The sequence below is a fragment of the Microbacterium sp. As-52 genome (genome assembly GCF_049949185.1).
Lineage (GTDB): Bacteria > Actinomycetota > Actinomycetes > Actinomycetales > Microbacteriaceae > Microbacterium > Microbacterium maritypicum_A.
The window spans coordinates 2479640-2534158 of sequence record NZ_CP188171.1; the positions used below are offsets into that span (position 1 = coordinate 2479640).

58 protein-coding genes and 1 tRNA gene (2 of these 59 only partly in view) are annotated in these 54519 nt (G+C 68.8%); 30 read left to right on the forward strand and 29 right to left on the reverse strand.

Features of this window, described 5'->3' with window-relative positions; genetic code table 11:
* Positions 1 to 734 carry the 5' end (the start) of a YhgE/Pip family protein gene (locus tag ACLFA2_RS11900; RefSeq protein WP_426621365.1) on the reverse strand. It extends 1447 nt beyond the left edge of the window, so only the first 734 of its 2181 coding nucleotides appear in the window; the start codon lies at positions 732 to 734; its stop codon lies off the left edge, out of view.
* Positions 731 to 3610 carry a YhgE/Pip family protein gene (locus ACLFA2_RS11905; protein WP_426621366.1) on the reverse strand — a complete coding sequence of 960 codons (2880 nt, stop codon included), beginning with the start codon at positions 3608 to 3610 and terminating at the stop codon, positions 731 to 733. The genes ACLFA2_RS11900 and ACLFA2_RS11905 overlap by 4 nt, the downstream gene beginning before the upstream one ends.
* Positions 3611 to 3729: 119 nt before the next feature.
* On the opposite strand from ACLFA2_RS11905, the gene ACLFA2_RS11910 reads away from it, so the two are divergent.
* Complete coding sequence (locus tag ACLFA2_RS11910; protein WP_021201280.1) at positions 3730 to 4557, forward strand: SDR family NAD(P)-dependent oxidoreductase; 828 nt, start codon at positions 3730 to 3732, stop codon at positions 4555 to 4557.
* A 133-nt stretch (positions 4558 to 4690) separates the two neighbouring features.
* Here the strand turns inward: ACLFA2_RS11910 and ACLFA2_RS11915 are convergent, their stop codons facing one another.
* Together ACLFA2_RS11915 and ACLFA2_RS11920 are read right to left on the reverse strand one after the other, a co-directional pair.
* Positions 4691 to 5707: a GNAT family N-acetyltransferase gene (locus ACLFA2_RS11915; RefSeq protein ID WP_240750578.1), complete on the reverse strand. Its 1017-nt coding sequence runs from the start codon at positions 5705 to 5707 to the stop codon at positions 4691 to 4693.
* Positions 5708 to 5709: 2 nt separating this feature from the next.
* Positions 5710 to 6021, reverse strand: coding sequence for an NIPSNAP family protein (locus ACLFA2_RS11920; RefSeq protein WP_021201278.1), 312 nt, complete (start codon positions 6019 to 6021; stop codon positions 5710 to 5712).
* A gap of 77 nt (positions 6022 to 6098) precedes the next feature.
* Here ACLFA2_RS11920 and ACLFA2_RS11925 point away from each other — a divergent pair, with 77 nt between their 5' ends.
* From ACLFA2_RS11925 to ACLFA2_RS11935, 3 genes are all read left to right on the forward strand, one after another.
* Complete coding sequence (locus tag ACLFA2_RS11925; RefSeq protein WP_426622472.1) at positions 6099 to 6992, forward strand: formylglycine-generating enzyme family protein; 894 nt, start codon at positions 6099 to 6101, stop codon at positions 6990 to 6992.
* Between the two features lie 85 nt (positions 6993 to 7077).
* A complete protein-coding gene (locus ACLFA2_RS11930) occupies positions 7078 to 8577 on the forward strand; it encodes an arylsulfatase (protein WP_021201276.1) in 1500 nt (499 codons plus the stop codon).
* 164 nt (positions 8578 to 8741) lie between these two features.
* Entirely contained in the window at positions 8742 to 9950 is a 1209-nt protein-coding gene (locus ACLFA2_RS11935; protein WP_167255455.1) for an MFS transporter, read from the forward strand.
* Between the two features lie 15 nt (positions 9951 to 9965).
* On the opposite strand, the gene ACLFA2_RS11940 is transcribed toward ACLFA2_RS11935, so the two are convergent.
* The 3 genes from ACLFA2_RS11940 to ACLFA2_RS11950 are packed head-to-tail and all read right to left on the reverse strand — an operon-like array spanning position 9966 to position 13293.
* Positions 9966 to 11180: an LCP family protein gene (locus ACLFA2_RS11940; protein WP_426621367.1), complete on the reverse strand. Its 1215-nt coding sequence runs from the start codon at positions 11178 to 11180 to the stop codon at positions 9966 to 9968.
* 59 nt (positions 11181 to 11239) lie between these two features.
* Entirely contained in the window at positions 11240 to 12631 is a 1392-nt protein-coding gene (locus tag ACLFA2_RS11945) for a sensor histidine kinase (RefSeq protein WP_021201273.1), read from the reverse strand.
* Positions 12628 to 13293 carry a response regulator transcription factor gene (locus ACLFA2_RS11950; RefSeq protein WP_426621368.1) on the reverse strand — a complete coding sequence of 222 codons (666 nt, stop codon included), beginning with the start codon at positions 13291 to 13293 and terminating at the stop codon, positions 12628 to 12630. Before ACLFA2_RS11950 ends, ACLFA2_RS11945 begins: the two co-directional genes overlap by 4 nt.
* Before the next feature lie 144 nt (positions 13294 to 13437).
* Here ACLFA2_RS11950 and ACLFA2_RS11955 point away from each other — a divergent pair, with 144 nt between their 5' ends.
* Both ACLFA2_RS11955 and ACLFA2_RS11960 read left to right on the forward strand, forming a co-directional pair.
* Complete coding sequence (locus ACLFA2_RS11955) at positions 13438 to 13818, forward strand: hypothetical protein (RefSeq protein ID WP_021201271.1); 381 nt, start codon at positions 13438 to 13440, stop codon at positions 13816 to 13818.
* A 28-nt stretch (positions 13819 to 13846) separates the two neighbouring features.
* Entirely contained in the window at positions 13847 to 14728 is an 882-nt protein-coding gene (locus ACLFA2_RS11960; RefSeq protein WP_021201270.1) for a hypothetical protein, read from the forward strand.
* An 8-nt stretch (positions 14729 to 14736) separates the two neighbouring features.
* Here ACLFA2_RS11960 and ACLFA2_RS11965 read toward each other — a convergent pair whose 3' ends face one another.
* On the reverse strand, positions 14737 to 15132 hold the full coding sequence (locus tag ACLFA2_RS11965) for a winged helix-turn-helix transcriptional regulator (protein ID WP_031208053.1): 396 nt from the start codon (positions 15130 to 15132) through the stop codon (positions 14737 to 14739).
* Positions 15133 to 15233: 101 nt separating this feature from the next.
* On the opposite strand from ACLFA2_RS11965, the gene ACLFA2_RS11970 reads away from it, so the two are divergent.
* Positions 15234 to 16595 (forward strand): MFS transporter, encoded by a 1362-nt coding sequence (locus ACLFA2_RS11970; RefSeq protein ID WP_315069832.1) that lies wholly within the window; start codon positions 15234 to 15236, stop codon positions 16593 to 16595.
* A gap of 9 nt (positions 16596 to 16604) precedes the next feature.
* On the opposite strand, the gene ACLFA2_RS11975 is transcribed toward ACLFA2_RS11970, so the two are convergent.
* Positions 16605 to 17201 carry a TetR/AcrR family transcriptional regulator gene (locus tag ACLFA2_RS11975; protein WP_021201267.1) on the reverse strand — a complete coding sequence of 199 codons (597 nt, stop codon included), beginning with the start codon at positions 17199 to 17201 and terminating at the stop codon, positions 16605 to 16607.
* 47 nt (positions 17202 to 17248) lie between these two features.
* On the opposite strand from ACLFA2_RS11975, the gene ACLFA2_RS11980 reads away from it, so the two are divergent.
* The 4 genes from ACLFA2_RS11980 (at position 17249) to ACLFA2_RS11995 (ending at position 20522) form a co-directional block, all read left to right on the forward strand.
* Positions 17249 to 18196, forward strand: coding sequence for a DMT family transporter (locus tag ACLFA2_RS11980; RefSeq protein ID WP_401123128.1), 948 nt, complete (start codon positions 17249 to 17251; stop codon positions 18194 to 18196).
* 139 nt (positions 18197 to 18335) lie between these two features.
* On the forward strand, positions 18336 to 19637 hold the full coding sequence (aspS, locus tag ACLFA2_RS11985) for an aspartate--tRNA(Asn) ligase (RefSeq protein WP_426621369.1): 1302 nt from the start codon (positions 18336 to 18338) through the stop codon (positions 19635 to 19637).
* A gap of 82 nt (positions 19638 to 19719) precedes the next feature.
* Entirely contained in the window at positions 19720 to 20178 is a 459-nt protein-coding gene (locus ACLFA2_RS11990) for a hypothetical protein (protein ID WP_021201264.1), read from the forward strand.
* 2 nt (positions 20179 to 20180) lie between these two features.
* Positions 20181 to 20522 (forward strand): hypothetical protein, encoded by a 342-nt coding sequence (locus ACLFA2_RS11995; RefSeq protein ID WP_031208045.1) that lies wholly within the window; start codon positions 20181 to 20183, stop codon positions 20520 to 20522.
* 39 nt (positions 20523 to 20561) lie between these two features.
* Here the strand turns inward: ACLFA2_RS11995 and ACLFA2_RS12000 are convergent, their stop codons facing one another.
* Positions 20562 to 21317, reverse strand: coding sequence for a class I SAM-dependent methyltransferase (locus ACLFA2_RS12000; protein WP_021201262.1), 756 nt, complete (start codon positions 21315 to 21317; stop codon positions 20562 to 20564).
* Between the two features lie 118 nt (positions 21318 to 21435).
* Between ACLFA2_RS12000 and ACLFA2_RS12005 the strand changes: the two genes are divergently transcribed.
* Positions 21436 to 23244 carry an oleate hydratase gene (locus tag ACLFA2_RS12005; RefSeq protein ID WP_426621370.1) on the forward strand — a complete coding sequence of 603 codons (1809 nt, stop codon included), beginning with the start codon at positions 21436 to 21438 and terminating at the stop codon, positions 23242 to 23244.
* 149 nt (positions 23245 to 23393) lie between these two features.
* The gene (locus ACLFA2_RS12010; protein WP_297555616.1) at positions 23394 to 24131 is read left to right on the forward strand and encodes a glycosyltransferase family 2 protein; all 738 of its coding nucleotides are present in this window, start codon (positions 23394 to 23396) and stop codon (positions 24129 to 24131) included.
* 13 nt (positions 24132 to 24144) lie between these two features.
* Here the strand turns inward: ACLFA2_RS12010 and ACLFA2_RS12015 are convergent, their stop codons facing one another.
* Positions 24145 to 25035: an alpha/beta fold hydrolase gene (locus ACLFA2_RS12015; RefSeq protein WP_021201259.1), complete on the reverse strand. Its 891-nt coding sequence runs from the start codon at positions 25033 to 25035 to the stop codon at positions 24145 to 24147.
* 128 nt (positions 25036 to 25163) lie between these two features.
* Between ACLFA2_RS12015 and ACLFA2_RS12020 the strand changes: the two genes are divergently transcribed.
* From ACLFA2_RS12020 to ACLFA2_RS12035, 4 genes are all read left to right on the forward strand, one after another.
* Positions 25164 to 26906 carry an MDR family MFS transporter gene (locus ACLFA2_RS12020; RefSeq protein ID WP_029267562.1) on the forward strand — a complete coding sequence of 581 codons (1743 nt, stop codon included), beginning with the start codon at positions 25164 to 25166 and terminating at the stop codon, positions 26904 to 26906.
* On the forward strand, positions 26869 to 27363 hold the full coding sequence (locus ACLFA2_RS12025; protein ID WP_231479914.1) for a MarR family winged helix-turn-helix transcriptional regulator: 495 nt from the start codon (positions 26869 to 26871) through the stop codon (positions 27361 to 27363). Before ACLFA2_RS12020 ends, ACLFA2_RS12025 begins: the two co-directional genes overlap by 38 nt.
* 54 nt (positions 27364 to 27417) lie before the next feature.
* Positions 27418 to 27948, forward strand: a complete 531-nt coding sequence (locus tag ACLFA2_RS12030; protein WP_021201256.1) for a MarR family winged helix-turn-helix transcriptional regulator — start codon at positions 27418 to 27420, stop codon at positions 27946 to 27948.
* Positions 27949 to 28026: 78 nt separating this feature from the next.
* Positions 28027 to 29115, forward strand: a complete 1089-nt coding sequence (locus ACLFA2_RS12035; RefSeq protein ID WP_347123556.1) for an alkene reductase — start codon at positions 28027 to 28029, stop codon at positions 29113 to 29115.
* Here the strand turns inward: ACLFA2_RS12035 and ACLFA2_RS12040 are convergent.
* Together ACLFA2_RS12040 and ACLFA2_RS12045 are read right to left on the reverse strand one after the other, a co-directional pair.
* Complete coding sequence (locus tag ACLFA2_RS12040) at positions 29079 to 29813, reverse strand: hypothetical protein (RefSeq protein ID WP_426621371.1); 735 nt, start codon at positions 29811 to 29813, stop codon at positions 29079 to 29081. The two genes, ACLFA2_RS12035 and ACLFA2_RS12040, sit on opposite strands and share 37 nt — an antisense overlap.
* A 29-nt stretch (positions 29814 to 29842) precedes the next feature.
* Positions 29843 to 30628, reverse strand: coding sequence for a DNA/RNA non-specific endonuclease (locus tag ACLFA2_RS12045; RefSeq protein ID WP_347123554.1), 786 nt, complete (start codon positions 30626 to 30628; stop codon positions 29843 to 29845).
* A gap of 100 nt (positions 30629 to 30728) precedes the next feature.
* Here ACLFA2_RS12045 and ACLFA2_RS12050 point away from each other — a divergent pair, with 100 nt between their 5' ends.
* The 4 genes from ACLFA2_RS12050 to ACLFA2_RS12065 all read left to right on the forward strand — a co-directional run bounded on the left by ACLFA2_RS12050 (position 30729) and on the right by ACLFA2_RS12065 (position 34577).
* Positions 30729 to 32090 (forward strand): aminotransferase class I/II-fold pyridoxal phosphate-dependent enzyme, encoded by a 1362-nt coding sequence (locus tag ACLFA2_RS12050; protein ID WP_426621372.1) that lies wholly within the window; start codon positions 30729 to 30731, stop codon positions 32088 to 32090.
* On the forward strand, positions 32087 to 33337 hold the full coding sequence (locus tag ACLFA2_RS12055) for a pyridoxal phosphate-dependent aminotransferase (RefSeq protein ID WP_292775219.1): 1251 nt from the start codon (positions 32087 to 32089) through the stop codon (positions 33335 to 33337). The genes ACLFA2_RS12050 and ACLFA2_RS12055 overlap by 4 nt, the downstream gene beginning before the upstream one ends.
* 13 nt (positions 33338 to 33350) lie before the next feature.
* A tRNA-Cys gene (locus ACLFA2_RS12060) sits at positions 33351 to 33421 on the forward strand.
* 43 nt (positions 33422 to 33464) lie between these two features.
* On the forward strand, positions 33465 to 34577 hold the full coding sequence (locus ACLFA2_RS12065) for a DegT/DnrJ/EryC1/StrS family aminotransferase (protein ID WP_426621373.1): 1113 nt from the start codon (positions 33465 to 33467) through the stop codon (positions 34575 to 34577).
* 35 nt (positions 34578 to 34612) lie between these two features.
* Here ACLFA2_RS12065 and ACLFA2_RS12070 read toward each other — a convergent pair whose 3' ends face one another.
* Complete coding sequence (locus ACLFA2_RS12070; protein WP_426621374.1) at positions 34613 to 35464, reverse strand: AraC family transcriptional regulator; 852 nt, start codon at positions 35462 to 35464, stop codon at positions 34613 to 34615.
* Between the two features lie 123 nt (positions 35465 to 35587).
* Between ACLFA2_RS12070 and ACLFA2_RS12075 the strand changes: the two genes are divergently transcribed.
* Positions 35588 to 36133, forward strand: coding sequence for a carboxymuconolactone decarboxylase family protein (locus ACLFA2_RS12075; protein ID WP_021201248.1), 546 nt, complete (start codon positions 35588 to 35590; stop codon positions 36131 to 36133).
* A gap of 98 nt (positions 36134 to 36231) precedes the next feature.
* Here ACLFA2_RS12075 and ACLFA2_RS12080 read toward each other — a convergent pair whose 3' ends face one another.
* Positions 36232 to 36963, reverse strand: a complete 732-nt coding sequence (locus ACLFA2_RS12080) for a glutamine amidotransferase (RefSeq protein WP_021201247.1) — start codon at positions 36961 to 36963, stop codon at positions 36232 to 36234.
* Positions 36960 to 37970, reverse strand: coding sequence for a type I glyceraldehyde-3-phosphate dehydrogenase (locus tag ACLFA2_RS12085; protein WP_029267551.1), 1011 nt, complete (start codon positions 37968 to 37970; stop codon positions 36960 to 36962). Before ACLFA2_RS12085 ends, ACLFA2_RS12080 begins: the two co-directional genes overlap by 4 nt.
* A 69-nt stretch (positions 37971 to 38039) precedes the next feature.
* On the opposite strand from ACLFA2_RS12085, the gene ACLFA2_RS12090 reads away from it, so the two are divergent.
* Positions 38040 to 38699 (forward strand): HAD-IA family hydrolase, encoded by a 660-nt coding sequence (locus ACLFA2_RS12090; RefSeq protein ID WP_426621375.1) that lies wholly within the window; start codon positions 38040 to 38042, stop codon positions 38697 to 38699.
* Between the two features lie 15 nt (positions 38700 to 38714).
* On the opposite strand, the gene gabT is transcribed toward ACLFA2_RS12090, so the two are convergent.
* The gene (gene gabT / locus ACLFA2_RS12095) at positions 38715 to 40052 is read right to left on the reverse strand and encodes a 4-aminobutyrate--2-oxoglutarate transaminase (RefSeq protein WP_426621376.1); all 1338 of its coding nucleotides are present in this window, start codon (positions 40050 to 40052) and stop codon (positions 38715 to 38717) included.
* Between the two features lie 80 nt (positions 40053 to 40132).
* Here gabT and ACLFA2_RS12100 point away from each other — a divergent pair, with 80 nt between their 5' ends.
* Together ACLFA2_RS12100 and ACLFA2_RS12105 are read left to right on the forward strand one after the other, a co-directional pair.
* Positions 40133 to 40912: a YggS family pyridoxal phosphate-dependent enzyme gene (locus ACLFA2_RS12100; protein WP_051671164.1), complete on the forward strand. Its 780-nt coding sequence runs from the start codon at positions 40133 to 40135 to the stop codon at positions 40910 to 40912.
* Between the two features lie 6 nt (positions 40913 to 40918).
* The gene (locus ACLFA2_RS12105; RefSeq protein WP_426621377.1) at positions 40919 to 41794 is read left to right on the forward strand and encodes a heme o synthase; all 876 of its coding nucleotides are present in this window, start codon (positions 40919 to 40921) and stop codon (positions 41792 to 41794) included.
* Positions 41795 to 41831: 37 nt separating this feature from the next.
* On the opposite strand, the gene ACLFA2_RS12110 is transcribed toward ACLFA2_RS12105, so the two are convergent.
* Positions 41832 to 42035 carry a CDGSH iron-sulfur domain-containing protein gene (locus ACLFA2_RS12110; RefSeq protein ID WP_297555630.1) on the reverse strand — a complete coding sequence of 68 codons (204 nt, stop codon included), beginning with the start codon at positions 42033 to 42035 and terminating at the stop codon, positions 41832 to 41834.
* A complete protein-coding gene (locus tag ACLFA2_RS12115) occupies positions 42032 to 43087 on the reverse strand; it encodes an iron-containing redox enzyme family protein (protein WP_426621378.1) in 1056 nt (351 codons plus the stop codon). The genes ACLFA2_RS12110 and ACLFA2_RS12115 overlap by 4 nt, the downstream gene beginning before the upstream one ends.
* 155 nt (positions 43088 to 43242) lie before the next feature.
* On the opposite strand from ACLFA2_RS12115, the gene ACLFA2_RS12120 reads away from it, so the two are divergent.
* Both ACLFA2_RS12120 and ACLFA2_RS12125 read left to right on the forward strand, forming a co-directional pair.
* The gene (locus ACLFA2_RS12120) at positions 43243 to 44088 is read left to right on the forward strand and encodes a helix-turn-helix domain-containing protein (RefSeq protein ID WP_051668096.1); all 846 of its coding nucleotides are present in this window, start codon (positions 43243 to 43245) and stop codon (positions 44086 to 44088) included.
* Positions 44089 to 44182: 94 nt separating this feature from the next.
* A complete protein-coding gene (locus tag ACLFA2_RS12125; protein WP_029259949.1) occupies positions 44183 to 45034 on the forward strand; it encodes a phytanoyl-CoA dioxygenase family protein in 852 nt (283 codons plus the stop codon).
* 13 nt (positions 45035 to 45047) lie between these two features.
* Here ACLFA2_RS12125 and ACLFA2_RS12130 read toward each other — a convergent pair whose 3' ends face one another.
* The 4 genes from ACLFA2_RS12130 to ACLFA2_RS12145 all read right to left on the reverse strand — a co-directional run bounded on the left by ACLFA2_RS12130 (position 45048) and on the right by ACLFA2_RS12145 (position 48751).
* The gene (locus tag ACLFA2_RS12130) at positions 45048 to 45878 is read right to left on the reverse strand and encodes an endo alpha-1,4 polygalactosaminidase (protein ID WP_426621379.1); all 831 of its coding nucleotides are present in this window, start codon (positions 45876 to 45878) and stop codon (positions 45048 to 45050) included.
* Positions 45875 to 47272 (reverse strand): MFS transporter, encoded by a 1398-nt coding sequence (locus ACLFA2_RS12135; RefSeq protein WP_347123534.1) that lies wholly within the window; start codon positions 47270 to 47272, stop codon positions 45875 to 45877. Before ACLFA2_RS12135 ends, ACLFA2_RS12130 begins: the two co-directional genes overlap by 4 nt.
* Before the next feature lie 91 nt (positions 47273 to 47363).
* Positions 47364 to 48476 (reverse strand): carboxylate-amine ligase, encoded by a 1113-nt coding sequence (locus ACLFA2_RS12140; protein ID WP_347123532.1) that lies wholly within the window; start codon positions 48474 to 48476, stop codon positions 47364 to 47366.
* Positions 48477 to 48484: 8 nt separating this feature from the next.
* Positions 48485 to 48751 carry a DUF7218 family protein gene (locus tag ACLFA2_RS12145; RefSeq protein WP_021201234.1) on the reverse strand — a complete coding sequence of 89 codons (267 nt, stop codon included), beginning with the start codon at positions 48749 to 48751 and terminating at the stop codon, positions 48485 to 48487.
* 123 nt (positions 48752 to 48874) lie between these two features.
* On the opposite strand from ACLFA2_RS12145, the gene ACLFA2_RS12150 reads away from it, so the two are divergent.
* Complete coding sequence (locus tag ACLFA2_RS12150; RefSeq protein WP_017201713.1) at positions 48875 to 49039, forward strand: hypothetical protein; 165 nt, start codon at positions 48875 to 48877, stop codon at positions 49037 to 49039.
* 75 nt (positions 49040 to 49114) lie between these two features.
* Here ACLFA2_RS12150 and ACLFA2_RS12155 read toward each other — a convergent pair whose 3' ends face one another.
* A complete protein-coding gene (locus ACLFA2_RS12155; RefSeq protein ID WP_017829324.1) occupies positions 49115 to 49321 on the reverse strand; it encodes a CsbD family protein in 207 nt (68 codons plus the stop codon).
* 215 nt (positions 49322 to 49536) lie between these two features.
* Here ACLFA2_RS12155 and ACLFA2_RS12160 point away from each other — a divergent pair, with 215 nt between their 5' ends.
* Complete coding sequence (locus ACLFA2_RS12160) at positions 49537 to 49914, forward strand: hypothetical protein (protein WP_157749866.1); 378 nt, start codon at positions 49537 to 49539, stop codon at positions 49912 to 49914.
* 52 nt (positions 49915 to 49966) lie between these two features.
* On the opposite strand, the gene ACLFA2_RS12165 is transcribed toward ACLFA2_RS12160, so the two are convergent.
* Positions 49967 to 50314 carry a hypothetical protein gene (locus ACLFA2_RS12165; protein ID WP_347123527.1) on the reverse strand — a complete coding sequence of 116 codons (348 nt, stop codon included), beginning with the start codon at positions 50312 to 50314 and terminating at the stop codon, positions 49967 to 49969.
* Between the two features lie 297 nt (positions 50315 to 50611).
* Between ACLFA2_RS12165 and ACLFA2_RS12170 the strand changes: the two genes are divergently transcribed.
* Positions 50612 to 51106, forward strand: coding sequence for an FBP domain-containing protein (locus ACLFA2_RS12170; RefSeq protein WP_426621380.1), 495 nt, complete (start codon positions 50612 to 50614; stop codon positions 51104 to 51106).
* A 99-nt stretch (positions 51107 to 51205) separates the two neighbouring features.
* Here the strand turns inward: ACLFA2_RS12170 and ACLFA2_RS12175 are convergent, their stop codons facing one another.
* The 4 genes in view from ACLFA2_RS12175 to ACLFA2_RS12190 are tightly spaced (at most 1 nt apart) and all read right to left on the reverse strand, a layout consistent with a single transcriptional unit that may run on beyond the window.
* Entirely contained in the window at positions 51206 to 52027 is an 822-nt protein-coding gene (locus tag ACLFA2_RS12175) for a PaaX family transcriptional regulator (RefSeq protein WP_426621381.1), read from the reverse strand.
* Positions 52017 to 53255, reverse strand: a complete 1239-nt coding sequence (locus tag ACLFA2_RS12180) for a kynureninase (RefSeq protein WP_426621382.1) — start codon at positions 53253 to 53255, stop codon at positions 52017 to 52019. The genes ACLFA2_RS12175 and ACLFA2_RS12180 overlap by 11 nt, the downstream gene beginning before the upstream one ends.
* A gap of 1 nt (position 53256) precedes the next feature.
* Positions 53257 to 54207: a hydrolase gene (locus ACLFA2_RS12185; RefSeq protein ID WP_347123519.1), complete on the reverse strand. Its 951-nt coding sequence runs from the start codon at positions 54205 to 54207 to the stop codon at positions 53257 to 53259.
* Positions 54207 to 54519, reverse strand: the end of a protein-coding gene (locus ACLFA2_RS12190; protein ID WP_347123517.1) for a tryptophan 2,3-dioxygenase. The gene runs 539 nt beyond the window's last position; only the last 313 of its 852 coding nucleotides appear in the window; the start codon falls outside the window, past its right edge; it ends in the stop codon at positions 54207 to 54209. The genes ACLFA2_RS12185 and ACLFA2_RS12190 overlap by 1 nt, the downstream gene beginning before the upstream one ends.

Consider the following 54519-nt stretch of genomic DNA (forward strand, 5'->3'; position numbering starts at 1 on the left):
TCCGAGAACGCGTCGCCGGCCTCGTCGACCAGGGCCGACGCGCTGTCCAGCAGCGGTCGGCTCGTCTCGAGCAGGGCCGTGAACGTGTCGGCCGTGCGCGCGCCCGAGCGCAGCTGAGCGCCCACGCTTCCCAGTCGAGTCTCGATGCGCGTGAGCGTCGCCTGCGTGTCTTCATCGGTGAGGTAGTCCGACATCGACGAGACGAGGCCGAGCGCCACGTCGCCGAGTGTCTCGGCGAACGTGTCGCTGATCGCGGACGACACCCCTTCCGCGCCCTGGCCGGTGATCTTCGGCGCCAGGGCGTTCTTCTTCTCGTTCGTGTAGAGCGCGATGTGCGTGCGGTCGCCGCCGTCGGCGTAGAACGTCAGCATGTCGGCGCTGAACGTCTCGGGCAGCACGATGGCGGCGTAGTACTCGCCCGACTTGGTCCCATCGATCGCGTCGTGCTCATCGGTGATCACCCAGTCGAGCTGGTCGTTCCCGCGGAGCTGGGAGAGGACCTGCTCGCCGACGTTCACCCGGATCGGGACCAGGTCGCTCTCGTACCCGACGTCGGTGCTGGCGACGGCGATCTTCAGGTCTTTCGTGTTCGCGAACGGGTCCCAGCTGGCGATGACGTTGAACCAGGTGAACAGGGAGGGGATGACGACCAGGCCGAACAGAACGATGCATGCCATCACGTTCTGGGTCGCGTGACGCATGTCGCGGGCCGTCAGGTGCAGGATGTCCTTCACGCGCGGTCCTCCCCTTCTGCGGGCTCGTCGTCTGCGGTGGGTGCTTCTTCCTCCGGGGGGAGCGGGTCGTCTGCCGCCTCGGTGGCGGTCGCTTCCTCCGTCGGCTCGGAAGCCGCGGGGTCGGCCTCCGGTTCCGCTTCCGTGTCGCCGGTGGTCTCCGACTGTGCTTCCGGATCGAACCACTCCGTGAGCAGTGCGTCGGCCTCGGCGCCGGCGAGCGGCGCCTCGGAGGTGTCCCGGTCATCCGCCTCAGCGGGTGCGACCGGGGCGACCGGGGCGACCGGTGCGTACCGGGCCGTGTCGAGCGGTTCCTCTGCCGTGGGTGGCAGAACCGCTGCAGGGCCGGCGGGGCCGGCGAGAGCGAGCTGGCGCAGTTCGGCGTCGTCGAGAGCAGCGACCTCTGCGCCGTGCTCGAAGCTGTGCTTGATGTACTCGATGGCCACGAGGAACCCGATCACGAGCAGTATCCAGAGGGTCCACAGTCCCAGCAGCAGCGCTTTCGATCCGGGGAGCGCCCAGGTGAGGACGCCGAGAACGACGAGCCCCGCGACACCCGTGAGCACTGTCGCCTTCAGCAGCGTCGGGTAGCGGCGTGTGAACGGCTCGGCCCGCCGAGCGAGGTCGTCGCGGTACTCGGCGCGGTTCGACAGCGCCCGGATGACGTCGGTGAGCCGGTATCCGCTGCCGACGACCTGCACCTTCTCGCCGATGAGGAGGTCGGTCGAGAGCACCTGCCGGTTGAAGAGCAGGGTGAAGTTCGCGAGGCGGCGACGCAGGACGAGTCCGAGGAGGAAGGCGAGGGCGACGAACACGGCGAGGGCGCCGAGGAAGCGCCAGTAGTGGCCGTCGTAGAAGCCCCCGATCGTTTCCCGCATGGCGTCGATGCCGTAGGAGAAGGGGAGGAGGGGATAGATCGCACGGAAGAATCCGGGCATCAGCTCGATCGGGTACAGGCCGGACGCACCGGGGATCTGCATGATCACCAGCAGGATGCACAGACCGCGGCCGACGTGCCCGAACGCGACGCAGAGGGCGTAGATGATGCTCACGTACGCGAGGGCGATGAGCACACCGGTGCCGACGAACGCGGCGGCGCTCACGGTCTGCACGCCGATGATGAGGTTTCCGATGCACACGATCAGCGCCTGGCCCACGGCGAGCGTCGCGAAGAGGAAGAAGCGGCCGAAGTAGGCCTCGCGCACCGTGACGCCCTCGACGCCCTCCGTGTCGACCTCGACGCGGAAGATCACCATCAGCACGAAGGAGCCGATCCACAGCGAGAGGTTCGTGAAGAGCGCGGCCATCGCCGACCCGTAGGTGTCGACCGGGAACACCAGGTGCTCGTCGACCTCGACCGGAGAGGAGATGAACTGGGCGATCTGCTCGGGTTCCAGATCGGTCAGGGCACCGAGCAGGCCCCATTCGGATGCAGCGTTGAGCGCGACGACGTCGGTGCGCGACGTCTGCAGACCCTGCTCGATGCCCGCGAGGTCGTTGTCGAAGCTCTCCAGTGCCGACGAGGTGGCGACGAGTTGCGAGTCCAACCCTGCCAGCAGTTGATCGGCCTGTGCGAGGACGCCCTTCTGCGCGTCCAGCGCCCCTGAGAACGATCCGACGCTCGCCGACAGCTGCGACATGGCGCTGTTCAGTGAGGGGACGGTGCGGGTGAGGATGTCGCGCATCGCCGATGAGGCGTCGCGGGTGTCCTGCATCGCCTGGTCGACCGCGTCGGCTGTCGCCTGAACGGAGCGCACCGTGTCGGAGGCGGCGGTCTTGAGGTCCTTGAGGTCGGCGAGCAGCTGCTGGTCGGTGGCGTTGCGCTGCTGCAGCGAGGCGATGACCTCGGTCAGGCGCTGCTTCGTGTCCTCGCTGAGGTCGGTGTCGTCCAGGAGCGCCTGCAGCCGGGCGACCGCCGCCTCGTTCGCCTTCAGCACGTTCGAGACGTCGTCGATCCCGGCGTCGATGCGCACCCCCGCCTGCTCGAGGCTCTGGGTGAGACGGGTGATCGAGACGTTCGCCTTCGATGAGACGTCGGCGAGCAGCGTCGTGCCCCGCAGGAACGCGGTGGTGGCACTGTCGCTGAACGCGATCACCTCCTTCTGCGTCTCCGCGATGATCGACTGCGTCTGGGCGAGCGACTTCTGCACATCGCCGAGCGTCTTGTCGACGTCGCCGAGCGTGTTCCGTGCGGACGAGAGCGTGCCGCGCGAGGAGGCGAGCCCGTCCTGGGTCTCGGCGAGGTTCTCGCGGGCCGAGGCGAGTGTCTGTGTCGCCTGGTCGAACGCATCGAGGGTGTTGTCCCTCGCGTTCAGCAGCCGCAGCTCGGTGGAGTCGCCGACGTCCTTGAGTGCGTTCGTCGCCGCGAGTGCCACCTGCTCCTTGAACGCGCTCGTGACCTGCTTGTCGAGCTCGGAGGCGCCGACGTCGGTGATCTTCGGCGCGATCGCCCCGGCCTTCTCGTTGACGTAATACTGCAGCGACGGCTGCGTGAAGTCGCCGCTGGTGATGCTGAGCAGGTCTTCGCTGAATGCGGCGGGGATGACGATGGCCGCATAGACGTCGCCCTTCTTCACGGCCTCCTGGGCCTCGTCTTCGCCCATGAAGGTCCAGCCGAGCTGGTCGTTGTCCTCGAGCTGCTCCGTCACCTGCGCGCCGATGTCGATGTGGCCGGTGAGGTCGGAGGTGGCGCCCTCGTCGAGGTCGACGACCGCCACGCGGATGTTCGCTGTGTGGGCGTAGGGGTCCCAGAACGCGTTGATGTTGAACCATGCGTACAGGGCAGGGGTGATGAGCACCCCGATGATGATGATCCACGCTTTGGGGACGCGGGAGAGTCTCTTGACATCGCGCTTGTAGACCCGCCAGCTCTGTTTCACAGGACGAGTTTACACATTACGTGCACATCAACGTGCAAGTTAGCTGGAAGCGGGTGCATGCGTCAGTCCAGGGTCGTGACCGTCAGGGGATTCCGGACCGCGGGTCGTAGAGTCGCCTGATGAACGACATCGCACTGATCACCGGCACCTCGTCCGGAATGGGACTCCACGCCGCCGTCGAACTGGCACGACGAGGCCTGCACGTCGTCGCGACCATGCGCGACACCGGGAAGGCCGGGGCGTTGCGGGACGCTGCGGCCGAGGCGGGCGTCGAGGTCGACGTGCGCGCCCTCGACGTCGTGGATCATGCGGCCGCGGCCCGGCTGGTGGCCGAGATCGAGGCGGAGCTCGGCGGCATCCGCGTCCTGGTGAACAACGCCGGACAGGGGAACGTCGCCACCGCCGAGCAGCTGACGATGGAGCAGATCCAGGCGCAGCTCGACATCAACTACCTGGCGCCGGTCAACCTCGCCAAGCTCGTGCTGCCGGGGATGCGCGAGCGTGGCAACGGCCGCATCCTCACGGTGACGAGTGTCGGCGGGGCGGTCGGCCAGCCGTTCGCCGACGCCTACTGCGGGGCGAAGTTCGCCGTGGAGGGCTTCATGCAGTCGCTCGCGGTGGTCGCCGAGCGCTTCGGTGTCGGGATCAGCGTGATCGAGCCAGCCGCGGTCGCCAGCGCCTTCGTCGAGAACGCGATCCGGCCGGAGAGCGGTGGTCCCTACGGTTCGCTCCTGGATGCGTACATCGCGCGCAGCACCGGGGCCTTCGCGAACGCGCAGTCCGCCGAATCCGCGGGGGCGGCGATCGCGGCGGCAGTCCTCTCCGACGAATACCGCTTTCGCTGGCAGAGCTCGGAGGGGGCGACGCGGTTCGTCGGCGTCTCGCTCGCCGACACCGACGGCAGCGGCGTGCTCGGCTTCACGCGATCGTGGATCGCGGCGGGCTGAGCACTCCGCCCGCACGCGCTCGTCGATCGCGCGCGGTCGCCGGTCGGGCCTCGTCTTGACCGCAGCCCGGCGCCGGCACCTCCGACCCGGCCCCGCCGGTACTTCCGAAGGACCCGCGTTGGAGCAGCGGCGATCAGCGGTCGCTCTCCAGGGCGAACGTGTTGCCATCGGGGTCTGCGAACCACACGATCCGCCCTCCGCCGGCCCTCGCCGTGATGCCCCGAGCGTCGTGGCTCAGTCCGTCGTAGCGCAGGAAATCGACGCCGTTCGCCGTGAGTACGTCGACGACCTGATCCAGGTCGTCGACGTACCAGGTCGCGACGGTCGCGTGCGAGGTGCCTGCGGTCGTCGACTGATAGACGTGCAATGCCTCGTCGCCGCCTGAGCGATAGACGCGACTGCCGCCCGAGATCCGCGCGCTCGGGCCCGACCGTGCCAGGGGGAGCCGCAGAGTGCCCTCATAGAAGGTGACGGCGCGGTCGATGTCCGACACGGCGACGGACGCGTGCAACGGGAAGTCGCTCAGGGGCCGCGGAACCGCGGTTCTCTCGGGGCGATCCGCGATGTCAACGGCTTCGGGAGCGGCGGGCCGCTCGTCGGTGCTCAAGACCGACATGAGGATCGAGTCGACCCACTCGCCGTCCCAGAACAGCGTGTCGCGTTGGCGGCCCTCGTACCGGAACCCTGCCTTTTCGTAGGAGCGCTGCGCGCGGGGGTTGAACGAGAAGACGTCGAGACTCACGCGGTGAAGCCCGATGCGGTCGAACGCGTGATCGAGAACGGCGCGGGTCGCCTCGGTGCCGAAGCCGCGCCCGAGCCGGCCGGGATTCAGCGCGATGCGGAAGTTCATCGACGCATCGTCCGGCTCCAGCTCGTTGAGGACGATCTCGCCGACGTACTCCTCGGAGCCGAGCTCGATGATCGCCCAGTCGGCGCGGTCGTCGCGGTCGGCGAGGGAATCGAGGTGTCGCACCACCGCCTCGCGGGTGAACACCTGACGCGTGCCCGTGAGCCGCATGCTCTCGTCGTCGAGCAACCCTTCCCACACGCCGTCGAGGTGGGCGACGCCCAGGGGTTCGAGGCGAAGTCGCGGGGTCGACAGCGTGGCGACGTCCGTGAGCGCCGAGACGTCGACGGCCGGCGGGTTCATGCCTACACCCCCTCGAAGACCGGACTGAGGAAGCGGCGCTCATAGCGGCGGATGCACCGCGTCCTGCGCGCGAAGTCGAACGCCTCGACGCACTCCGGGTCGGTCTTCGAGGCCGTCCGGTAGACCTCGTACTCCGCGAGGGACGGGAAGGTGAACAGGGCGAAGGCCTCGTCGCTGTCGCCTTCGCTCGGCAGGAAGTAGCCGTGGTGGGTGCCGCCGTGCTTCTCCACGAGCCGGATCCAGGTGCGCCCGTACTCGGTGAAGTCGTCCAGCTTGTCGGGGTCGATCTCGTAGCGCAGATGAACGGTGATCATGCGGATGATCTTTCCAGATCGGTCCGGATGTCGCAGAGCCCGGACACTACGCTGAGCACGTGACGAACGCGCGCGATATGGTCCACATCCCGGGCGGGACCTTCCTGATGGGGTCAGACGACTTCTATCCCGACGAGCGCCCGGCGCACCGGCGTGAGGTCGCTTCGTTCTTCATCGACCGCTACCAGGTGACGAACGCACAGTACGCCGAGTTCGTCGACGCCACCGGGTACGTCACCGTCGCCGAGCGCGAGCTCGATCCTGCCGCGTTCCCCGGCGCCGATCCCGCCGATCTCGTGCCGGGCGCGATGGTGTTCGCACCGACCTCCGGGCCGACGAACCTGGGCGATTGGCGCAATTGGTGGCGCTGGCAGCCCGGCGCGTACTGGCGTCGTCCGTTCGGACCCGACTCGACGATCGACGATCGCCTGCAGCATCCGGTCGTGCATGTCGCGTTCGAAGACGCGGTCGCCTACGCCGACTGGGTGGGGATGCGGCTGCCCACCGAAGCCGAGCACGAGTACGCGGCACGCGGGGGAGTGGACGGCGCCCCCTTCGCCTGGGGCGACGAGGCCTACCCGGGCGGCATCGCCCAGGCGAACTCGTGGCTCGGACGTTTCCCCTACGACAACCAGGGCGTGGGAGGTACGGCGCCGGTCGGCTCGTACCCCCCGAACGGCTACGGCCTCTACGACATGATCGCGAACGTCTGGGAGTGGACGACCGACTTCTACACCCCTCGGCACATCCGCCTCTCCGACACCCCCGTCGACGCCGGCAAGCGCACCAACCTGCTCGCCGTCGCCAGCGCGCAGGAGGGTTTCCCCGACATCCCGCGCCGCGTGCTCAAGGGTGGGTCGCACCTCTGCTCACCGGACTACTGCCTGCGCTTCCGCCCGGCTGCGCGCTCGCCGCAGGCCGAGGACACCGGTATGTCGCACATCGGATTCCGTCTCACCCGCTCCGAGTGAGGCGCCCTGGGCGCAGCCGCGAGAAGGTGCTTGGCTTCGAGCGAGGGCGATCGCCCCGTCTCACGCGTCGAAGCAAGGAGTCGTCATGGCTGACAAGCCCAACATCCTCATCATCTGGGGCGATGACATCGGCATCAGCAACCTGAGCACGTACTCAGACGGCCTCATGGGCTATCGGACGCCGAACATCGACCGTATTGCCGACGAGGGTGTGAAATTCACCGACTACTACGGCGAGCAGAGCTGCACCGCGGGGCGCGCGGCCTTCATCACCGGCCAGAACCCGTATCGCACCGGACTCACCAAGGTCGGGATGCCGGGGGCGAAGCTGGGTCTGCAGCCCGAAGACCCCACGATCGCCGACGCGCTCAAGCACCACGGCTACGCCACCGGTCAGTTCGGCAAGAACCACCTCGGTGACCGTGACGAGCATCTGCCGACCGCGCACGGCTTCGACGAGTTCTTCGGCAACCTGTACCACCTCAATGCCGAGGAGGAGCCGGAGCACCCCGACTATCCGACCGACGAGGAATTCCCGGGCTTCAGTGAGAAGTTCCGCCCGCGGGGTGTGCTCCACTCGTGGGCGAACGAGGACGGCACCCAGCGGATCGAGGACACCGGTCCGTTGACGAAGAAGCGCATGGAGACCGTCGACGAGGAGTTCCGCGATGCGGCCGCCGACTTCATCCGCGCCCAGGCCGAGGATGATACGCCCTTCTTCGTCTGGTTCAACTCGACGCACATGCACTTCCGCACCCACACCAAGGAGGAGAGCAAGGGGCGGGCCGGGCGTTGGCAGTCCAACTATCACGACACGATGCTCGACCATGATGACGTCGTGGGGAGTCTGCTCGACCTGCTCGACGAGCTCGGGCTGGCCGAGAACACGATCGTCATGTACTCCACCGACAACGGCCCGCACATGAACAGCTGGCCGGATGCGGGTATGACCCCGTTCCGCAATGAGAAGAACTCCAACTGGGAGGGCGCGTACCGCGTGCCCGCGATGGTCCGCTGGCCCGGACACATTCCCGCCGGTACGACGCTCAACGGCATCGTGAGCCACAACGACTGGTTCGTCACGCTGTTGGCCGCCGTCGGAGACACCGATATCGCCGAGCGGTTGAAGGCGGGAACAGAGCTGCACGGCACGGACTTCACGGTGCACCTGGACGGGAACAACCAACTGGACTACATAACGGGTGCCGTCGAGCACAGCCCACGTCGACACTTCTTCTACGTCTCGGACGACGGCGACCTCACGGCGCTGCGCTTCGAGAACTGGAAGCTCGTGTTCCTCGAGCAGCGTGCCGTGGGGACGCTGCAGGTGTGGCAGGAGCCCTACATCGAGCTGCGCTTCCCGAAGCTGTTCAACCTCCGCACCGATCCATACGAGCGCGCCGACATCACATCGAACACCTATTGGGATTGGGTGCTCGACCACGTCTTCCTGTTTGTCCCGGCACAGGCGTACGTCGCGCGGATGCTGCAGACGCTCGTCGAGTTCCCGGCACGGCAGGAATCGGCGTCGTTCACGATCAACCAGGTGATGGCGAAGCTGGAGTCGACGGCCGGCAACTCCTGACCGTCTTCCGCCCGCGTCCCCCCTCGATAGCATTGCCGTTTCCCCCTTTCGTACGGCAATGAGGATGGTTCCGCGTGGCGGCTCGGCAATCAGGAACCGCGGACCCATCGGGCAGCCCCGTTTCCGCCTCGCGCTACATCCTCCGCTCGAGGTTGTTGCGCGGCGTGTTCGTCAGCCTCGTCATCTCCGGAATCGGGATCTCGGTCACGATCCCGCAGATCACCCTCTTCCTCGTGGGGGAACTCCATCTCTCGACGGCGCAGGCCGGCCTCTACTTCCTGACCAACCTCACCGCTCCGATCGCCGGGTATCTCGTGGGCTCGCTGTCGGACCGCGCCGGCTCGCGACTGCTGGTCTTCCGCCTGTCCGCGCTCGCCGGATTCGTCGGCTGGGTCCTGATGGCGGTCGCGATGCAGGCATGGATGCCGTTCGCCATCAACATGCTCCTGTTGAGCACGGCGGGTGCCGGTGCGGCGCAACTGCAGGCCGCGGTGAGAGACGAACTGAATCGGAGACCGACTCCGGCGGACAACGAGGTCGTCGCGGTGATGCGGATGGCCATGGCGTTCGGGTGGATCGTCGGCCCGGTCATCGGCGCCGTGCTCGGCGCGGTCATCGGCTTGCGTCCCCTGCTGCTGGTCACAGGACTCTGCGTGCTGCTCTCGCTGGTGCCGCTGATCGGGGTGAAGACCGACTCGGCGGCCGCGCGCAGGGCGCTGTCGACGCCCATCCGCGAGCCCGGTGGCGCCGCTCCGGTCTCGGTCGCGCCGCCCGTGCCGCATCCGCGTTCGATGCTCCCGCTGCTCGTCTTCACCGCGATCTACGTGCTCATCATGTGCGGTGAGACGGTCAAGCTCGCCTACCTGCCGCTGTACATGGACGGTGAGCTCGCCGTCGATGCCGGGGTGCGCGGTGCGATCATCGGCTTCCAGCCCCTCGTCGAGCTGCTCCTGATGCCGTTCGCCGCGAGACTCGCGACTCGGTACGGGACCACACGCGTCCTCTTCGTCGGCGCCCTGATGGCGGTCGCCGCCCACATCTCCTACGCGTCCGCCGGTCTGATCGCGCCGCACATCGTCCCTCTCATCGTCGGACAGGTGCTCATGGCCGGTGTGATCGCGACGTTCGGCGTGCTGGGCATCACGGTGGCTCAGCGACTGGTTCCGGCACGTGTGGGCATGGCGACCAGCGTCTTCATGAGCTCCTATGCGATCAACGCCGCGGTCGGCGGCTTCGTGGGGAGCATCGGCTCGCTGTGGCTGGGCTTGCCGCAGCTGTTCTGGATCCCCGCAGCGATCTCCGCGATCGGGGGAGTGGCGCTGATCATCCTCAACATGCGGGTGCCGCTGGATCCGCCTGACCGCACCCGCTGAGCCGCAGTCGCGACGCTATCCGGAGTACGGGCGCACGCAGGTGTCCTGCGCCGCACTCTGCCCGTCGATGTTCCCGGGCAGGTTCTCGGGCTGCGTCTCGGTGTCCGGCGGGGTCGTCGGCTCGTCGGGATCAGCGGACGGCGGGGCGCTCGGAGCCGACAGCTCGCTGCCACGGCCGGTGTGGTCGGCGCTGATGTTCACCGTCTCGCCGGCCTTCACCCGTTCCATCAGCACAGCGGCGGCCTGCTCGTCGGGGACCACGCGGTCGCCCGCGGGAAGGTGCGGGTACGACACGAATGCGATGTTCTCGAGGGGGAGGTCGCTGAAGACCTTCGCCATCGACGCGAGCGTTCCCAGGTCGGCGAGCGGCGTGGAGAGGGTCATGTTCCGCGTCGCGGCATCGGCGATCCCGTACAGCTTCACCGGGTCCGTCAGGGTCGACTGATCGCGCAGCGTGCGCACGAGGGACGACAGGAACACCTGCTGGGTCGAGATGCGGGCGAGATCACTCCCGTCGCCGACGCCGTATCGGGAGCGCAGGAGCGCCAGGGCCTGTTCTCCGCTGAGGTCGTAGGTCCCCGCTTCGGGGATCTCCAGCCCGGAATGCCGATCATGGATCGGGCCGGCGAAGCAGATGGGCACACCGCCGACGGCGTTGGAGGCGTCGATGACCCCGGTGAAGGTGATCTCCGCGGCATAGGCGAGGTCGATCCCGGTCAGCGCCGTGACCGTGGAGGCGACGCACCCCAGTCCGCCGCGGGCGAGGGACTCGTTGAACTGCACCCGGTGACCGGCATCCCAGGTCTTCCCGGAGTCGGGGTCGGTGCATGCGGGCATGTCGACGAGCAGATCGCGCGGGAAGGAGATCACGGTGGCCGCGTCGTGCGACTCGTTCACGTGCAGCAGCAGCGTCACGTCGTTCCTGCTGCCTTCGACGTCGCCGCCCTCACCGTACTGTGCCCCCTGCCCTGCGCGACCGTCGGAACCGACGAGCAGCACGTCGAACTCGCCGTCGAAATCCGCGACGACGGGTGGCTCGTCCGTGCGTGCGGGGTGCAGGTCGACCGTGGTGACGTTCTGCGACAACCGGATCGCCGCGACCGCGACCGTTCCTCCGCCGATGACCAGGACGGCGATTGCGGTCAGGGTGAGGAAGCGCCGCAGGCGTCTCCGGCGCTGTCCGCTCGGAGACGCCTGTCTGCGCGGAGAAGGGGACGGGGGAAGACTCATGGGCACGACCTCTCGACATCGGCGAACGGCCAGTGTCGAGGAGGAATGTCACACGAGTGTCACACGCGGGGCATGGTCACACGGAACGTCGCCCCGGGAGACCGGACCAGGAGTGTGAGGTCTCCGCCGAGGAGCCGTGCGTTGTCGCGGGCGATCGCGAGACCGAGCCCCGTTCCCACCCCGTCGGGGCGCGAACGGTCGGTGGTGACGAAGCGGTCGAACACCCGCTCCGCGTCGGCCTCGGCGATGCCGGGGCCCTGGTCGCCGACGTCGATGTGCACCGCGTTCCCGTCTTCGTGCACCCGGACGGTGAGGGGTGGTCGCCCGTGCCTGGAGGCGTTCGTGAGCAGGTTCGCCACCACGGTGTGCAGCCGGGCGGGGTCGGTGTGGATGCGGAGATCGGGGGAGACCGACACCTCGACGTGATCGACCCCTGTCGCGTCGATCACGTCGTCCAGCAGATCGGGGAGAGAGACGGTCGTGCGGTGCACGCGCGCGACCCCGGCGTCGAGGCGGGAGAGTTCGAGCAGGTGCTCGATCAGCGAATGCAGGCGGCGGGTTCCGGTGCGTACGACCGCGGCGGCGACCGCCCGCTCCTCCGCCGTCGTCTGCTCGTCGTCGTCGTCGAGGAGTTCGTCGACCGCCATCATCGACGTGAGGGGCGTGCGCAGCTCATGGGCGACATCGCTGACGAGCCGTCGGGACTCCGCTTCCCGGCGCTGCAGCTGCGCGATGGTGGACCCCAACTGTTCGGAGGAGAGGCGAAGAGCGTCGGCCACCCGGTCGACGTCGTCGAACGACGGTTTCCACGCCGGTGGCCCCTCGCCGGACCCGACCGCCTGCGCGGTGTCGACCAGACGGCGGAGCGGGCGTGTCAACGCTCCGCCGAGCAGGCGTTCGAGCAGCACGACGAGCACCACCACGCCGCCGCTCAGGAGCGCCCCGGAGATGACGAGCTCCCGCACCTGCTCCCGCTGCGGCTCCATCGAGTACGCCGTGACCACGGCGAGTCGGGCGTTCGGGTCCTGGGGGAGATCGTCCCGCACCACGGAGACGAAGAAGACATCGCGTCCTTCGAGCGTGGTCATCAGCGACGTCAGGTCTCCGGAGCGACGGGTGTCGTCGATGGCGAGCGCATCCGGCACCTGGTCCGGCCGGAGCTCGCCCGCGCTCCGGCCGCTGTCGAGGTCGATGATGACCGTCTCGCCGGGAAGGATCTCGGCGTAGTACTTCCAGGTGTCCTCGGGGGACCCGGTGGAGATGGACGTGAACAGGGCGTCCGCGGTGGTCGAGAACTCGTCGAGCAGCCCCTGTTGCCGGGATTCGTAGACGATCCGTCCCGCGGTGAGCACCACGACCCCGGTGACGAGGACCGACACCGCGATCGTGCTGCCCACGAGGGCGAGCGCGATCGCCGCACGGAGGGTGGGGCGACGACGACGTGCGGTCATCGCAGCCGGTACCCGATCCCGCGCATCGTCTCCAGCTGCGGTGTCGAGACCTTCGCCGCAGTCAGCTTCGCGCGCAGCCGCTGGATCGCGGTGTCCACGACCCGCGGGGTCTCGGGCGGGGACTGCGCCCAGACCGCGTCGATCAGGTGCGAGCGACTCAGGGCATGTCCGTCGTTCAGTGCGAGCTCGTGCAGGAGCCGGAACTCGGTGGCGCTCAGCGGCAGGGCCTCGCCGTCGGCCAGCGCTTCCGCGGAATCCTCGTGCAGCACGAGGGAGCCGACCCGCAGCGGCTCGGCGGTGAGACGGGAGCTGCGGCGCAGGACCGTCCGCAGGCGCGCTTCGAGCACGGCCACGCTGACCGGCTTCGCGATGTAGTCGTCGGCTCCGGCGTCGAGGCCGACCACGACGTCCGCATCCTCATCACGCGCGGTCAACAACACGGTCGGGAAGCCCCATCGGGTGCGGATCTCGCGACACAGCGAGAACCCGTCGCCGTCCGGGAGCATGACGTCGACGATCGCGACATCCGGGACGATGAGTGCGGCGAGCCGGCGGGCCGAGGCGACATCCTCGGCTGTATCGACGGTGTGGCCCCGGCGTCGCAGGGCGGTCGTGAAACCGAGGCGGATCTCCGCATCATCGTCCACGAGCATGACCTTCATCAGGCGCCCACCTCCTCGGCCATCGCGCGCTTGCGATGATAGACGGGGGCGCCCGTGCACATGCTCCATGCCCGCGGTCGCACGCGCCGCAGGAGATCGCACGCGGCGCAGGAGGCCGTCAGGCGGACCGGCTACCCTCGTGGCATGCGCCGAATCGTGGTCCTCCCCGTCGTTCTCGCTGCCGGACTCGCCGCCGGGCTGCTCGCCGGGTGCTCGCAGGTGACGCAGATGGCCGGCGACGCCGTGGGCATCGACGTCCAGGCGACCTGCACCACGATCGACGACGCCTACGGGCAGTACCAGACGCTGCTCGATCAGGGCGAGGTATCGGCGGAGCAGGCCGATGCCGCCCGCGATGAACTCGTCGCATCGCTCGAGGGGCTCGCGTCGAACGTCGACGGACAGCTGGGCGACCTGATCCGCTCGGGCGCGACCCAGATCGGCGGCATGACCGACCTGCAGGCTCCGGAGACGGTCGAGGCCATCGAGCAGCTCAAGAACTCGGCCTCGGCGTTCTGCGGCTGATCCTCCGGCCTGTGAGACGATGCCGGAGATGAGCACTGCGGCTGATGACGAGCTTCGCGCCCTCCGGGCCCGCGCCTATGGTCCGACGGCGGACATCGAGAACGATCCGGCCGCGCTCCATCGCCTCCAGCAGCTGGAGGCGATGAGGCAGCCGAAGCCCGCTGCCGACGATGCTGTCGCGGCTGTTCCGGAGGTCGTCCGGCAGCCCGAGCCGGTTCTGTCGGTGGCGTCCGGGCGGGGAGAGGCGCGGCTCGGGAGAGGCGCTCCGGAGGCGCGTGACGATGCGCTCGACGTGTTCGACGGCGCCGCCACCAGCAACGCCACCGGCATCGGCTCCGGCGCCGAACCGCCCGAGCAGGCCGCCCCGAAGGAGGAACCGGCCGAGCGTCTGGCGGCCTGGTTCTCAGTGCGGACCACCCGGATCCTGTGGGTGGTCGCGATCGTGGCTGCAGCCGCGGTGTCGGCGGCGATCACGTTCGCGCTCGTGAAGATCTCGCCCGTGGCCACCTCGTCGGGGGCTCCGCAGATCGCCACGCTCGAATCGACGTCGACCCTGGAGATTCCGGCCGGGTGGATGGGGGCAGGACCGAGTTCGGCGGTGTTCGACTTCTACGGGCTGGCTCTCGTGGAGAGCGCAGGTGGATACTACAACGGCTCTGTCGGGTCGAACTGTCTCACGGTCTTCCGTGCGGACCAGGTGCCCGCGAAGGACGAGTTCGACGTCTCCGAGGGCTGGAGCTACGACGGACCCATGTACACGGGGTGCGCCGTGGGCACGTTCCCCGTGACCGTCGAGGTGCCGTTCGACAGCAACGCTCCCAAGGAGCTGAGTGAACGCTTCCCTTCAGGGACGGCGCTGCAGTTCGTGTACGACGGTGAGCGCGTCGGGGTCTTCCTCGACAGCGAATAGGCGACGGCCTAGGCGACGACGGCGTCCCGGTCGTCGGGTGCGCTGGCGATCGTCGCGGCCCGCTGCTGTTCGGCGTACTGGGTGCCCCACCGTGTGAGCTCGAGGAGCAGCGGGGTGGCGCTCGTGCCGAGTGCGCTCAGGCGGTACTCGACCTTCGGCGGCACCTGCCGGTACACCGTGCGGGTGATGAGCCCGTCCTCCTCCAGCTCGCGCAACTGGCGGGTGAGCACGCGCGCGGTGGGGTTCTCCAAGAGGCGCCCGAGTTCTCCGAACCGCAGCACCTCGTGCTCGCCGAGAAGCGTGAGGATGCTCGGCTTCCAGGCCCCGCCGAGGACCGCTATCGACACCTCGGCGTCGCATGACTCCGACCAGTCGCGCACGATCCGCTCGGTCTTCTCCCTCATCGCACCCTCCTCGTGCCGGTCGCCCATAGTATCCGTGGTGTCAGTACGTGACAGGAATGACCGTACTTGCAGCTTCTGTCTGTACTTTACAGACTGAACACGTGACTTCCACCCCCACCGTGACCGCTGCGCGTTCGACCCTTCGTCTCTGGTTCGCGATGGTGCCTCTGCTGCTCGGGATCCTGATCGGCGCGCTCGCCATCAGCAGCGTCTCCACGGCGCTTCCGGCCATCCGCGGCGAGCTCGCCCTCAGCGACACCGAGGGTCTCTGGCTCGCCGACGTCTACGCGCTCTCGCTCGCAGCGACGCTCATCCTCGCGGCGCGGATCGGCGACGCCTTCGGGCGGAAGCGGATCGTGCTGATCGGCCTCGCCGGATTCGCGGTGCTCAACGCGGTCGGCGGATTCGCGCAGAGCGGACTGCTGCTCATCGCGGTCCGGGCGCTCCTCGGCGTCGCCGAGGCGTTCGTCGTCGCCGGCGTGGTCGCCACGATCGGTGCGAAGTACCACGCCAGGGAACGAGTGCTGGCGTACGGGCTGTGGACGGCGACGTTCGGAGTGGGCAGTGCGCTGGGACCGGTTCTGGGTGGGCTCCTCGCGGAGGGGCCGGGATGGCGCTGGCTGCTGCTGGGGAGTGTGCCCCTGGCAGTGCTCGCCGGCGTGCTCGCCCTCTGGCTGGTGCCCGATTCCCGCAGCTCCCGGGCGCCGTCATGGGATCTTCCGAGCATCGCCACGTCGATCGTGGCTCTCGGCGCGCTCGCCTTCGCCCTGCACGAGGCGCTCGTCGCCCCCGTGCCGGCGGGGATCGCCGCAGTGGTCGCCGTCGGCAGCCTCGTGTTCTTCGTCCTTCGCCAGCGGAGGCTGTCCGAACCGCTCATCGACATGCGCCTGTTCGGGATCCCGGGATTCAGTCCCGCCATCACCCGCATCCTCGTCGCGAGCGGCGTCTCCTCGGCATCCGTGCTCCTGGTGAGCCTGCACCTGCAGGACACGAGAGGATGGAGCGCCGCCGAGGCCGGTCTCGCGATCCTCCCGCAGGCGGCAGCCATCGCGATCGGCGGAGTGATCGCCCCGATCGCGCTCCGCTGGGTGCGGGCCGAAGCGCTCACCGTCGGTGCGCTGCTGCTGCAGGCCGGCGGAATGGCGTGGCTCTTCACCGATCCCGAGGTCGTCGCCGCGCCGCTGGCTCTCGTCGGCTTCGGCTTCGGCATCGGGGCGACGCTCGCGGCCACCGCGCTCTTCGATGTCACCACCGAAGACGACGCCGGTCAGGTCGGCGCGATCCAGGAGGTCGGCTTCGCGCTGGGCGGCGGTCTCGGGATCGCGGTTCTGGGAACGATCGCCGCGGTGGTCGTCGGCGGCTTCACCACGGCGGTGCTCGTCGCCGCGATCGTCGTGGTCGCCGCTGCCGTGATGCCGCTCGTCCGTCGCCGGACCGTGGCTCCGCAGCGGTCGATCGGCTGACGGGGTCGGTCAGCGCCGGTCCTGCTCCAGAGCGGTGCGCGCCAGCTCTCGCGCCACCTGGAACGGCTCGGCGAAGGTCTCCATCCCGACCGTGACGATCGCACCTTCGTAGAGCAGCATCATGGCCTTCGACATCAGGGCGGGTTTCGAGAGGTGCGCTTCGCGGCACAGCTCGAAGAACAGCTCCAGCAGCCAGGCCTTCTGCCGCGACACCTCGGGAAAGACCGGGTGGCCGTCGTGGCCGTCGCCGATCTCCGCTCGGGCGTTGATGGCACTGCACCCTTTCGGGCTGTACTCGTCGGACCAGGTGATCGCCGCGTCGAACACGGCGAGGACCCGATCGATGCCGGGCTCGGGAGTGCGGTCGAGGTGCCGGGCGACGTGCGCGCGCCAGAGTGCGTCGCGGTGCTGGAGGTAGGAGACGACCAGGGCTTCCTTCGAGCCGAACCGATCGTAGAGCGTCTTCTTCGTGACCCCGGCTGCGTCGGCGATGGTGTCGACGCCGACCGCATGGATGCCGCGTTCATAGAAGAGTCGTGACGCCGCGTCGAGCACACGGGTGGCGCCGGGGGTGAGCGGGGCGAGTTCGGGAACCGGGACGGCCATGTCTTCACTATACCGCTCTGACTACACCGACCTGTATAGTCATCGAGATGAGTAAACAGATCGGTGTACTTCGTCTCGTGGTGACGGTGCTGGCCTCCGCGGCGTTCGTCGTGACGTGGAGCTCCGGCTTCCTCGTGCCCGCGATCGCCGTCGAGGCCGTGGCGCCCCTGACCCTGCTCGTGTGGCGGTTCGTGCCGCTCGCGGTGATCCTGGTCGTCATCGTGGTGCTCACCGGGGCCTCCGAGGGCATCACTCGCGTCGATGTCGGGCGGCAGGCGCTCATCGGCCTCTTCGCGCAGTTCGGCTACTGCGCATCGGTCTATGCGGCGATCGCGGCGGGCGTCGCGACAGGGACGACCGCGCTGATCGACGCCGTGCAGCCGCTCATCGTCGCGGTCCTGGTCGGTCCGCTGCTGGGCCTGCGCGTCCGCGGAGTGCAGTGGGCCGGACTTTTCGTCGGGGCGGCGGGTGTGCTCCTGGTCGTGCGGTCGCAGCTCGACGATTCGGAGGCGCACCCGTCCAGCTATGTGTGGCCGGCGCTGGCGATGGCCTGCCTGATCGTCGGCACGTTCCTCCAGCGCCGCTCGGCGCCGCGGACCGGCACCCTCGTCACGCTGGCCATCCACGTGACCGTGACGGCCGTGGCACTCGTGCCCATCGCCGCGGTCTTCGGAGCGCTCGCGCCCCCGGCATCCGTCTCGTTCTGGCTCGCCGCAGGATTCGCCGCCGCCTTCCCGACTCTCGCCGCCTACGGGCTGTACTGGTGGCTGCTGCGCCGGGTGGGCATCACGGCATTGAACGCGCTGCTCTTCCTGGTCGCTCCGACGACCGCAGCCGCGGGAGCACTGCTGCTCGGGGAGCCGCTCACCGTCATCACGCTCCTCGGATTCGTCCTGTGCGCCGCCGGCGTCGCGGCCGTGCTCGTGAGCGAAGCACGCGCCGGGGGAGAGGGTGAGCGCGATGTTACGATGGCGACGGCAGCTGCGAGGGAGTGACGACCCTCGGCCTTCGGGCAGGCGGCTCCCGCGCGTCCGGCGTATCGACGAGAGGCCGATGAGCGATCGGCGAAGGTGTGGTGGCACCGCGATCTAGCCCCCGCCCGCACCTCCAGGGCTTTCGCCACCTGGAGGAATCATGTCGTCATCCGACCCCGCTCGCACTCTCGCCGCCCGGCTTCCGTTCACGCCCCCTGGCGCGCGCATCACCCTCATGGGACACGTGCATCGGCGCAGGGAACTCGCCACCGTGTCGTTCCTGATCCTGCGCGACCGCACCGGACTCGCGCAGATCGTGTTCCGGCCCGAACAGCTGCCGGAGGGCGGCCTGCCGGGTGAGGAGACGGTCGTGCGCATCGAAGGCACGGCCACGGCGAACGCGCATGCCCCCGGCGGCATCGAGGTCACGGCCCCCGAGCTCACCCTGCTCTCGGAGCCCGCGCGCACCCCGGTCGTCGAGCTGTGGCGTCCCACACTCGACGCCGCGCTTCCGACCGTGCTCGACCATGCGGCGGTGACCTGGCGGCATCCTGCCCAGCGTGCCAAGTGGGAGCTGGCGGCGGCGAGCATGCGCGCATTCCGTCACACGCTCGACGCCGAGGGATTCACCGAGATCCAGACGCCCAAGCTCGTTGACTCCGTCACGGAGTCGGGGGCCAACGTGTTCCCCGTCGACTACTTCGGCACCACCGCCTACCTCGCGCAGAGTCCGCAGTTCTTCAAACAGCAGCTGGTCGGCGTCTTCGAGCGCGTCTACGAGACGGGGCCTGTGTTCCGAGCCGAGCCGCACGACACGGTGAGGCACCTCGCCGAATACGTGTCGCTCGACGCCGAGCTGGGCTTCATCCGCGACCATCGCGATGTGCTCGCGCTGCTGCATCGGGTCCTGCTCGGCATGATCGACGGCATCCGCACCGAGAGCGCGGAGGCCGTCGAGCGCCTCGGTCTCGCTCTTCCGACGATCCCCGACGAGATCCCGGTGATCCACTTCCAGGACGCGCTGCGGCGGGTCGGCGCCCCGGACGACGAGCCCGACCTGGCTCCGGCGCACGAGCGCGCTCTCGGCGAATGGGCGAAGGAGCGGTACGGCAGCGACGTGCTCGCCGTGGAGGGGTATCCGATGCGCAAGCGGCCCTTCTACACGCACCCCCAACCGGACGACCCGCGGTGGAGCAACAGCTTCGACCTGATCTTCCGTGGCCTCGAGCTCGTGACCGGCGGGCAACGCCTGCACCGTCACTCCGAGTACGTCGCGGCCATCGAGGCGCGGGGTGAATCGCCCGACGCCTACTCCGCGTACCTCTCGGCCTTCGCCCACGGGATGCCGCCGCATGGCGGTTTCGCGATCGGGCTGGAGCGCTGGGTGTCGCGGCTCATCGAGGCGTCGAACATCCGTGAGGTGACGCTCTTCCCACGCGATCTGCACCGGCTCACCCCGTGAGCGGTCGGCGTCGGCATCCGTCGTGACTCCTTACGGAGGGAGGCGTATAGACTTCCGAATACGTTCCGAATATCATGAGGATATGACCCTGATCCATGATCCTCACATCACGTCTCGTCGTTCGTCCGACCTGAGTAAGCATTCGGCAGATGTGTTCGCAGAGGCCGAAGATCACACGGTTCGGATCACGCGTCGCGACGGCGAGCCGCTCGTGCTGATGTCGCAGCGCGCGGCGGATGCTCGCGCAATGCTGCTGCAGTTCGCTGCTGATCTCATCACGGTCACCCTCGATGACGAGGGCACTCTTGCCGCGCGCATGTCTGATCGATTCCCCTGGATGCTTGCCTTGTCGGAGGCTGATCGAGCCGCGTGCGCGCAGAACCTCGTCGATGCTGCTCGGGCATCATTTGCCACGGGGCAGCCCCACCTCGCTATCGCAGAGCTCACCTCCTGGCGGGAGACGGCGACGGCTATCGCGGCAGGGCTCTCTGCTCAGCCTGTCGAATGGCTGGATGACGACGAGCTGATCGAGCGTCCCTGAACGTGGCGAAGGACGACCTGGTCCCCAGACCCATGAAGAAGACCGAGTACACCGTCCGGTTTGCTACCTCGGGAGCACGGAAAGGCTGGCGAGACCTGGTCGCGACCATCCGGAACCCGATGGCGGATGCCTGGGACTTCCTCACTCGCACTCCCGCGGAGCGCACACCGACGAACTACCCGATGAGAGGTGAGCTGCAGTTCGTCCAGCGCGGCGCGGCGCGTCACGAGCGCTGGCAGCACAAGCCGACAGCACAGGGCGATGCGCGGATCTGGTTCTACATCGACGGTGACGCTGTGTTGATCGAGCAGGTGCACACGCATCACCCGAACGCGACCAAGTAGCTCCCTTCGACGTCGACGGCGACGGCGACGGCGCGCTCGCTAGGGGCGGCGCGCTTCGATGAGGTGACGGGTCGAGTGCGCGATGAACGGACCGTCCTGCTGGATCAGGTCGTGGAGGTCGCGCAGTCGGTCGCGGCTGTTCTCCACGGTGAATCCCGGCACCCACCAGATCACCTTGCGCAGGAGATAGACAGCGGCGGCGACGTCGTGGATCTCGATGCGCAGGCGCGCGGTGCGCAGGTCCACGATCTCGAGCCCGGCAGCCTCCGCGGCGGCGACCTCATCATCCTGGTGGCGTCCGCGGCGTGCCTGAGGCTGCGGGCCCAGGAAGAACTCGATCAGCTCGAACGCGCTCGCCGGCCCCACGTGCTGCGCGAAATAGGTGCCGTCGTGCGCCAGCACCCGTGCGATCTCCGACCACCAGATCGTCGCGGGGTGTCTGCTGGTGACCAGGTCGAAGGCCTCGTCGGCGAAGGGCAGTGGAGGCTCGTCGGGGTCGGCGACGACCACCACTCCCCGAGGGTGCAGCAGCTGCGTCGCGCGACGCACGTTCGGCGGCCACGACTCGGTCGCCACGGCCGTTGGCGGGAAAGACGCCGCTTCGGCGAGCACCTCACCGCCCCCGGTCTGGATGTCGAGCGACGCCGAAGCGGTGCCGAGGCGGTCGGACAGCAAGCGGGCATAGCCCCAGGGTGGCCTCTCCTCGGTCGCTCGGCCATCCAGCCAGGCGAAGTCCCACCCGGTGACGTCAGCGGTGTCGCCGGCCTCGATCAGCGCCTCGAAGGAATCCGTCATGGGTCGATTCTCCCAGCCCGGTCTACTACGGGTGAGATGCCCCGGCCCGCCTTCCGTTCCTCGCGCTCCTGCGGTCTACTGGACGCGAATCGACCGATGGGCGGGAAGGAAGATCGACATGTATCGGAGCAACGGAAACTACGAGGCCTTCGCGCGGCCCCGCAAACCCGAAGGGGCGGACGACAAGACCGTGTGGCTGGTCGGGGGCGGCCTCGCCGCGATGGCGGCGGCGATCTTCATGATCCGCGATGGCCAGATCGCCGGCGAGCGTATCACGATCCTCGAGGAGCTGGGTCTTCCCGGTGGAGCGCTCGACGGCATCAAGTATCCGGAGAAGGGATTCGTGATCCGCGGCGGGCGCGAGCTCGAGGACCACATGGAGTGTCTGTGGGATCTGTTCCGCTCGGTGCCATCGCTCGAGATCGACGGCGCCAGCGTGCTCGACGAGTTCTACTGGCTGAACAAGGACGACCCGAACTCGTCCCTGTGCCGGGTGACGGAGAAGCAGGGGCAGGACGCCCACACCAACAAGCTGTTCACGCTCTCCGACAAGGCGCAGAAGGACATCATCGATGTGATCCTCGCCACGCGGGAGCAGATGGAGGGCAAGCGCATCGATGAGGTGTTCGGCGAGGAGTTCCTCGCGAGCAACTTCTGGCTCTATTGGCGCACGATGTTCGCCTTCGAGGAGTGGCACTCCGCCCTGGAGATGAAGCTGTACCTCCACCGTTTCATGCACCACATCGGCGGTCTCCCCGACTTGTCGGCGCTCAAGTTCACGAAGTACAACCAGTACGAATCGCTCGTGCTGCCGATGCGGAAGTACCTCGACGACCACGGGGTGCGGTTCCGCTTCCATCACACCGTCACCGACGTGCACTTCGACCTCACGAACGGGCGCAAGCAGGCGACGCGCATCGACTGGATCGTGGATGGCGAGCCCGGTGGCGTGGACCTCGGACCGGACGATCTGTGCCTCATGACGATCGGGTCGCTGACGGAGAACTCCGACAACGGCGATCAGAACACGGCGCCCCGGCTCCTCGACGGTCCCGCCCCCGCGTGGGACTTCTGGAAGAAGGTCGCAGCGAAGTCGCCCGACTTCGGGCGCCCCGAGGTGTTCTGCAACGACATCGACAAGACGAAGTGGGAGTCGGCGACGGTCACCACGATCGACGAGCGCATCCCCGCGTACATCGAGAAGATCGCGCAGCGCGACCCCTTCTCGGGGAAGGTCGTCACCGGTGGCATCGTCACGGCGAAGGACTCGTCGTGGCTGATGAGCTGGACCGTGAACCGGCAACCGCATTTCAAGTCGCAGAAGCCCAACGAGATCGTGGTGTGGGTGTACGGGCTGTTCGTCGAGACGCCGGGCGACTTCATCAAGAAGCCGATGCAGGACTGCACGGGCGAGGAGATCGCGCAGGAGTGGCTGTATCACCTCGGCGTTCCCGTCGCGGACATTCCCGAGCTCGCCGCATCCGCCGCGAAGACGGTGCCGGTGATGATGCCGTACGTCACGTCGTTCTTCCTGCCGCGCAAGGCCGGCGACCGCCCGCAGGTGGTGCCGGACGGCAGCGTGAACTTCGCCTTCCTCGGTCAGTTCGCCGAGACCACCCGCGACACCATCTTCACGACCGAGTATTCGGTGCGCACCGCGATGGAGGCGACCTATCAGCTGCTCGACATCGAGCGCGGCGTGCCGGAGGTGTTCAACTCCACCTACGACATCCGCTACCTGCTGAAGGCGACCGCGCGGTTGCGCGACGGCGAGGCCGTGCACATCCCCGGGCCGAACTTCGTGAAGGGCAAGCTTCTCGACAAGCTCGACAACACCCAGATGGGCGAGCTCCTCACCGACTTCGGTCTGATCCCGGCGCACGGAAGCACGACCAGGCGCGAGCGAGCGGACGACGCCATCGAGTGACCGGCTGCGGGGGAGTGGGACGCGACCTCACTTCCCCGCCGCGGAGTATCTTCTGCACGACGCAGTTTCGGGTGAGGGCGGGGCACACGGCCGAAACGGTCGGCTACGCGCACAATGGGGGGACGATGACGACCGCCTTCTCTCGTTCCGTGTCCGTGGTCATACCGGTGCGGAACGATGCCCGCCTGCTGGAGGTGTGTCTGCGGGCGCTCGAGCATCAGACCCGGATCGCCGATGAGATCGTCATCGTCGACAACGGCAGCAGCGACGACACGGTCGCCGTCGCCGAGGGGTTCGGGGCACGGGTCGTCACCGAGCCGGTCCCGGGCATCCCGCGCGCATCGGCGGCCGGTTACGACGCAGCGACGAGCGACATCATCGCCCGGCTCGACGCCGATTCCCGCCCGGGGCCGGATTGGGTGGAGCGGATCGAGCGCACCTTCCGCGACCGCCCCGACGTCGACTTCGTCACCGGCGAACCGCGCTTCTACGGTTCGACGCCTCTGGTGCATTGGATGGGGACGCATCTGTACATCGGCGGCATGTACGCCTCGATGGCTCCGGTCCTCGGGCACGCACCCCTCTATGGATCGAACATGGCGATGCGTGCCTCCGTCTGGCGGGTGCTGAGCGGAGAGGTGCATCGGGAGGCGACGAACATCCACGACGACTTCGACCTGTCGTTCCATGTGCGTCCGGAGATGACGGTGCTGCGCGATCGGGGCCTCGTGGTCGAGGTGTCGGCGCGACCGTTCCAGGACTGGGCGTCTCTGCGACGGCGGTTGAGCTACGTGCTGCCCACGGTGCGGTTGCATCTGTCGCCGGAGCCTCTGCATCAGCGGCGCCGGGCTCGGCGCGAGGCCGATAGGTCCGCAGCCGGTCGGTGACGCCGGAAGCGGGTCAGTCGCGAGCCCGCGCGTAGAGATCGAGCAGGTCGGCGGTCAGCTGGTGCGGTGTGGTCTCGCTCGGGCTGTGTCCCGTCGGGTACGCCCGGAACTCCGCGCCGATCTCGCGTGCATACCGTTCGTGGGCGGCGAGCGGCCACAGGTCGTGCGATCCCGCGACGACGAGCTTGGGCATCGGCAATCCCCGCACGCGGCTGCGCAGATCGGGAGCGGCCATCATCAGGCCGACGATCTCATCGACGCTGCGTCTGCTCGTGAGCGCGAACCGCGAGCGGACGAACTCGAGCCGCCGTGGGGGCACCCGGTTCTTGTTCGTCACGATCCCCCAGATCATGAGGCCGGCGCCGCGACGAGGACTCGCGATCGGGGCGAGGGGTCCCAGCCACTTCATGCTCGCGAACACGTTGCCGGAACCGGGAGGAGTGGTCAGGAGCGTGAGGGAGAGCACGAGGTCGGGGCGACGGACGGCGACCAGCTGTGCGACGGTGCCGGCGAACGAGTACCCGAGCAGATGCGCCGGCGCGCCCGCGTCGAGGAATGCGACCAGGTCGGCGATGAACAGCTCGTACGTGTAGGCGGAGTCCGTGCCGGCCGCGTGCGACTCGTACTGCCCGGCGAGGTCGAACGACTGCACGAAGTACCCCGCCTCGGCCAGCAGCGGCAGCATCAGGGCGAAGTCCTCCTTGGAGCCGGTGGCCCCTGGCACCAGGACCACGCGCGGACGCTCGGGTGCGCCCAGCGAGATCACGGACAACTCGCCGCTGGGGGCACGGAACCACGATCTCGTCGATCCGGCGGGAGGCACGGTCCAGTCGACGTCCCCGATGGCCGCGTCGAGAGAGGCCGGGGCGCCGGGCGCCCGTCCGCTCCTGGAATCAGTCGACACGCTGACACGGTACCCCTCGGTTCCGCCGAGCAGAAGCGCGACGCGAGCACATACGCCTTTAGTTGCGCTTTAGCAACTAAAGGCGTATGGTTGACCTCGATCAACTTTCTACGCAGGAGCGTTACCCCGTGACACACACCCCATCCGCACCCCCCGAGACGACCCGGTCGGCTCGCGAGGTCTTCACCGCGATCTCCGGACTCGTCGTCGGCATGTTCGTCGCCGTGCTCTCGGGCACCGTGGTGTCGACCTCGATGCCGGTCATCATCGCCGACCTCGGCGGCACGCAGTCCCAGTACACCTGGGTCATCACCGCGAGCCTTCTGGCCACCGCCGTCTCGACCCCGATCTGGGGCAAGCTCGCCGACCTCGTCGACCGCAAGGTGCTCGTCCAGATCTCCCTCATCCTCTTCACGGTCGGCACCGTGATCGCCGGCTTCTCGACCGACACGAACATGCTCATCGCGGTCCGCGTCATCCAGGGCATCGGCGTCGGCGGCCTGATGTCGCTCGTCATGATCGCCGTGGCCCTCATCATCTCCCCGCGTGAGCGCGGCAAGTACATGGGCGTCGTCGGCGGCATCATGGCCCTCGGCACCATCGGCGGCCCGCTGCTCGGCGGACTCCTCACCGACGTGTGGGGCTGGCGCTCCAACTTCTTCGTCGGCGTGCCGTTCGCGATCCTCGCCCTGGTGCTCCTGCAGTTCACCCTGCACCTGCCGAAGCCCCAGCGCGACACCAAGGTCTCGATCGACTACTTCGGCATCGTGCTCCTCGCGGTCGGCGTCTCGACCCTCCTGATCTGGGTCTCGATGGGCGGCAACCAGTTCGACTGGGACTCCTCGACGAGCATCATGCTGATCGTCACCGCCGCGGTCGCGATCGCCGCGTTCATCACGGTCGAGTTCTTCGTCAAGGAACCGATCGTCCCGATGTCGCTGTTCCGCAACCGCACCTTCACCCTGTCGGTCATCGCCTCGATCGCGATCGGCGTCTCGATGTTCGCGACGTCGGTGTTCCTCGCGCAGTACTTCCAGCTCGCCCGTGGCGCCACGCCCACCGAGTCCGGCCTCATGACCATCCCGATGATCATCGGCCAGATGGGGGCGTCGATCATCATCGGCCAGCTCGTGAGCCGCTTCGGCAAGTGGAAGGGCTGGATGCTGACCGGGTCGGTCCTCGCGACCGCCGGCGTCAGCCTGATGGCCACGCTCCGCTACGACACCCCGTTCCCGCTCGTCGCCGTCTACATGTTCGTGCTCGGCGCCGGCCTCGGCATGGTCATGCAGAACCTCACGCTGATCGTGCAGAACGACACTGCTCCGCAGCAGCTGGGCGCCGCCTCGTCGAACGTGAACTTCTTCCGCACGATCGCCGGCACCATCGGCGTCACCGTGATGGGTTCGCTGCTGTCCACCAGCGTCGCGAACTACATCACCGATGCGCTCGACGGCTTCGTCCCGTCGACACCCGCCGAGATCGACGCGCTCAAGCACCTCGCCTCGGGTGACGTCCCCAAGGTCGGTCAGCTGCCCGACACGATCCGCACGATCGTCGAAGGAGCATACGGTCACGGCATCGCCGATTCCTTCATCATCGCGATCCCGCTCGCGGTGATCGCGATCATCGCGATCGCGTTCATCAAGAACAAGCCGCTGTCGACCAAGAACGCCGCCGAGCAGATGCTCGAGCAGGCTGAGGAATCGGTGATCGAGGTCTCCGAGGCGGAGGTCGGAGCCTCGCTCTCCACCGGAACCATCCGGATCGAGGGTGCCGGCAGCGCCCCCGCGACCGGTGCGGTCCGCGTTCTCGAGCGCGACGATCGTGCCCGTGATGACGTTGCCCGCGAAGACCGGGACGGGGAGCGCTGAGGTCATGGCCTCGGCAGCGGTCGCGGCGTCGGATGTCGACAGTGCGCTCGGTGACCTCCAGGCGCATCTGAACCTCATCTTCGCGAGGACCCGGTCGCTGTGGAAGGAATCCGCAGCCCGGGTCCACCCGGAGCTGCAGGTGGCCGGCTACAAACTGCTGACCTTCATCGACAGGGCGGGAACGGCCAACGCGCACGAGATCGCCGAGCGGTTCGAGATGGACAAGTCGGTCATCAGTCGTCAGGTGCGGATGCTGGAAGAGCTCGGTCTCCTCGAGTCCCGCCCCGACGAGCGCGACGGTCGGCTGCGGGTGCTGAGCGTGACCGCCACGGCCTGTGATGCGCTCGCCGCGGTCCGCCGCGACTACGGCACCCGTCTCCAGGCCGTGATCGATGAGCTGACTCCCGAAGAGATCCGGGCGGCGTCCAAGGCCTTCCGGCTGCTGGCCGAGGTCTGACCCGAAGCCCCGCCGTCACGATCGACGGCGGGGCTTCGCCGTACACTGGCGAGCATGAGCGCCTCCTCCGACGCCCCTGCCGATGATGCCGCCGATGATGCCGCGGGGGCCCCTGGCGAGACCCGTGCATCCGCTGCCGCGACCGACCTGCTGGGCGACGCCGACCTCGACCAGGCCGTCACCAGGGTCGAGCAGGAACTGGGTCGACTCTTCGCGCGGATCCGCATCGGCTGGCGTGAGGCCGCAGCGACCGTGCATCCCGATCTGCAGCCCCTCGGCTATCAGGTGCTGACCTCCATCGCGACGGGAAAGGCGACCTCGGCCGGAGCGATCATCGAACGGCTGCAGACCGACAAGTCGGCGGTGAGCCGCCAGGTGCGACAGCTCGAACAGCTCGGACTCGTGGAGAGTGTGCCGGACCCGGAAGACCGCAGGGCCCGTGTGCTCGTGGCGACCGACCTGGCGCAGGAGCGGGTGGCGCTCGCCCGTTCGCGCTATGAGGGGCGCATCGGCGAGCGGCTGCGCAACTGGACCGCGGCCGATCTCGACCACTTCGCCGATCTGCTCGCCGGCCTCGGCGGCTGAGGGAGACGACCGACCTCGTCCGGCGGAGCGAAACGCCGACCGGGAATATGCTGATCCCCTCGCGCCTTACCTCCCACTGTGAATCTCTACGAGCCCGCCGTCTTCGGCGCCCTGCAGCTGTCCAACCGCGTCGTCATGGCGCCGCTCACCCGCACCCGTGCGGATGACGACGGTGTCCCGACCGCGACGATGGAGGAGTACTACCGGCAGCGTGCGGGGCAGGGGCTCATCATCTCCGAGGGCACATGGCCGGTCGCCGAAGGCAAGTCGTACCCCGGGCAGCCGGGCATCGTGACGCCCGGGCAGATCGAGGGGTGGAAGCCGATCACCGCAGCCGTCCATGACGCGGGGGGAACGATCGTCATGCAGCTCATGCACGGCGGCCGTGTGGGGCACCCCGCCATCTCAGGCGAGGTGCGGGTCGTCGGTCCGAGTGCGCTCGCCGCACCCGGACAGACGCGCACGCCCGAGGGCAAGGCCGATCTGCCGGTGGCTCATGCGCTCACCCTCGACGAGATCCCCGAGGTCGTCGAGCAGTTCGCGCAGGCCGCCCGCAACGCGATCGCCGCCGGCTTCGACGGCGTCGAGGTGCACGGCGCGAACGGGTATCTCGTGCACGAGTTCCTCTCGCCGGTGTCGAACATCCGCGAGGACTCGTACGGCGGATCGCCCGAGAACCGCGCGCGCTTCGCGATCGAGGTCACCGCGGCCGTCGCCGCCGCGGTCGGAGCCGACCGCACCGGCATCCGCCTGTCGCCGCAGCACAACATCCAGGGTGTGCTGGAGGAGGACGATGCGGATGTCCGCGCGACGTACACGGCCCTCGCCGAGGGTCTCGCGCCGCTCGGCCTCGCGTTCATCGACGTGCTCAACGCCGACCCCGCCGGAGAGCTCGTGCAGCACATCCGTCGCACGGCGGGTGCGCCCCTGATCGTCAACACCGGCTTCGCGGCGGAGACGACCAAGGATGAGGCCGAGTCGCTCGTCGCCGACGGGCGGGCGGACGCCGTCGCCGCCGGCCGTCCCGTGATCGCGAATCCCGACCTGGTCGAGCGCTGGATCCAGGGAGCCGAGCTCAACGACCCGCGTCCCGAACTGTTCTACGGCCGGACCGCCGAGGGATACAGCGACTACCCGTCGCTGGAGTCGGTGCGCGCCGGGGTCTGAGGCGGCGTCGACAAGCGCGTGACGGCGAGGTCGACGAGGGCGAGAGCGTCCCGCGGGATCACCGCGGTGCACACGACGTGCTCGTCGACCCGGAAGCCGATGCTGTAGACGAACGGGTCGGTGTCGACGCACAGCGCGGGACGCTCCTCGCCGTCGACCTCGACCGAGGCGTCCGATGCCGAGGCGGCGGGGGTCTTCCCGGTCCCGTCGGCGTCGGCACGGGGGTCGGTCGAGAGGCCGAGCTCGCCGCGGAAGCGGTTGCGCAGGATGTGCTCGGTGTGCGCGGCGAGCTGCTCGGCGAGAGAGGCCCCCTCCCGGCCGGGCGATGCATGCCAGGTCGTTCGCACCGCCTCCCACAGCATCGGGTACCGGAAGGCCTGCACCTGCGCGATCAGCCAGGCCGGACGACCCCAGGGCGGCTCTTCCGTGAGGGAGCGCCGTGTGGGTTCGTCCAGCTCGATCTCGTTGCGGGGATCGGCATGGTCGTCGGGGTGCCGCCACAGCGTGTAGCTGAACGATGCCGAAACCTCGTCGCGGCCCGCTGCGCCGGAGATCTCCATGAAGCCGGCCACGGGGAGTCGCGTGAGAGCGCGCTGCGGCTTCAGCTCGAATACCGGGAAGGGGAGGCTCTGCAATCGGGCATCGGACTCGATGCTCGGGTCGGGGGCATCGGTCGGGACCACTCCGCTGTACTCCATCGGTCCAGTGTGGCGCGATCGCTCCCGGATCACAGCACGATGTCGCCCGCGGTGTCGAGCGTCCGCCATCCGGACTCCCGCGCTCCCTGTCGCGGGAGCGTGTCCGCCTCGACCAGTGCTCCGAGGTCGATGCCGGTGAGTGCGACGATGTCGGCGATCGGCACCTGGAACGTACGGAAGGCGCCGAGCGGGGGGACGGCGAGCGTCTCATCCCGCATGTCGACGAGGTCGGACTGATCGAGCACGAAGCCCGCGGCGGCGAGGCCATCCGGTCCCTGCCACGCGGCGACCTTCCAGAAGCGGAGGGGCACGCGGATGCCTCGGTAGGGAGGATCGCTCTCGGCCAGTACCGGGGCGGTGAACACCGACAGGCGCTGATCGGTGCTCTCGGCATAAGCGAGCACGTGGTCTTCGAGGCCGAGCCACAGCTCCTTCGACTGGTTGAATCCCGCAGCCTGCGGCGCAGCGTTGGGATAGAAGAAGGTCGCCTCGCTGGCGGCGCGCGCGGTCTGCGTCGGTCCCCATCCCGGGTCTCGTCGCCGCACGAGGTGCCCGCGGTCGAGGTCGTTCCGCGTGTACACCTCGGGTCCCGTCTGCTCGTCGGCCGGGAGGCGGTCGTCGAGTCGCCAGTCGCCGGTGCGCGGCAGGTCCTGCAGCGTGGCGCCGTCGATGTTCACCGCCGTGACCGCCGCGAGACGCCGCTCGGGGTCGAGCAGCACCGTGAATCGCGGATACGGGAGCGAACGCATCTCGCGTTCGGGACAGGGGAGGGGGAGCCGGTTCCCGAGGAAGTCCGATTCGTAGCCGTCGGTCATGCACCCATCGTGCCCGGTGCCTCCGACGTGCGCACCCCGAAGCCGAAGCAGACCCTGCAGATCTTTTGACATAGGTCAAAAGATCGCCTACGGTCGAACCATGGCCCAGGCACCCGATCGCGAAGACCTCGAAGATGGCATCGTCGGGTCGACCGCGGCGGAGATCTCCGAGAGCGTGCGCGACCTCGTCGAGCGGGGTGCATACGCTCCGGGAGACCAGCTGCCGTCGGTCAGATCCCTCGCCGCTCGCCTCGGCGTGAACAGGAACACGGTGCTGGCGGCCTATCGTTCGCTGGTCACCGCGCGCATCGCCGCCACGGGTGGCCGCACCGGAACCACGGTGCTCGGGCCGGCGCAGAACCCCGACGAGGGATTCACCCCCGGCTCGGTGCTGCGTGATCTCGGCAGCGGCAATCCCGATCCCGCCCACCTTCCCGACCTCGCAGCCGCCTTCGCCGCTGTCACGCCCGGCCACGTGCTCTACGGCGAGTCCGTCATCGACGCCGACCTCGCCGAATGGGCGACCGAGTGGATCGCGGCCGACCATCCGCGTCCGTTCCGCCTGTCGATCACCGCCGGGGCGGTCGATGCCGTCGAGCGCCTCTTGGCCCAGACCCTGGTGCAGGGCGACCGCGTCGGGCTCGAAGACCCGTGCTTCCTCTCCAGCATCCACACCGCGCGTCTCGCCGGATACGTGCCGGTCGCCATCCCCGTCGATCGCGAAGGGATGACCGTCGCCGGCCTGCGTGCGGCCCTCGAGAGCGGCGCGCGCGCGATCGTCTGCACGCCGCGTGCCCACAACCCGACCGGTGTCGGCACCAGTCCTGCACGCGCACGAGAGCTCCGCGAGGTCCTCGCCGATCATCCGCACGTGCTCGTCATCGAAGACGACCATTTCTCGATGCTCGCACCCACGCCCTACGAGAGCATCATCGCCCCCACGCAGCAGCGGTGGGCGCTGGTCCGCTCGGTGTCGAAGTTCCTCGGGCCCGACATGCGCCTCGCGGTGACGGCATCCGATCGGGTGACCGCTCAGCGTCTGGCGCTGCGCCTGAGCCCCGGAACCATGTGGGTGAGCCATGTGATGCAGCGGCTCGCCGCCACGATGCTGCGCGATGACGAGACCCGGGAGCTCATCATCGAGGCGGGCGCGCACTATGCGGGGCGCAACCGCCTCTTCGTGTCGATGCTCGCCGAACAGGGGATGCATGCGCAGGCGGACAGCGGGCTCAACGTGTGGGTCGACGTCCGCGACGATGCGACGGAGATCAGCCGTCGCCTCGCTTCGCGCGGGTGGCTCGTGCGCCCCGGCTCCGAGTTCGCGCTCGATCCCGGCAGCTCGCAGGGCTCCACCCAGCTTCGCCTGACCGTGCACACGCTCGACGACGCGGAGATGCAGCGCCTCGTCGACGACCTCGTCGGGGTCGTCGGGGGCTCGAGCGCGGCGGGGGCGGAGGCGTGACCCCGTCCCGGCCGGAGAGGGCCGATCATCGGATCGGACGCTCCTCGCGGTTGGAAGGCGTCCTGTACGACCTGCGCGGACCGGTTGCCGAGCGCGCGGCCGAATTGGAGAAGCGCGGAGAGTCCATCCTCCGTCTCAACATCGGCAACCCCGCCCCGTTCGGCTTCGACGCCCCGCCGGCCATCGTCGAGGCTCTCCGCTCGGCGTTGCCTCAGGCGCACGGCTACTCCGAGTCGGCCGGTCTTCCCGAGACCCGCGAAGCGATCGGAGCGCATTACGCGCTGCGCCCCGGATTTCCCGCACTGGGGATCGACGACATCACCGTGGGGAACGGCGTCTCGGAGCTCGTGGGGCTGACGCTGCAGGCGCTGCTCGAGCCGGGCGACGAAGTGCTCATCCCGAGCCCCGACTACCCCTTGTGGACGGCGTCGACCGTGCTGGCCGGAGGGCGAGCGGTGCACTATCCGTGCCTCGAGGCCGAAGGATGGACGCCCGACCTCGCCGCGATGGAGGCGTCGATCGGCCCGCGAACCGCGGCCATCGTGGTGATCAACCCGAACAATCCGACCGGTGCGGTCTACACGCGTACGGTCCTCGAGCGGATCGCCGAGCTCGCGCGGCGCCACGGCCTCCTGCTGCTCTCGGACGAGATCTACGACCGGGTCGTCTTTCCGGGATACGCGCATGTGTCCATGGCGCAGGTCGCCCCCGACGTTCCGTGCGTCACGTTCGCCGGGCTGTCCAAGACCCACCGTGTCGCGGGCTACCGTGCGGCATGGATGACGACGACGGGGTTCCACCGCGACGATCCCTTCCTCTCCGGGGTGCGTCTGCTCGCCTCGATGCGCATGTGCGCGTCGGTGCCGGCGCAGCACGCGATCACCGCGGCCCTGACCCACGACGACTCGCTCGACGCTCTGGTGGCGCCCGGCGGCCGGCTGACGCGGCAACGGGATGCGGCCCTCGAAGCGCTCGAGGCGATTCCCGGGGTCGATACGCAGCCGGCGGGTGGCGGGCTCTACCTCTTCCCGCGACTGGATCCCGAGGTGCACGGCATCGAAGACGACGAGCAGCTGGTGCTCGACTTCCTCGACGCCGAGCGGATCCTCCTCGTACACGGCAGGGCCTTCAACCTGCAGACGCCCGACCACCTCCGGATCGCTTTCCTTCCGGAGGCCGAAGTGCTCACCGACGCGCTCCGTCGGCTCGGAACGTTCCTGAACGGGTACTCGCCGCCGGGACGCTGAGCACATCCGACCCGGTGGAGTGACCGAGTGGCCAGGTCGCGGTCCGCAAGACCGTGCACGCAGGTTCGATTCCTGCCTCCACCTCAACCGGGCTCATGCGAGCCGCCGCCGACGAAGGGCTTCCACGATGGACAGCGCATTCATTCCCGCCGCCAAGCCGATCATCGGCGATGACGAGGTCGCCGCCGTCGAACGCGTGCTCCGCAGCGGCATGCTCGCCCAGGGGGCGGAAGTCGCAGCCTTCGAAGCCGAGTTCTCCGCGCAGTTCCTCGACGGACGGACGGCGGTCGCCGTCAACTCCGGCACGAGCGGTCAGCTGCTCGGGCTCATCGCCGCAGGCGTGGGTCCGGGGGATGAGGTGATCGTCCCCTCCTTCACCTTCGCGGCCGTCGCCAACTCCGTCGTCCTCGCCGGGGCGACTCCGGTCTTCGCCGACATCGAGCCGGCGCACTTCACCCTCGACCCCGAACGGGTGCGGGCGGCGATCACCCCGAGGACGAAGGGGATCATGCCCGTGCACCTGTACGGGCACCCCTTCCTCGTCGATGGCATCGAAGCGCTGGCGGGAGAGCTCGGACTCGCCATCTACGAGGATGCCGCGCAGGCGCACGGAGCCGCCTGGCGCGGACGTCCGGCGGGAACCATCGGTGCGTTCGGGATGTTCAGCCTGTACCCCACCAAGAACATGACCGCCATCGAGGGCGGCATCGTCTCGTGTGCCCGGGACGATCTCGCCAGGACCGTCCGCCTGCTGCGCAATCAGGGGATGGAGACGCAGTACGCGAACGAGATCGTCGGGTACAACAACCGCATGAGCGAGGTACATGCGGCAGTGGGGCGTGTGCAGTTGCGCAAGGTGGGAGAGTGGACGCGGCAGCGACAGCGGAACGCCGCCCTGCTGGATGCCGAGCTCGCCGGCCTCCCCGGTCTCACCGTGCCTCCGGTCGCTCCCGAAGCCGAGCACGTCTACCACCAGTACACCGTCCGCATCGCCGACGGCGAGCGGGATCGTGTGCGTGATGCCCTGCGGGACGAGCATGGGGTCGGCGCAGGCGTCTACTACCCGATCCCGAACCATCGGCTGCCGTCCCTGCAGAGGTTCGCCCCGGAAGCGGAGTTGCCGGAGACCGAGCGGGCGGCGCAGGAAGTGCTCTCCATCCCGGTTCATCCCTCACTCTCGTCCGCCGATCTCGAACGGGTGATCGATGGGCTCCGAGCGGTGCTCGCGGCCGGTCGCTGATCGGTTCCGTCACGCGGACCTGTCACGGTCGATCATCACGCGGCGAGCGTCAGCCACGCTCGAGGCGAGTGCCCGATGCGCTGAGCGAACACCCGCGAGAACGCCGATGAGCTGGCGTAGCCCAGTTCCGCCGCCACGGTGCTCACGGGCACGCCCGCGCGCAGTTGCTCCTGGGCGATCGTGAGCCGCCACTCCGTGAGATAGTCGCCGGGGGAGCGCCCGAGCACCTCTTTGAAGCGGGCGGCGAATGCGCTTCGCGACATCGTGGCGGTGCGGGCGAGGGCCTCCAGGCTCCAGGACTCTCCTGGGGCCTCGTGCATCGCGACCAGTGCGGGGGCGAGTCGCTCGTCGGCGAGGCCGGGTATCAAGCCTGGCGGGAGGTCGAGTCGTTCGGCGTGATCGAGCATCCACCGCAACAACTGGATGAGCACGACCTCGAACATGCGATCCGCCACCAGGGGGCGACCGCACCGCACGTTGTCGACCTCGGAGAACATCAGGTCGAGTGCGGGGCTGAGCGTCTCGACCTCGTCGAGCGGCAGGACGATCGACGACGGCAGAGTGCGCACCAGCGGGTGCGTGGCGCCGCCGTCGAAGTCGAGCGTCGCGCAGGCGAAGTCGGATTCATCGGTCGGTGCGTTGAGGAAGGAGTGGTCGATAGGGCGGGGGAAGAACAGCAGGCTCGGTCGGGTGATGACCTCGCGCTCTGAACTGCCGTCCGCACGGCGGTGCGTCACCTCCATCTCGCCGCGGCGCAGGACGTGCAGGAAGCCGTGGCCGCCGCTCGCCGGAAAGACCGTCGTTCCGCAGAGGGGGCCGTTGTGGAACAGTCGGGTCCGCACGCGGAAGCGTTCAAGCAGGGGAGAGAGACGGTCGACGGCGGGCATACCTTCAGTATCGTGGACGATATGTCATGAAAGCAAGACTCTTTGGTGCGTATCGTCCGATATGTTTCGAAAGACTGAAGTGAGCCCGGATCCGGGCCCATCCCGTCATCGAAGGAGCATCCCGTGCCCAACGTCCCTCTCATCGACCGCGACAACGCCACCGGAAACGTCAAGGAGCAGCTCGACCAGATCGCCGGCGCCTTCGGAGCCGTGCCGGCCATGTTCCGCGCCGTCGCCAATTCTCCTGCTGCTCTCACGAGCATGTGGAGCGCATTCGGTGCTTTCGGCGGAGGATCCCTCGGCGCGGCGCTCGGCGAGCAGATCGCCGTCGCCGTCGCCGACCGAAACTCGTGCCAGTACTGCCTCGCAGCGCACACCGCCCTCGGCAAGAAGGCCGGTCTCAGCCGCGAGACGCTCACCGCCGCGCAGAGCGGTGAGTCCGACGACCCGCGCACGGCGGCACTGCTCGCCTTCGCGCTGAAGCTCGTCGAGGAACGCGGCCAGGTGTCCTCGGCGGACGTCGACGCCGTGCGCGCGCAGGGCTGGACCGACGAGCAGATCGTCGAGACGATCGCACAGGTCGCGCTGAATCTGTTCACGAACTACGTGAACATCGCTCTGGATGTCCCGATCGACTTCCCGAGCGTGGCGCTGCGTCGCGCGAGCTGAACGCCGCCACGCAGAAGGGGCCGGGTCCGTGTGGACCCGGCCCCTTCTGCGTGCACGGTCGGCTTCTGTGTGTGCTGCGCGCCTCGTAGGCGGCGGCGTCAGGCGGGGGAAGTCGGCTTCTCGACCGCATCCAACCAGGCGGCGATGGTGGAACGAGCCGCCTTTTCGAGCTTCGGTCCGTAGGCTCTGGCATCCTCGCGGATGATGCGCGGATCGATGCCGTTGTGGTGCAGCTCGTGCGCGTGGCCGATCAGCCAGCGTCCGATCGTGCGGTGGTCGGCCTCGAGGTGGAACTGCAGGGCGAGCACGGCGTCAGTGCTGAAAGCCTGGTTCGGGAACTCGGGCGTAGAGGCGAGATGGCGGGCGTTCGGGGGAATCGTGAAGGCGTCGCCGTGCCAGTGCAGCACCGGCATGCCGTCGAGCGGGCGCAACGGCGAATCGAGGCCCTCCGTGGTGAGGTCGAGCGGTGCATAGCCGATCTCGACCGCACCGGTCGGGCGCACCTCGGCACCCAGCGCCTCGGCGATCAGCTGCGCGCCGAGACAGATCCCCAGCAGAGGCCGCCCGGAGCGGAGCCGATGGGAGACGGCCTCCTTCGACGCATGCAGCATCGGATAGCCGTCGGCGTCGTGCACGCCGATCGGACCCCCCAAGACGACCAGGAGATCGGCGTCATCCACCCGCTCGATGTCGATGGCCTCGATCCCGAGGTCGACGTACTGCACGCGATACCCGCGTTCGCGCAGGAGCGGTTCGATGTTTCCCAGGTCTTCGAAGTGCACGTGCCGGAAGGCGAGCGCGGTGCGCTCCCACGGGGTGGCGTTCGTCATGCGGGCAGCCTTTCTGCGACGTATTCGGCGAGCTCGGTGAGACGGTGCGAGTACCCCCACTCGTCGTCGTACCAGGCGGAGATCTTCACCTGCGACCCGATCACCCGGATCAGCCCGGCATCGAGGATCGACGAATGCGGATCGATGACGGTGTCGGCGATGGCGATCTCGTCGTCGGCGCAGCGCAGGATGCCCTTCAGCGGGCCGTCGGCGGCGGTCTCATAAGCGGCTCTGACCTCGTCGACCGTGACCGGACGGGAAGCGGTGACCGTGAGATGCGTGATGGAACCGCTGATCGCCGGGACGCGCAGGGCGAAGCCGTCGAGACGGCCCTCGAGTTCGGGGATCACGCGTCCGATGGCCAGCGCCGCCCCGGTGTCGCCGGCGGAGATCTTCGTGCCCTTCCCTCCGGCGGATCGTGGATCGGAGTGCGGGATGTCCTGCAGGAGAAGGTCTGTCGAGTCGGCGTGGATCGTCGTCATGAGGCCGGCGTCGATGCCGAAAGCCTCATGGAAGACCTTCGCCACGGGGGCGAGGCAGTTCGTCGTGCAGGAGGCGCTGGAGATGACGTGGTGCCGGGTCGGGTCGTAGGTGTGCTCGTTGACCCCACGCATGAACGTGCCGTCGTCGCCCGCGGTGGGAACGGTCATGATCACCTTCCTGGCCCCTGCGGTCAGATGCTTCCTCGCGTCGTCGGACCGGGTCTCGGCCCCCGTGGACTCGATCACGATGTCGATCCCGAGTGCCGCCCACGGAAGCCGCAGCGGATCGCGTTCCGTGAACATGCGGATCGCGTGGCCGTTGAGGAAGAGGTGCTTGTCGTCGAACCGCACGCCGCGGGTCGACGGACCGCTGTGACCGTCTCGCTGCAGCAGCTCGGCGAGAGCACGGGGCCCGCGCGGATCGTTCACCGCGACGAGCTCGAGCTCCGAGCGGCGGGCGAGCAGCAGGCGGAGCTGGTTGCGGCCGATCCGGCCGAGCCCGTTGACGGCGATCCTCGTTGGCATGGTGGTCCCCTCCGTGGCGCGGTCCCCCCGTGCCGATGATAGTTTTGGCCTATGCCAAAATTATCACATGTGCGAAGCGGAGATTCCTGGGAGTTCGAACGCGCCGGCGTGCTGTTCGACTGCGATGGCGTCCTGGTGGACTCGGTCGCGTCGGCGGCTCCCGCCTGGGAGGCTTGGGCACGTCGGCACGCCCCGTCGTTCGACTTCCTCCGGGATGCGCCGCATGGCATGAGGCCGAGTGAAGTCGTCGCGGGTCTGGTGGGCCCGGATGCCGCGGCCGCGACTGCAGAACTGGTCGCCCTCGAGATCGAGGCGGCCGTGCATACGAGAGCGATCCCCGGTGCCGCACGCCTCGTGGGGTCGTTGCCGCGTGATGTCTGGGCGGTCGTGACGAGCAGCAATCGCGCCGTGGCGCTGGCCCGGTTGCAGAGCTCCCACGTGCCACGGCCTCCGACCCTGGTTGCGGCGGAGGACGTGCCTCGCGGCAAGCCGGAACCCGACCCGTACCTCCTCGGCGCCTACCGGCTGGCGCGTGCTGCCGAGGACTGCATCGTGTTCGAGGACTCGGTCCCGGGGATCCGCTCGGCTCGCGCGGCGGGTGCCGGATTCGTCGTCGGCGTCGGAGCAGGATCGGCCGACGGCGATCCCGACGTGGTGGTCGCAGGGCTCCGCGCGGTTCGGTGGCGGGACGGCGTCCTCGTGGTCGACACCGCCGGCGGGGTCGGCTGACGTGCCGGTAGAGCGTCAGCCGAGCGTCGTCAGGGCGCGGTCGATCACGTCCATGGCGATGTCGATCTGATCGTCGGTGGTCGTGAGCGTCGGCAGGAATCGGATGACGTTCGAGTCGCTGCCCGCGGTCAGCAGCAAGATGCCGTGCTGGGCGGCGTAGGCCGCGATCGCCGACGCGGCCCCGGCTGCCGGCAGCGACGTGTCGGGGTCGCTCAGCTCGAACGCGTACATCGCGCCGATCCCGCGGACGTCTCCGATCAACGGGTGGCGGGAGGCCAGGGTGGCGAGATGGTCCTGGAGGCGTGCGCCGATGCGCAGAGCCTCCGCGAAGAAGTCGCCGCGGTCGAGCTCGTCGAAGACCGAGAGGGCGGCGGCGATGGAGACCGGGTTGCCGCCGAAGGTGCCCCCGAGCCCACCCGGGTCGGGGGCATCCATGATCTCGGCGCGACCGGTGACGCCGGCGAGCGGGAGTCCGGCCGCGATGCCCTTCGCCGTGAGCACGAGATCGGGGATCACGCCGAAGTGCTCGCTCGCGAACCAGGTGCCCGTGCGGCCGAGCCCCGTCTGGATCTCATCGGCGATGAACACCACGCCGTTGCGCGTGCACCATTCCTGCAAGGCGGGGAGATATCCGTCTGCAGGAACCACGAATCCGCCCTCGCCCTGGATGGGTTCGGCGATCAGAGCGGCGAGGTCGGCGGTGCCGATGCGCTGTTCGAGGTGGGCGATCGTCCGCTGCGCCGCCTGCGCGCCGGTGAGTCCATCGCGGTAGGGGTACGAGTTGGGCACGCGGTGGATGTCGGGGGCGAAGGGCCCGAACCCGGTGCCGTACGCGGCCTTGTGGTTCATCGCGAGTGTGAGGTTGGTGCGCCCGTGGAAGGCGTGGTCGAGGGCGGCGACCGCGCGGCGACCGGTGTATCGACGAGCGATCTTGACCGCGTTCTCGACGGCCTCCGCGCCGGAGTTCACGAACACCGAGCGCTTCTCATGGTCGCCCGGCGTCTTCTCGGCGAGGCGCTCCGCCAGTCGCACGTAGCCCTCATAGGGGGTCACCGTGAAGAGGGTGTGCGTCACCTGCTCGAGCTGTGCGGCGGCGGCGGCGATCGCGGCCGGATTGCCGTGCCCGATGGTGGTGACGCCGATGCCACTGCCCAGGTCGAGGAAGCGGTTGCCGTCGACATCGGTCACCCAGGGACCCTCGGCGTGCGCGATGTACACCGGCAGAATGCTGCCGACACCGCGCGCGACCGTTCTCGTGCGACGTTCGTGGATCGACCGGCTGCGCGGGCCGGGCACCTCGGTCAGGAGGGAAGGCGCGGCGGGCGCGTCGGGGAGGACGAGAGACGAGGGCATGGCGGCTCCTTGGGTGAGCGGTGCCGAGCGAAGGACCTCGCCCGGTCGATTCGGCCTAAGACTATGTTACAGTTTGACCTATGTCAAAAATGGAAGCACCGGTCGGCTCCGACGACCGCTATCCCACGGCGTTCACCGTCGAGGACTTCCGGCGCAACCTCGCGGGCGTGGAAGCACGCATCGCCGCGGCGGCGCGCCGAGCGGGCCGTGACCCGGACGAGGTGACGCTGCTGCCGGTGAGCAAGACCGTTCCGACCGATCGCGTCCGGGTCGCGATCCAGTCGGGTATGCGCCTGCTGGGCGAGAACAAGGTGCAGGAGGCGGTGCGCAAGAACGGCGAGACCGCCGACCTCGATGTGTCGTGGTCGATCATCGGACACCTGCAGACCAACAAGGCGAGAGATGTCGCCGCATTCGCTGCGGAGTTCCAGGCTCTCGACCGGCTGCGCGTCGCCGAGGCGCTCGATCGGCGTCTCCAGGCCGCGGGTCGCAGCCTCGATGTCTTCGTGCAGGTGAACACCTCGGCCGAGGACTCGAAGTTCGGGATGCCCCCCGAAGAGCTCCCGGCATTCCTGGAGGCGCTTCCCTCCTACGGGACGCTGCGGGTGCGGGGCCTGATGACGCTCGCCATCCTCACCCCCGACGACACCCGCGTACGTGAGTGCTTCTCCCTGCTGCGCACGCTGCGAGATCAGGCCAGAGAAGACGCCCCCGACCTGATCGGTGCGGGCGAGCTGTCGATGGGCATGTCGGGCGACTACGAGATCGCCGTCGAAGAGGGGGCGACCTGCGTGCGCGTGGGGCAGGCGATCTTCGGAGCCCGCGCGCTCCCGGACAGCTACTACTGGCCCGAGGGCTGAACGCGCGTGCTGCAGACCCTGCGCGCGTACGTCGAACTCACCAAGCCCCGCATCCTCGAGCTCCTCCTCGTCACCACGATCCCGGTCATGGTGTTCGCCGCCGATGGCCTGCCCGATCTGGGCCTGATGGCGGCGGTGCTCGTCGGCGGGGCGCTGAGTGCCGGGTCCGCCGGTGCGTTCAACATGTACATCGAGCGGGAGAGCGACGCGCTGATGGAACGGACGGCTCAGCGTCCGCTGGTCACCGGCATCGTCTCACCGCGGGCTGGGCTGACCTTCGCGTGGGTGCTCGGCGCGGGCTCCGTCGTGTGGATGCTGACCCTGGTCGGTCCGTTGCCCGCTGCGCTCTCGACAGCGGGACTCGTGCTCTACGTGGCGTTCTACACGGTGCTGCTGAAGCGTCGCACCGAGCAGAACGTGGTCTGGGGCGGTGTCGCGGGGTGCGTTCCCGTGCTCGTCGGCTGGAGCGCGGTGCGAGGCGGCATCGAATGGCCGGCCGTCGTGCTGTTCCTCGTGGTCTTCTTCTGGACTCCGGCGCACTACTGGCCGCTCTCGATCCGGTACCGGGACGACTACCGGCGTGCGGGAGTGCCGATGCTCGGTGCGACGCGCGCCCCGGCCTATGTCGCCGTCAGGGTGATCGGGTTCGCCGTGGCGACGGTCGTGTGCTCACTGGCACTCCCGTTCGTCGCCGAGGTCAGTGGACTGTACGTGATGACGGCACTCGCCGCGGGGGCGGGTTTCCTCTTCTCTGCGTACCGCATGCGCGTGCGCGACCGGCGCGGTGCGGAGCTGCGCCCCATGCTCGTCTTCCGCGCGTCGATCGTCTATCTCGCGGTGCTGTTCCTGGCGGTGGGTATCGATCCGCTCTTGACGCGATGACGCGATGACGCGCTGGCGCCGAGCCGCGGAGGCAGCCTCAGTCGTCGGTGCGGAAGCCCGCCGCCTTGTGGGTGCCGTCGCAGAAGGGCTTGAGCGCCGAGAGGCCGCAGCGGCACAGTGCGACCGTGCGGCGGTGCGGTGCGATCCGCTCGCCGTCGGCCGTGCGCAGATCGATCTCACCCCGCACGAGCAGCGGGCCGTCGGGGTAAGGCGTGATCGTCGCGCGCTCCTCGCCGCTCACGACGGTGTCCGTTCGCGGAGGGATGAGGCACCCGCGGACCAGGACTCCAGGATGTGCGCCCCGCCCCACCCGTCCATCGTGAGGCCGGCGGCGGCACCGAACATGATGTCGGGCAGGAGCTCCGGGCGGTCCTCGGCGAGGCTGCCGGCGAGGTCTCGGGCGGCGATCTGCTCGTGCACCGCGTCGGCCTCGACGTGCTCGTCGAAGTACTCGGTGACATCGGGGGCGAACCCCAGCCGGCGCAGACCGTCGGCGTACAGGCGGCAGGGAATCGACGAGGTCATCTCGTAGGCGGCCAGGTGTCCGACGATCGAACCGACCAGGCGGCGATTGAGTCCGAACATCGACATCATGTTGAGTGACGCGAGCGTGACGGCGGGCAGATCGTCGATGTATGCGCCGTAGGTGTCATCGAGACCGGCCGCACGCATCGCTCGCGCGAAGAGGGTGGCATGCACGCGATGCGGGCGTCCGCCGCCGTACTCGTCGGACTGGATCTCGACGAGCGCCGCCTTGGCGCGTCCGTCCAATCGAGGAATCGCCCAGGAGTGCGGGTCCGCCTCGCGCAGTGTGTAGGCCGAACGCTGGATGAGCATCTCCTGCGCCTGCGCCTCGGTGGCCTTCTTCGCGAAGTACCGCGAGAGACTCGGTCCGGAATCGGCGCCCGCGAGCGCGAAGAGCGCTCGACCGACGGCATCCACCGTCGGCTCCGGGAGGTCAGGCATCGGCACCTTCGCGCGCAACTCGCCCTCGAAGGCCTCTTCGAGCAGGCGCCGGGTCGCGAGGAGCGCGGGATCCCACTCCCGATCGGGATCGAGCTGCGGGAGCGATCCGTAGGCGGAGGCGTAGAGCACGAACAGGGCGAGCTGGACGTCGTCGTCGCGGACGACGTCGGCGCTCGCCGCGACGACCTCCTCGGCGAGGGTGGTGTGGTCGCCGGCGTCTTCCGCGCCGGTGAGATGCGCGATCACGGCGCGGCTCACCGGCCCTCTGTCGGAGAATGCCAGGGCTGGTGCGGATGCCGGGGCGGTTGCCGGGGCGGATGAGGTCATGTGTCGAGCTCCCAATCGATGCGGACACTCCGTATCCTGCGCGGAACGGTGGGATCCGGCCAGGGACTTGACGTGGGCTCTTCCGTGAGCCACGCGCGGGAGCTGCCGGAGCGATGCGCGGGGTGGACTGCGGGCGCGGCAGTAGGCTGACGTCGATGACGCCGACGGCCTCCTGGTCCCACTACGCCTCACCGCGCCATGCGATGCGACGATTCCTGATCTCGTGCCATGGAGCCGGGGAACAGGCGGGCCTGCAGCCGCCTTTCCGTCAGCGGGCACTCCCGACCCGCGGCCTCGTCTACATCTCCGAAGGGCGCGGCACCTACGAGGAGTACGAGCCGCGCGGCCTGCAGGTGCCGGTGGAGGGCCCGGCGGTGATCTGGCTCACGCCCGGAGTCCGTCACGGATACGGCTCCGACGCCCGGGGGTGGTCGGAGCACTGGGTGCTGTTCGAGGGCGAGCCCTTCGCGGCATTCGAGACGACCGGACTGGGAGGGCGTCACCGGCCGGTGCAGAAACTCCTCCGTCCGGTCGAAGACGCGGATGCGATCTTCCGTGAGCTCTGCGTGGCTGTCGCCGCGGTGGGGGCGCGGGCGGAGATCGCCGCATCGGTCGCGACGCAACGGCTCCTGCTCGCCATCCTCGATGCCGCGGATCCGGCGGAAGGGGCGGCGGCCGGTGCCACCATCGTCGACCTCGTCACTCGTGGTGCGACCCGGACCCTCTCGGTCGCCGAGCGGGCAGCCGCCGTCGGGCTCACCGCGCGCGAGCTGGGGGATGCCGTGCGTTCCGCGACCGGGCTCACAGTGAACGATCTGGTCATCGAGGTGCGCATCGCGCAGGCCCAGTCGCTCCTGGCGGAGACCAGGCTCGATGTGGGCCAGATCGCCGCGCAGATCGGCTACGAGGACGCGGCCTATTTCTCCCGACTCTTCCGGCGGCGCACGGGGGTCGCGCCATCGGCGTTCCGCCGGCAGCAGGCCCGATCGCGCTTCGACTGAATACTCCAAGTCGCGGTCGGTTCATCGCGGATAGTCCAATGATCCGGCGGAAAAGTCCATGGACGGAAGTCCAAGTGTCGCCGACGCTGGAGTCATGCTCACCTCCAACGGATACACCCTCGACGATTCTCCGTCCCGCCTGGGCAGGATGGAGCCCGTGCCGGACGCCATTCGCAGCGACAAGGATGCGCTGTGGGATCGGTTGCGTCGCGACGGCTATCTCTATCTGCCGCAGCAGCTCGATCCGCAGCTGGTCGCCTCGTTCCGCGAGTACTACTTCACGGCGATGGCGGACACCGGGATCACGGAGCACGGTTCCGATCCCGCCGTCGGCATCGGCGCGCAGGGAGAGATCGACAGGGCGAAGATCCGCGCCGCCCTGTTCGAGGAGATCGTTCCGGGGGAGCGATACGCGGCGCTGACCGGACACCCCGACATCCGCGGGTGGTTCGAATGGTTCCTCGGCGATGACGTGCACCTGCACCGGCGCAAGATCATCCGCCACATCCGTCCGGGCGAATCGGGCATCGGCACCGCCACACAGGCACACTACGACCTCGTCTATCTGCGCGAGGGAAGCGAGCGCGTGCTCTCGATGTGGATCCCCCTGGGAGACTGTCCCGTCGAGCAGGGCGGTCTCACCTATCTCGAAGGCAGCCACCACTGGGCCCTCGCCGCCGAGCGGGAGCGCGGTGACAGGCCCCCGGCTGCGTCGATCACGGCCGACCTCCCCGCTCTCGCCGAGGCGCACGATGCGCGGTGGCTGCTCGCCGACTACCGGGCCGGCGACGTGATGGTCCATTCGTCGTACGTGGTGCACGCCAGCACCGACAACGTCGACCCGCAGGGGCGTATCCGTCTCTCCACCGACATCCGCTATCAGCGGGCATCCGAGCCGATCGACTGGCGCTGGCAGGAGCACTGGCACGAGGACGACGGTCTCTGAGCAGCCGGATCGCTCAGCCGCAGGTCTCGAACACGTAGGCGCCGTCGTCCGGGGTGACGAGGTCGCGGTCGCGGAGCACCATCGCGGCGGGAGAGGCGTCGTCGTCGCACATCTCGGCGAAGGACCGCGGGAGCTCGTCGGCGTACTCGATGTCGATGACGTGGTCGCCGTAGACCGACGTGTAGGCCTCGCACTCCTCATACGCGGCGCATTCCTCGGTGACGGCGAAGTCGAAATCGGCCCGCGCGCGGAGCGGAGCCGCGTCCTCGGCGGCGTTCTTCTGCCCGGCGGCGAGTCCCGCGGTGTGGGCGGCATCGACGAGGAGCGAGGCCAGTGCCCGGTTGTCGTCGAACGAGAGGGAACCATCGGACCGTGAGTACGAGTCGAGGTTGTCGAATTCCACCGCGTCGAAGCCGGCATCCGCGCATTCGTCGATCCAGGGCTTCACCGTCTCGGAGATCCTGTCTCGATGCTCCGCGGTCGAGGTGTCGAGCAGCGCCTCGTCCGGCCAGTCCGGATCGAACACGACCTCGCCCCCGCGCTGGAGCAGCAGATCGCGCGGCCAGTCTGCGAGTTCGCCCGGCTGCGTCTGGAAGCCGTTCACGTAGCAGATCGAGTACACGCCGGGTACGGGCTCGGCGCTCCGGTCCCGCCCGACGATGCCGACCTCGGGGTCCGGTGCGTAGGCTCCACCCAGCTGGTAGTCGGGCACCGCGCCGGAGGGCGGAAGGGTGACGCCCGACGAAGGCGAATGCGCCGGCGCGGGGGAGCAGGCCGTCAGCGCGAGCGCTCCGACGACGATCAGACCGGCCCATCGGCCTCGCGCGAGTGCGGCCACGGTCATCGCGGCACGGGGCCGGTCGCGGCGGCGTCGGCGGGTGCCGGTTCGGCCGGATTGCGGCGGATGCCGATCCACGACACCACGCCGCCGATCACGAGCAGCGTCGCCGTGACCCATGCCGCGCTGTGGAACCCGTCGAGGTCGAGCGCACCGCCGACGATCGTCGACAGCATCGCCACCACGAGCAGCCCGGCGACACGCGAGACGGCGTTGTTGACGGCGGAGGCGATACCCGAGTGGTTCTCGTCGATCGCTCCGAGGATCGCGGCCGTGAGCGGAGCGACCGTGAGCGAGAGCCCGAGGCCCATCACGATCATCGCCGGCAGCACCTGCCACCAGTAGTCGAAGTCGGCCGAGACGAGAAGCAGCATGAGGGCGCCGACGGCCATGAGCAGCGGTCCGATCGTCATGAAGATGCGCGGTCCCCACCGACCGGCCCACTGGCCCGCGCGCGAGCTGACGAGGATCATCAGGATGGTCATGGGCAGGCTGGCCAATCCCGCGGCGGTCGCGCTGAGGCCCGCCCCCTGCTGCAGGTAGACGCCGACCACGAAGCCGTTGAGCGACAGGGCCGCATACACGAAGAAGGTGGCGAGGTTGCCCCAGCCGAAGTCGCGCACCCGGAACAGCCACAGGGGCATGAGGGGCGACGCCGAATGCTGCTGACGCCACAGGAACAGGGCGAACAGGGCGGCGCCGGCCACGGCCGGAATCCAGATCGCGGGCGACTGCCACCCCAGATTCGGCTGTTCGATGAGTGCGAAGACCACGGCGCCGAGTCCGACCGCGCACAGCGCCCCGCTCCACCAGTCGACCGTGATGCCACGGGGATGCTCGGGCAGACGAAGACGGGAGAGCAGGAGGAGAGTGATGCCGATCGGGATCACGTTGATGAGGAAGACGAAGCGCCAGGACAGGTAGTCGACGAACAATCCGCCCAGCAGTGGACCGACCAGCTGTGCTCCCGTGGTGAACGCCGTCCAGACGCCGATCGCCCTCGACTGCACATCGGAGCGCATGGTCGCGGTGATCAGTGCGAGCGAGCTCGGCACCAGCAGCGCACCCGCGGCCCCCTGCGCGGCCCTGGCGATGATCAGGACGAGTGGATCGAATGCCGCGGCCACGGCGATGGATGCCACGCCGAAGGCGATCAGCCCGATACGCATCACCAGCACCCGGCCGTAGGCGTCCGACACCGATCCGGCCAGCAGGATCAGGGCACTCAGAGTGATCAGATAGGCGTCGACGACCCACTGCTGGGTGGTGATGCCGCCTCCGAGTTCGCGACTGATCGCGGGCAGCGCCACGTTGACGACCGTGCCGTCGAGGAACGTCACGAACGACGCGAGCACCGCGATCGAGATCACGAGGCGCTGGAGCGGGGCGAAGGAGGCCACAGGCCGACCATACCGCCGTCATCGGACGTCGGGGCCGGCGAAGATCGGGGCCGGCGAAGATCGGGGCGGGTGAAGATCAGGTCGGCGAAGATCAGGTGGTCGGTGCGGAGGCCGGCTGCTCTGCGGGGGCGGGAAGCGGTGCGGCTGTCCCTGCGCGGAGAAGATCGCCGAGGGCACGCGTCCCGCCCTCGGCGACGGCGCGGCGCTGGCGCTGCGCACCGGACCCGTCGGTGCGCAGCCGATCGATGCCATCGCGGACCCGATCCTCGTCGCCGAGTTCGCGGAGCGTGGGAGCGATCGCGGACAGCATGCGGTCGGCGAGCTTCCAGGCGTCTTCGGCCTCGCCGGTCGTCGGATCGAGCAGGCGTGCGTCCATCCCTCGACGGGCCGCCGTCCACAGAGAGGCGTCGATGCCGTCGACACCGATGTCGGCGAGCGGCAGATCGGTGGTGAGCACGAGTGCGCGGGAGAGGAGCGCGGCGGACACCGAGTCCTCGGCCGTCAGTTGGGCGTCGAAGACCCGGACCTCGACGGTCGGGTACCGCTCCGATATCCGGGCCGACCATGAAAGCGACGCCGCATCGGTGAGCGCGCCGACGTCGATGAGACGCTGCACACCTGAGCGATAGTCGTCGTAGTCGCGGAAGCATGGCGGGGCCCATGACGACGGCAGCCGACGGATCAGGATGCTGCGCCAACTGGCGAAGTCGGAATCCCGTCCGTTCACGAACGGGCTGTTCCCGGTGAGCGCCAGCAGCACGGGGAGCCAGCCGCGCACCCGGTTCAGGGCGCGGACCCGCTCCTCGTCGTCGGTGACCTCGACGTGCACGTGCAGCCCGTTGACCTCGTGGTCGCGCGTGAGATGTCCGAGCTGCGACGCGACGTCGTCGTAGTGCGGCGAGGGCGATACGGCGGAGGACCGGGTCGAGGCGAACGGGGTGCCGGTGCCGGCGGCGATGGCATGCTGATCCTGGGCGTGCCATCCGATGAGGCCGCGCAGATGGGCCAGCTGCGCTTCAGCGTCCGTCGCGGTCGTGACCGGCTCGGTGAGGCACTCGATCTGCGAGGTCAGGTACTCTCTCGTCACTTCTCCGCCCGTCCTGAGGCGCGTGATGCGCTCGCGAGTGCCGGCGGTGAGCGTCACGGGCACCAGCGAGTGCGCATCCAGGAAGAGGAACTCCTCCTCGATGCCGAAGCGCGCCATCCGCGGCCTCAGTGATTCCTGAGCGCGGAGATCAACTCGGATTTCCGCTTGCCGCTGTAGCCGGTCAGACCGAGTTCCTTCGCACGCGCGCGCAGCTCCGGCACGGTCCAATCCTCGTAGTCTCCGTGTTCGCCGCCGCGGCGCCCCACGGCACTGCGCCCCTCTTTCGCCGCGGCGTTCGAGATGCGCGCGGCCTTCTCCTTCGAGGCGCCGTCTTTCCTCAGCTCTTCGTACAGCTCGGGATCCTTCAGCGAGTTGTCGCGTCTTCCTGGCATGTGCTCGTCTCCTTCGCGCACTCGGAGGGGGTAAGTCAACCCCCTCGGGCATAACGCTTCCCACGGCTAGCGTGGAGGCACCACAGTCGGGCGTTCGCGCCTGCCGAAAGAAGGGAAAGACCGATGAACATCCTCCTGATCATCGTCATCGTCGTCGCAGTGATCCTTGCGATCACCGGAGGACTGGTGCAGTCGCTCCAGTTCCTCCTGTGGGTCGGGCTCGTCCTCCTCGCGATCGCTGTGATCGCCTGGTTGATCCGAGCGATCAGCGGCAGCCGCAAGGTCTGACGACTCCACACGTCTGCCCCATCGAGGTGAGGCCCGCCGTTCGGCGGGCCTCACCTCTTCGGTGTGTGGGGCGTCTTACTTCTCGAACGCGTCCCGGACGCTGTCGCCGGCCTTGCCCGCGGCGTCCTTCACGTTCTCGCCGGCCTGCTTGGCGGAGGCCTTGACCTGATCCGCCTTGCCCTCGGCTTCGAGCTTCTCGTTGTCGGTGAGCTTTCCGACGCCTTCCTTGACCTTTCCGGCGGCCTTCTCGGCGGCGTTCTTGATGTCGTCTGCGGCACTCATGTGCGGCTCCTCTCGTAGGCGGATCGATTGCTTCCGACACTCTCACTCCTGCGGAGAAGCGGCCACGGGATTGACAATCGGCTCGCACCATGACAACGTTCGGCGCCCATCGACTCATGCACCGGGAAGGACTAGCCTGGCGCCAGGCGGGTGGTCCTGCCCGCGGACCTCGACCAAGGAAGCGGTGTTCGATGGACTCGATGATGATGGGCGCCATGTCGAAGAACATGGAGTCGATGCCCGACATGCAGATGATGGACATGGCCGTCATGCAGGCGTGCATGGATGCGTGCGCCGCCTGCGAGCAGGCCTGCACGGTGTGCTCGACGCAGATGATGGACTGTTCACCGGCGTGCATGAACTGCGCCGACATGTGCAACACCATGATGCGGTCGATGATGCGGATGCAGGGCATGACCCCGGCGTCGATGATGGCGATGCTGAACGCCTGCATCGCGATGTGCAGGACGTGCATGGACGCGTGCGCGCGGCATGCCGACGAGAGCGACGTCTGCCGGATGTGCGCTCAGGCGTGCCAGGCCTGCATGGATGCCTGCACCGCCATGAAGGACATGCTGATGGCGAGCGCCTGAACCGGAACGCCTGAACCTGAACGCCTGAACCGGGGGCGGGCTCAGGGCGCGATCAGACGGCTGCGACGTTGAACTGCGTGCCGCCGACGGCCAGCACGCCGTAGCGCGCGTGGAGTGCGACGGGGGTGCCCGGGGCGGCTTCGAGCGCAGCGCCGGAGCCGTTCCACAGAACGTGCGCTTCGCCGTCGAGCGTGCGCACCACGAGGTCTCCCGATACCGCGTCGGCAGACTCGACCAGGGCGTCGATCCACTCCGTGGGCGTCGCCGAGGCGATGCGTGCCTGGATGAGGTGCAGAGCATGGCCGGGGGCGAAGGAGGAGCACCGGCCGCCGTGGCTGCACATGCACGCCGCACGCTCACGCACCGGGAGGGGCGAAAGGCGGTTCAGCGGCGTGGACACGGTGGTCTCCTTCTGCTCGGACGTTCCGGAAAGACTAAGACGCCCGTCGCGCTGTGCCCAGGCGGGCCGACACGGAGTGAAACAAACGGGTGTAAGCTCGCCGGGTGCTGTCGTCGATGAGCGCCCACGGGGCGCAGAACGGAGCTGCAGGCGCCTTCCGCGCCGCAGACAGAGGCTGAGGACCCACCGGAGGCGGAACCCCCGTCCCCGGTGTCGTGACGTACCCGGCATCCGCGTCCGGGACCTTCCTCCCATCGACTCGCCCTCGCGGCGACCACCCCGAAAGCACTCATTCTCATGCGTCCCATCGACGAGCGCGCCATCCGCGCCTCCTTCCTCAACGCCTCCCGCAAGGAGGTCTCCGACCTGACCCTGCCGCACGGCTTCGCCGAGATCGACTTCGATCGCCTCGACTTCCTCGGCTGGGCTGACCCGAGGATGCCCCGCCGGGCCTACGTCGTCAGCTGGGTCGACGACGCCCCGGTCGGCGTCTTCCTGCAGCGCGCCGAACAGCGCGTGATCGCGCGGGCGCAATGCTCATGGTGCGAAGACGTCACGCTCCGCAACGACGTGCAGCTGTACGTGGCGCGCAAGGCCGGGCCGGCCGGACGCAAGGGCGACAGCGTGGGCGTGCTCACCTGCGCCGAGTTCGGCTGCAACCATAATGTCCGCATCCTGCCGCCCCTGGCCTACCAGGGGTTCGACCGCGAGTTCGCGCGCGACCTGCGCATCCTGCGACTGCAGGAGCACGTGGCCGGCTTCCTCGCCGAGGTCGCGGGGCAGGCGGGCTAGGCGATCCCGGCTTCGGATTGCTCCGGTCGCACTTCCTGTCGCCCGCGAGGCGCGCAGGCGACAGAAAGTGCGACCGGAACGGCGGGGTGGATGACGGAACTAGGCGATCCGGGCGCGCACATGCGCCCAGGCGGGTGCGGCCAGTTCCGCCGACCGACGGGCGAACTCGTCGAAGCTGCGACGACCGGGCCAATCGGTCGGCAGCATCGAGGGGGGAAGCCCCGGGTCGGTGTACGGCAGCACCCGCCAACGGTCGATCAGCTGCACGTACGCGGCGAACGGCTCGGCGGGCAGCGTCGCGAGCGCGCCCTGGAAAGCGAGGTGCTCCCCGCGCAGCGCCTCCAGGTCCCACCACTGCGCCGCGGCCTCGATCAGCGTGCCGGCGGGCAGGGGCACGGATGTCGGGAACAGCGTCGCCCAGCCGCGCACGTCGAGTTCCTGGAGGATCTGCTCCACCTCCGCCTGAAGGTGGCCGGGACAGATCCACAGCGCCGGCGATACGACACCCGCGCCGATCCACTGCAGCCGTCGACGCAACTGGTGGCGTACGCTCCGTGCGCTCTCGGGGATCGAGAACGACACCAGGCACCAGGTGTCGGCATCCGTCATCTCCCGCATCTCGAAGATGCGTCGATCCCCACGTTCCAGCATCCCGGTGGCTGCGGGATTGAGGCGATAGCCGATCTGCTCTTCGCGCGAGGCGAGCAGCAGGCCCTTCTGCTTGAGGCGGGCGACACCCGTGCGTGCCTGTGCCGCTTCGATGCCCAGGTCGCCGGCGAAAGCGACCAGGTCGGCCGTCGAGATCCATCCGCCGAGCGGGCGCAGGAAGACGCCGATGAACGTCCGCAGCAGCGAGGCGGTGCTGCCGGGGCGCGCATCGATGTCGTCGAGCACGGGGGCGACGGCGGGGTCAGAGGTCACCGGACTCCATCGCGTCACGCACCGCGAGAACGCCGGTGACCGTCTCGACGTGCGAAGTGCTGAGCGGGGAGAGGCCGAGGCGGATGCCATCCGGGAACCGGAAGTCGGGGATGATGCCGTCCGCCCACAGGCGCCGCGTGACCTCACGGAAGTCGGGGTGGCCGATCGTCACATGACCGCCGCGCACCTCGGCGTCGCGGGGGCTGAGCAGTCGCACGCCGAGAGGGGCGAGCAGCTCGTCGTAGGCCTGCACCGCAAGATCGGTCAGCGACTGCGACTTCGCCCGCACTCCCTCGACCGTCGACTGCTCGATGAGGTCGAGCATGCCTTGCATCGCGAGCATCGAGGTCACCGGCGGCGTGCCGCTGAGCAGTTGGCGGATGTCGCCCGATGGTACGTACTCCGGCCCCATCGCGAAGATGTCGGCCGCGCTCCACCAGCCCTGGATCGGCTGGCGCAGCACACCCTGCAGTCCGTGGCGGAGGTAGGCGAAGGCGGGGGAGCCCGGCCCGCCGTTCAAGTACTTGTAGGTGCAGCCGACGGCCATGTCGACACCCCACTCGTCGAGCTGCATCGGCACCACGCCGGCGGAGTGGCACAGATCCCACATCATCAGTGCTCCGGCCTCATGCGCGGCAGCCGTGATGCCCGGCATGTCGGCCAGGGCGCCCGAGCGGTAGTCGACATGGCTCAGCGACACCAGCGCCGTGCGTGCGGAGACGACGGCCTCGACGTCGGCGACGGTCACCCCGTGCACCGGGTCGGGTTCGAGCCAGCGCAGAGTCATCCCGGTCTCGACGGCCACCCCCTCGGCGAGGAACCGGTCGGTGGGGAAGTTGCCCGCCTCGATCACGAGCTCGGTGCGGTCCGGATCGGCCGACGCGGCGGCGCGCATGAGCTTGTAGATCAGCACGCTGGTCGAATCGGCCACGACGGTCTGGCCGGGGGCGGCGCCGAGAGCGACCCGTCCGATGCGGTCGCCCAGCTCCATCGGCAGCGCCATCCACTGCTCGTCCCACGAGCGGATCAGCCGCGTGCCCCAGTCGTCCCGCACGAAGGCGGCGATCTTCTCGGGGACATCGCGCAGGGGACGCCCGAGCGAGTTGCCGTCGAGGTAGGCCGTGACGCCCGGGGCTTCGGCGAACGCGTCGAGGTGGGCGCGCAGCGGATCGGCGGCGTCGAGAGCGCGGGCATGCGCGAGGAGCGAGGGGTCGGATGTCGTGGTCATGTCACACCTTCAGATCTGCGGGGGTGAGGGGGCGGGCGTCGAGCGGATCGGCCGTCGAGGCTGTTCCGCCCGAGAGCAGGAGCACGGAGGTGGGGTCGAACGGATCCCCGGGCGCGAGTGCGCGCAGGAGGGCGGCGTCGTCGAGCCCGGCTTCGCGGAGGGCGGCGATCTCGCGCGGGTTCAGGTCGACCGGCATCGGCCCGTTGCCCAGATCGGTGCCGTAGAGCACGGTCCCGCCTGCGGCGTGGAAGCGGCGCACGTTGTCGATCGCGATCGCGCGCTCGGGGTCTTCGTGGATCGCGAGCGTCGAGATCCACGAGGCCGAGGCCGCCTGGCGCACGATCTCCGCGTCGTCGAGGCGCTCCGTGAACGGGGCATGGGCCAGGTGGGAGGCTCCGAGACGCACGACGCGCTGCGCTTCGCCCGCCCCTTCGGCATGCGCGACGACCGCAAGGCCGTGCTCGTCGGCCGCCCGCACGATCGCGCGGAAGAGGTCGTCGGAGAGCACCGGTCCTGCGGCGCTGTTGCTGGTGACCTTGAGGCGGGTGGCTCCGGCCGCCGCCATCCCGGCGACCGCGGCGGCGGCGGAATCCGCGTCGGTGATCTCGCGGACGGAGCCCTCCGGTGCCCAGTCGCGGTCGGAGGGGTAACCGCCCGGAGCGGTCAGGAAAGCGCCGGCATAGTCGATCGCGACCGCCTGCACGGCGAGCCGGCGCAATACCTGGGGGTTGCCGCCGAGGTCGATCACGCGGCCGAGGCGCGACCCTGCCAGCAGGCCGTGCGCGACGAGCTGCAGGTGCACGTGGTGGTCGGTGAATCCGCCGGTGATGGCGCCGGGGATGCGGGGGAGGTCGGGGGTGGGGCGCTCATCGCGCAGCCGCACGCGCCCGTCGGCGAGCTCGACGACGCCCTCGCGCCATGCGGTCCCGTCGAAGAACGTCGCGGCCTTCATCAGCTGCCGATCTCGGTGCGCACGGTGTAGAGCTCGGGGAAGAACGTCAGGTCCAGCGCGCGCTGCAGGAATCCGACCCCGCTGGAGCCACCGGTGCCGACCTTCATTCCGATGGTCCGGGCGACGGTCTTGAGGTGCCGGAAGCGCCAGAACTGGAAGTTGTCCTCGAGGTCGACCAGGTCTTCGCACGCCTCGTACAGGTCCCAGTACCGGCTCGGATCCTGGTAGATCTCGCGGATCGCCGGCACCAGCTCCGGGGTCTCCCGGTAGGGCTCGCGCACGTCGCGCTCGAGGATCGAGCTCGGGATCGGC

Coding starts and splice junctions, on each gene's coding strand:
- ACLFA2_RS11910 (WP_021201280.1), top strand. CDS start 3,730: ATGAACGACATCGCACTGATCACCGGCACCTCGTCCGGAATGGGACTC.
- ACLFA2_RS11915 (WP_240750578.1), bottom strand. CDS start 5,707: ATGAACCCGCCGGCCGTCGACGTCTCGGCGCTCACGGACGTCGCCACG.
- ACLFA2_RS11920 (WP_021201278.1), bottom strand. CDS start 6,021: ATGATCACCGTTCATCTGCGCTACGAGATCGACCCCGACAAGCTGGAC.
- ACLFA2_RS11925 (WP_426622472.1), top strand. CDS start 6,099: ATGGTCCACATCCCGGGCGGGACCTTCCTGATGGGGTCAGACGACTTC.
- ACLFA2_RS11930 (WP_021201276.1), top strand. CDS start 7,078: ATGGCTGACAAGCCCAACATCCTCATCATCTGGGGCGATGACATCGGC.
- ACLFA2_RS11940 (WP_426621367.1), bottom strand. CDS start 11,180: ATGAGTCTTCCCCCGTCCCCTTCTCCGCGCAGACAGGCGTCTCCGAGC.
- ACLFA2_RS11945 (WP_021201273.1), bottom strand. CDS start 12,631: ATGACCGCACGTCGTCGTCGCCCCACCCTCCGTGCGGCGATCGCGCTC.
- ACLFA2_RS11950 (WP_426621368.1), bottom strand. CDS start 13,293: ATGAAGGTCATGCTCGTGGACGATGATGCGGAGATCCGCCTCGGTTTC.
- ACLFA2_RS11955 (WP_021201271.1), top strand. CDS start 13,438: ATGCGCCGAATCGTGGTCCTCCCCGTCGTTCTCGCTGCCGGACTCGCC.
- ACLFA2_RS11960 (WP_021201270.1), top strand. CDS start 13,847: ATGAGCACTGCGGCTGATGACGAGCTTCGCGCCCTCCGGGCCCGCGCC.
- ACLFA2_RS11965 (WP_031208053.1), bottom strand. CDS start 15,132: ATGAGGGAGAAGACCGAGCGGATCGTGCGCGACTGGTCGGAGTCATGC.
- ACLFA2_RS11975 (WP_021201267.1), bottom strand. CDS start 17,201: ATGGCCGTCCCGGTTCCCGAACTCGCCCCGCTCACCCCCGGCGCCACC.
- ACLFA2_RS11980 (WP_401123128.1), top strand. CDS start 17,249: ATGAGTAAACAGATCGGTGTACTTCGTCTCGTGGTGACGGTGCTGGCC.
- aspS (WP_426621369.1), top strand. CDS start 18,336: ATGTCGTCATCCGACCCCGCTCGCACTCTCGCCGCCCGGCTTCCGTTC.
- ACLFA2_RS11990 (WP_021201264.1), top strand. CDS start 19,720: ATGACCCTGATCCATGATCCTCACATCACGTCTCGTCGTTCGTCCGAC.
- ACLFA2_RS12000 (WP_021201262.1), bottom strand. CDS start 21,317: ATGACGGATTCCTTCGAGGCGCTGATCGAGGCCGGCGACACCGCTGAC.
- ACLFA2_RS12005 (WP_426621370.1), top strand. CDS start 21,436: ATGTATCGGAGCAACGGAAACTACGAGGCCTTCGCGCGGCCCCGCAAA.
- ACLFA2_RS12025 (WP_231479914.1), top strand. CDS start 26,869: ATGACGTTGCCCGCGAAGACCGGGACGGGGAGCGCTGAGGTCATGGCC.
- ACLFA2_RS12030 (WP_021201256.1), top strand. CDS start 27,418: ATGAGCGCCTCCTCCGACGCCCCTGCCGATGATGCCGCCGATGATGCC.
- ACLFA2_RS12040 (WP_426621371.1), bottom strand. CDS start 29,813: ATGGAGTACAGCGGAGTGGTCCCGACCGATGCCCCCGACCCGAGCATC.
- ACLFA2_RS12045 (WP_347123554.1), bottom strand. CDS start 30,628: ATGACCGACGGCTACGAATCGGACTTCCTCGGGAACCGGCTCCCCCTC.
- ACLFA2_RS12050 (WP_426621372.1), top strand. CDS start 30,729: ATGGCCCAGGCACCCGATCGCGAAGACCTCGAAGATGGCATCGTCGGG.
- ACLFA2_RS12065 (WP_426621373.1), top strand. CDS start 33,465: ATGGACAGCGCATTCATTCCCGCCGCCAAGCCGATCATCGGCGATGAC.
- ACLFA2_RS12070 (WP_426621374.1), bottom strand. CDS start 35,464: ATGCCCGCCGTCGACCGTCTCTCTCCCCTGCTTGAACGCTTCCGCGTG.
- ACLFA2_RS12080 (WP_021201247.1), bottom strand. CDS start 36,963: ATGACGAACGCCACCCCGTGGGAGCGCACCGCGCTCGCCTTCCGGCAC.
- ACLFA2_RS12085 (WP_029267551.1), bottom strand. CDS start 37,970: ATGCCAACGAGGATCGCCGTCAACGGGCTCGGCCGGATCGGCCGCAAC.
- gabT (WP_426621376.1), bottom strand. CDS start 40,052: ATGCCCTCGTCTCTCGTCCTCCCCGACGCGCCCGCCGCGCCTTCCCTC.
- ACLFA2_RS12100 (WP_051671164.1), top strand. CDS start 40,133: ATGTCAAAAATGGAAGCACCGGTCGGCTCCGACGACCGCTATCCCACG.
- ACLFA2_RS12115 (WP_426621378.1), bottom strand. CDS start 43,087: ATGACCTCATCCGCCCCGGCAACCGCCCCGGCATCCGCACCAGCCCTG.
- ACLFA2_RS12120 (WP_051668096.1), top strand. CDS start 43,243: ATGACGCCGACGGCCTCCTGGTCCCACTACGCCTCACCGCGCCATGCG.
- ACLFA2_RS12125 (WP_029259949.1), top strand. CDS start 44,183: ATGCTCACCTCCAACGGATACACCCTCGACGATTCTCCGTCCCGCCTG.
- ACLFA2_RS12130 (WP_426621379.1), bottom strand. CDS start 45,878: ATGACCGTGGCCGCACTCGCGCGAGGCCGATGGGCCGGTCTGATCGTC.
- ACLFA2_RS12140 (WP_347123532.1), bottom strand. CDS start 48,476: ATGGCGCGCTTCGGCATCGAGGAGGAGTTCCTCTTCCTGGATGCGCAC.
- ACLFA2_RS12145 (WP_021201234.1), bottom strand. CDS start 48,751: ATGCCAGGAAGACGCGACAACTCGCTGAAGGATCCCGAGCTGTACGAA.
- ACLFA2_RS12150 (WP_017201713.1), top strand. CDS start 48,875: ATGAACATCCTCCTGATCATCGTCATCGTCGTCGCAGTGATCCTTGCG.
- ACLFA2_RS12155 (WP_017829324.1), bottom strand. CDS start 49,321: ATGAGTGCCGCAGACGACATCAAGAACGCCGCCGAGAAGGCCGCCGGA.
- ACLFA2_RS12160 (WP_157749866.1), top strand. CDS start 49,537: ATGTCGAAGAACATGGAGTCGATGCCCGACATGCAGATGATGGACATG.
- ACLFA2_RS12170 (WP_426621380.1), top strand. CDS start 50,612: ATGCGTCCCATCGACGAGCGCGCCATCCGCGCCTCCTTCCTCAACGCC.
- ACLFA2_RS12180 (WP_426621382.1), bottom strand. CDS start 53,255: ATGACCACGACATCCGACCCCTCGCTCCTCGCGCATGCCCGCGCTCTC.
- ACLFA2_RS12185 (WP_347123519.1), bottom strand. CDS start 54,207: ATGAAGGCCGCGACGTTCTTCGACGGGACCGCATGGCGCGAGGGCGTC.